Below are 56299 nucleotides of genomic sequence, written 5' to 3' on the forward strand. Positions count from 1 at the left end.
ACTGCTCTGCCCCGCTTACATCGACACCCATGTACACGGTGGTGCGGGCGTTGATGTAATGGATGACGCGCCGGATGCGCTCGACAAGCTGGCAATGCACAAGGCACGCGAAGGTGTCGGCAGTTGGTTACCGACCACCGTAACCGCGCCGCTTAATACCATTCATGCGGCGCTGAAACGTATTGCTCTACGCTGCCAGCGCGGTGGGCCTGGTGCGCAAGTGCTGGGGAGTTATCTCGAAGGACCGTACTTCACGCCGCAGAATAAAGGCGCACATCCGCCGGAGCTGTTTCGCGAGCTGGAAATTGCCGAGCTGGATCAATTGATTGCCGTTTCTCAGCAGACCTTACGCGTGGTAGCGCTGGCACCAGAAAAAGAAGGGGCATTGCAGGCCATCCGCCATCTTAAACAGCAAAACGTACGGGTGATGCTGGGGCATAGCGCGGCGACCTGGCAACAAACCCGTGCCGCGTTTGATGCTGGTGCCGACGGCCTGGTGCATTGCTATAACGGGATGACAGGTTTACATCACCGCGAACCGGGAATGGTTGGCGCGGGATTAACGGACAAGCGCGCCTGGCTGGAACTGATAGCCGATGGTCATCATGTACATCCGGCGGCAATGTCGCTCTGTTGTTGCTGTGCGAAAGAGAGGATCGTACTGATCACCGACGCGATGCAGGCAGCCGGGATGCCGGATGGTCACTATACGTTATGTGGTGAAGAAGTGCAGATGCACGGTGGCATTGTCCGTACCGCGTTCGGTGGGCTGGCGGGCAGTACGCTGTCTGTCGATGCGGCAGTGCGCAACATGGTCGAGTTGACGGGCGTAACGCCTGCGGAAGCCATCCATATGGCGTCGCTGCATCCGGCGCGAATGCTGGGTGTTGATGGTGTTCTGGGATCGCTTAAACCGGGCAAACGCGCCAGCGTCGTTGCGCTGGATAGCGGGCTGCATGTGCAACAAATCTGGATTCAGGGTCAATTAGCTTCGTTTTGATGGTTTGCTCCTTTATTAGGCCTTCACTTCCCCCGTAAGGCCTTTCTTTTTCTTTCTTTTTGATCTGTGCAGCGGTGTCGGATGCGACGCTAATGCGCCTTATCCGACCTACGGTTGGTGACCGTAAGGCCGGATAAAGTATTTACGCCGCATCCAGCAATCCCTTTTACTTCCCTTGTCTTTTCTTTCAACGATCACAGATTTCGTTTTATTTCCTTTTTCTCCATTGAACTTTCAGTTTCTTTTCTATAGATTTTAACCAACGAAAGAAATCACCAAGTGAAATGAAACGAAAGGCAAGCGAAAGCGACAACGCCGACGTCAAGTTCATCAGACTAAGGATTGAGTTATGCCAGAAAATTACACCCCTGCTGCTGCCGCAACCGGTACATGGACTGAAGAAGAGATCCGCCATCAGCCTCGCGCATGGATCCGTTCACTCACCAACATTGACGCGCTACGTTCCGCGCTCAATAACTTCCTTGAACCGTTACTGCGCAAAGAGAATCTGCAAATCATCCTGACCGGAGCCGGAACATCGGCATTTATCGGTGACATCATCGCGCCGTGGCTCGCCAGCCATACCGGTAAAAACTTCAGCGCCGTACCAACCACCGATCTGGTCACCAATCCAATGGACTACCTGAACCCAGCTCATCCGCTACTGTTGATCTCCTTCGGTCGCTCCGGCAACAGCCCGGAAAGCGTCGCCGCCGTGGAACTGGCAAATCAATTTGTACCAGAATGCTATCACCTGCCGATCACCTGCAACGAAGCGGGCGCTCTTTACCAAAACGCGATCAACAGCGACAACGCGTTTGCCCTGCTGATGCCCGCAGAAACGCACGATCGCGGCTTTGCGATGACCAGCAGCATTACCACCATGATGGCCAGCTGCCTCGCGGTTTTCGCACCTGAGACGATCAACAGCCAAACCTTCCGCGACGTGGCGGATCGTTGCCAGGCGATCCTGACCTCACTGGGCGATTTCAGCGAAGGTGTGTTTGGTTACGCACCGTGGAAACGGATCGTTTATCTCGGCAGCGGTGGCTTACAGGGCGCAGCACGCGAGTCGGCGCTGAAAGTGCTGGAACTGACAGCGGGTAAACTGGCGGCCTTCTATGATTCCCCGACCGGATTCCGTCATGGCCCGAAATCGCTGGTCGATGACGAAACGCTGGTAGTGGTGTTTGTCTCCAGTCACCCTTACACCCGTCAGTACGATCTTGACCTGCTGGCAGAACTCCGCCGTGACAACCAGGCAATGCGCGTGATCGCCATCACCGCTGAAAGCAACGACGTTATCGCCGCTGGCCCGCATATCATCCTGCCGCCGTCCCGTCACTTTATCGACGTTGAACAAGCATTTTGCTTCCTGATGTACGCCCAGACGTTTGCACTGATGCAGTCGCTGCACATGGGCAATACGCCGGATACCCCATCAGCCAGTGGCACCGTAAACCGCGTGGTGCAAGGCGTAACTATTCATCCGTGGCAGGCATAAGAGGATCGCATTATGAGCATTATCTCCACCAAATATCTGTTACAGGACGCCCAGGCCAATGGCTACGCGGTGCCTGCCTTTAACATCCATAACGCCGAGACGATCCAGGCGATCCTCGAAGTGTGCAGTGAAATGCGATCGCCGGTGATCCTCGCCGGGACACCAGGTACCTTTAAGCATATCGCGCTGGAAGAGATCTACGCCCTGTGTAGCGCCTATTCCACGACCTATAACATGCCGCTGGCACTGCATCTCGACCACCACGAATCGCTGGATGATATTCGCCGTAAAGTCCACGCAGGCGTGCGCAGCGCGATGATCGACGGCAGCCACTTCCCGTTTGCCGAGAACGTGAAGCTGGTGAAATCGGTTGTCGACTTCTGCCACTCCCGGGATTGCAGCGTGGAAGCAGAACTGGGCCGCCTCGGCGGTGTTGAAGATGACATGAGCGTTGACGCCGAAAGTGCATTCCTGACCGATCCACAAGAAGCTAAACGCTTTGTCGAACTGACTGGCGTCGACAGCCTGGCGGTAGCGATTGGTACGGCGCACGGCTTATACAGCAAAACGCCGAAGATTGATTTCCAGCGGCTGGCGGAAATTCGTGAAGTGGTGGATGTTCCTCTGGTGCTGCATGGTGCCAGCGATGTCCCGGATGAATTTGTCCGTCGCACTATTGAACTCGGTGTAACAAAAGTGAACGTTGCCACAGAATTAAAAATAGCCTTCGCTGGCGCGGTTAAAGCCTGGTTTGCGGAAAATCCGCAGGGTAATGATCCTCGTTATTATATGCGCGTCGGAATGGATGCGATGAAAGAAGTGGTCAGAAATAAAATTAATGTCTGTGGTTCAGCGAATCGAATTTCAGCATAATCATTAATTTTATACGTTTTTTCAGAATGCACTGCCCGATTAATATCGGGTAGTACCTTAATGGCAAAGGAGATAACCAAACATTAATAAATACATCAGTACAATATCGCAACAATAATATATTTAAAAATATTATATTATTCAACTTTATGGTGAGGATTACACAATGAGCAGTCCAAATATTCTCTTAACCCGTATTGATAACCGTCTGGTTCACGGTCAGGTTGGCGTGACCTGGACATCCACCATCGGTGCGAATCTGTTGGTAGTCGTGGATGATGTTGTCGCTAACGATGATATTCAACAGAAATTAATGGGTATTACCGCAGAAACCTACGGCTTTGGCATTCGTTTCTTTACTATCGAAAAAACCATTAACGTCATCGGCAAAGCTGCACCACATCAGAAGATCTTCCTGATTTGCCGTACGCCACAAACGGTACGTAAATTGGTAGAAGGTGGTATTGACCTGAAAGATGTCAACGTCGGCAATATGCATTTCTCGGAAGGGAAAAAGCAAATCAGCAGTAAAGTTTATGTCGATGACCAGGATCTCACGGACTTACGTTATATTAAACAACGTGGCGTGAATGTTTTCATTCAGGACGTTCCTGGCGATCAAAAAGAACAAATCCCTGACTAAATCTGAAATCGCCTTAATATTGGTTTGAGGTAATAAAAATGCATGAAATAACCCTACTCCAGGGATTATCCCTGGCGGCGTTAGTTTTCGTTCTGGGGATTGATTTTTGGCTGGAAGCCTTATTTTTATTCCGCCCGATAATCGTTTGTACCCTTACAGGTGCTATTCTCGGTGATATTCAGACTGGCTTAATTACCGGAGGCCTGACAGAGTTGGCTTTCGCCGGATTAACCCCTGCAGGTGGTGTTCAGCCGCCCAACCCTATTATGGCGGGTCTGATGACCACCGTCATTGCATGGTCTACGGGCGTTGATGCCAAAACGGCAATTGGTCTTGGCCTGCCGTTTAGTTTGTTAATGCAGTACGTCATTCTGTTCTTCTATTCCGCTTTCTCATTATTTATGACCAAAGCCGATAAATGCGCGAAAGAGGCGGATACGGCAGCGTTTTCCCGACTTAACTGGACAACGATGCTCATCGTCGCTTCAGCGTATGCGGTGATTGCTTTCCTCTGTACTTACCTGGCACAAGGGGCGATGCAGGCGCTGGTGAAAGCGATGCCCGCCTGGCTGACCCACGGCTTTGAAGTGGCTGGCGGTATTCTGCCTGCCGTTGGTTTTGGCTTGCTGCTGCGCGTGATGTTCAAAGCGCAATATATCCCTTACCTGATCGCCGGTTTCCTGTTTGTTTGCTACATCCAGGTCAGCAACCTGTTGCCGGTTGCCGTGCTGGGCGCAGGCTTTGCGGTGTATGAGTTTTTCAATGCGAAATCCCGGCAGCAAGCGCAACCGCAGCCCGTTGCCAGTAAAAATGAAGAAGAGGACTACAGCAATGGGATCTGAAATCAGTAAAAAAGATATCACCCGTCTGGGCTTTCGTTCGTCACTGCTACAAGCAAGCTTTAACTACGAAAGGATGCAGGCGGGCGGTTTTACCTGGGCGATGTTGCCGATCCTGAAAAAGATTTATAAGGACGACAAACCGGGCCTAAGCGCGGCGATGAAAGATAACCTCGAATTTATTAATACCCACCCTAATCTGGTCGGATTTCTGATGGGGTTATTAATTTCGATGGAAGAAAAAGGAGAAAACCGCGACACCATTAAAGGCCTCAAAGTGGCACTGTTTGGCCCAATCGCCGGGATTGGCGATGCGATTTTCTGGTTTACTTTGTTGCCGATTATGGCGGGGATTTGCTCATCGTTTGCCAGTCAGGGGAACCTGTTGGGACCGATTTTGTTTTTCGCCGTTTACCTGCTTATCTTTTTCCTGCGCGTCGGCTGGACCCACGTCGGTTATTCAGTCGGCGTGAAGGCTATTGATAAAGTGCGAGAGAACTCGCAGATGATTGCCCGTTCGGCAACCATCCTCGGGATCACAGTAATCGGCGGGCTGATCGCTTCGTATGTGCATATTAACGTGGTGACATCGTTTGCCATCGACAGTACCCACAGCGTCGCGCTGCAGCAGGATTTCTTCGATAAAGTCTTCCCGAATATTTTACCGATGGCCTACACCCTGCTGATGTATTACTTCCTGCGGGTGAAAAAAGCGCATCCGGTGCTGTTAATCGGCGTGACGTTTGTTCTTTCTATTGTTTGTTCTGCATTCGGCATTTTGTAAATGGAACGAGGCACCGCGTCTGGCGGTGCCTCTTTACTTAAGGAATTTCATCCTGTGCAAACCCTTCAACAAGTTGAAAACTATACGGCGTTAAGTGAACGTGCCAGCGAATATTTATTGGCCGTGATCCGTAGCAAACCGGATGCCGTGATTTGCCTGGCGACCGGAGCCACGCCATTACTGACGTATCATTATTTGGTAGAAAAAATCCACCAGCAGCAGGTTGATGTCAGCCAGCTCACCTTCGTGAAGCTCGACGAATGGGTGGATCTGCCATTAACGATGCCTGGTACCTGCGAAACTTTCCTTCAACAGCATATCGTGCAGCCGCTGGGGCTACGTGAAGACCAGCTCATCAGCTTTCACTCCGAAGAGATAAATGAGACAGAGTGCGAACGGGTAACGAACCTGATTGCGCGCAAAGGCGGTCTGGACTTATGCGTTCTCGGATTGGGGAAAAACGGTCATCTTGGGCTGAACGAACCGGGAGAAAGCCTGCAACCGGCCTGCCATATCAGTCAACTTGATGCCAGAACACAGCAACATGAGATGTTAAAAACCGCTGACCGTCCCGTGACTCGTGGGATCACCTTAGGCCTGAAGGATATTCTCAATGCCCGCGAAGTTTTGTTACTGATAACTGGCGAAGGAAAACAGGATGCGACAGAACGTTTTCTCACGGCTAAAGTCTCCACCGCTATCCCGGCTTCATTTTTATGGCTGCATAACCATTTCACATGCGTGATTGATGAAATGTGTCGTCGTTAACTCGCCTGGTACAGGCGTTGCAGCGCTATTCCTGCTGCGACGCCTGTAATCACTCTCCCTGCTGCTCCAGCGCATACTTATACAGCGCATTTTTCTTCACGCCGTGAATTTCTGCGGCCAGCGCCGCCGCTTTTTTCAGCGGCAGTTCTGCCTGTAACAGCGCCAGCGTGCGCAGGGCATCAGCAGGCAGGTCATCTTCCTGCGCTTTATGGCCTTCGACAATCAGCACCATTTCGCCTTTGCGACGGTTTTCATCTTCTTTTACCCACGCCAGCAGCTCGCCAACGGGCGCGCCGTGAATGGTTTCCCAGGTTTTGGTTAGCTCACGCGCCAGAACCACGTAACGGGATTCGCCTAATACCGCAACAATATCTTCCAGGCTATCTAACAGACGGTGGGTAGATTCATAAAAAATCAGCGTGCGCGGCTCCGCTTCAATAGCTTTTAGCGCATCACGGCGGCCTTTTGATTTGGCAGGTAAAAAGCCTTCATAACAAAAACGATCGGATGGTAAACCCGCGGCGCTTAACGCAGTGATAGCAGCACACGGCCCTGGTAGCGGCACCACGCGAATCCCCGCTTCACGACAGGTACGCACCAGATGGTAGCCAGGATCGTTAATTAGCGGCGTTCCGGCATCGGAAACCAGCGCAATGTTTTGCCCCTCTTGCAGCTTCGCCAGCAGCGTTTCGGCTTTTTGTTGTTCGTTATGATCGTGCAGCGCAAACAACCGGGCATTAATCCCAAAATGTTGCAGCAATAAACCGGTGTGACGCGTATCCTCGGCGGCAATCAGATCAACGGCCTGTAATACCTCTAATGCACGCTGGGTGATATCCGCCAGATTGCCGATTGGCGTCGGTACAATGTAAAGCTGCCCCTGAGAATTATCCGCCGATTGGTGTTGTTTCATTGTGTCGTCCGTATTGCCGATTTAATATTGAGCATTGCGTAAAAAAAATATCACTGGATACATTATGGTACCCTCAACATTTTCTCGTTTGAAAGCCGCGCGTTGTCTGCCTGTTGTTTTGGCAGCCCTGATTTTCGCCGGTTGTGGCACCCATACTCCCGATCAGTCCACTGCTTATATGCAGGGCACGGCGCAGGCTGATTCTGCTTTTTACCTGCAACAGATGCAGCAAAGTTCTGATGATACCAGGATCAACTGGCAATTACTCGCCATTCGTGCACTGGTGAAAGAAGGTAAAACCGGGCAGGCGGTTGAGTTGGTTAACCAACTACCGCAAGAACTGAATGATAATCAGCGTCGCGAGAAAACACTGCTGGCGGCAGAGATTAAACTGGCGCAGAAAGATTTTGCTGGCGCGCAAAACTTGCTGGCGAAAATCACACCTGCCGATTTAGAACAAAACCAGCAAGCCCGTTACTGGCAGGCAAAAATCGATGCCAGCCAGGGGCGTCCTTCCATTGATTTACTGCGCGCGTTAATTGCTCAGGAACCGCTGCTCGGTGCGAAAGAAAAGCAGCAGAATATTGACGCCACATGGCAGGCGCTCTCCTCCATGACTCAGGAGCAGGCGAATACGCTGGTGATCAACGCCGACGAAAATATTCTGCAAGGCTGGCTGGATTTGCAGCGCGTCTGGTTTGATAACCGTAACGATCCTGACATGATGAAAGCTGGGATCGCCGACTGGCAGAAACGTTATCCGAACAACCCGGGCGCGAAAATGCTGCCAACGCAGTTGGTTAACGTAAAAGCGTTTAAACCAGCATCGACCAACAAAATCGCCCTGCTGTTGCCGCTGAATGGCCAGGCAGCGGTATTTGGTCGCACTATTCAGCAAGGCTTTGAAGCGGCGAAAAATATCGGCACTCAGCCAGTGGCGGCCCAGGTAGCTGCCGCACCTGCCGCAGACGTAGCAGAACAACCTCAGCCGCAAACCGTGGATGGCGTTGCCAGCCCGGCACAAGCTTCGGTTAGCGATCTGACCGGTGAACAGCCTGCGGCCCAGCCGGTACCTGTAAGCGCCCCGGCGACAAGCACCGCAGCGGTAAACGCACCCGCAAATCCATCCGCAGAGCTGAAAATCTACGATACCTCATCACAACCACTTAGCCAGATCTTAAGCCAGGTTCAGCAGGATGGTGCGAGTATTGTGGTCGGTCCGTTGCTGAAAAATAACGTTGAAGAGTTGCTGAAGAGCAACACCCCGCTGAACGTGCTGGCACTGAACCAGCCGGAGAATATCGAAAACCGCGTCAATATTTGTTACTTCGCGCTTTCGCCAGAAGACGAAGCGCGCGATGCAGCGCGTCATATTCGTGACCAGGGTAAACAAGCGCCGCTGGTGCTGATCCCGCGCAGTTCATTGGGCGATCGCGTAGCCAATGCGTTTGCGCAAGAGTGGCAGAAACTGGGTGGCGGCACCGTTCTGCAACAAAAATTTGGTTCCACCAGCGAATTACGCGCGGGTGTTAACGGCGGTTCTGGTATTGCTTTAACGGGTAGCCCGATTACTCCCAGAGCGACAACCGACTCCGGCATGACGACCAACAATCCAACGCTGCAAACCACGCCAACCGATGACCAGTTCACCAATAATGGCGGTCGTGTCGATGCGGTGTACATTGTGGCAACGCCGGGTGAAATCGCTTTTATCAAACCGATGATCGCCATGCGTAACGGTAGCCAGAGCGGTGCAACGCTGTACGCCAGTTCCCGCAGTGCGCAAGGGACCGCTGGCCCGGATTTCCGCCTGGAGATGGAAGGCTTGCAGTACAGCGAAATCCCGATGCTGGCAGGCGGTAATCTGCCGTTAATGCAGCAGGCGCTCAGCGCGGTGAACAACGATTATTCGCTGGCTCGCATGTATGCGATGGGTGTCGATGCCTGGTCGTTGGCAAATCATTTCTCACAAATGCGCCAGGTTCAGGGTTTTGAAATCAACGGTAATACCGGAAGCCTGACGGCAAGCCCGGATTGCGTGATTAACAGGAAGTTATCATGGCTACAGTACCAACAAGGTCAGGTAGTCCCCGCCAGTTAACCACCAAACAGACCGGCGATGCGTGGGAAGCACAAGCGCGTCGCTGGCTGGAAGGCAAAGGACTACGGTTTATCGCCGCTAACGTGAACGAGCGTGGCGGCGAGATCGATCTGATAATGCGTGAAGGCCGGACCACCGTTTTTATCGAGGTGCGTTACCGCCGCTCTGCGCTTTATGGCGGCGCGGCAGCCAGTGTGACCCGCAGCAAACAACACAAATTATTACAGACTGCCCGTTTGTGGCTCGCGCGTCATAATGGGAGTTTTGATACTGTGGATTGCCGGTTCGATGTGGTAGCCTTCACCGGGAATGAGGTTGAGTGGATTAAGGATGCCTTTAATGACCACTCATAATTAAGGTTTAAGGATTAGCGTGCAAGAAAGAATTAAAGCTTGCTTCACTGAAAGCATTCAAACTCAAATTGCGGCGGCAGAGGCGCTTCCGGATGCCATCTCCCGTGCAGCCATGACGCTGGTTCAGTCTCTGCTCAATGGCAACAAAATCCTCTGTTGTGGTAATGGAACTTCCGCTGCCAATGCACAGCATTTTGCTGCCAGCATGATCAACCGTTTCGAAACGGAGCGGCCCAGCTTACCTGCCATTGCACTAAATACTGATAATGTTGTCTTAACGGCAATTGCCAACGATCGCTTACATGATGAAGTGTATGCAAAACAGGTGCGGGCGCTGGGTCATGCGGGAGATGTATTGTTAGCCATTTCCACCCGTGGCAACAGCCGCGATATTGTAAAAGCGGTAGAAGCTGCCGTTACGCGTGATATGACCATTGTGGCATTAACCGGCTATGACGGCGGTGAACTTGCAGGTTTGTTAGGGCCACAGGATGTGGAGATCCGCATTCCTTCGCATCGTAGTGCTCGCATTCAGGAAATGCATATGCTGACGGTAAATTGCCTGTGCGATCTGATCGATAACACGCTTTTCCCTCACCAGGATGTTTAAGGAGAATACATGAAGGCATTATCGCCAATCGCAGTCCTTATTTCCGCGCTGCTGTTGCAAGGTTGTGTTGCCGCTGCCGTAGTGGGTACTGCTGCTGTGGGTACCAAAGCCGCAACTGACCCACGCAGTGTCGGCACCCAGGTAGACGATGGTACCTTGGAAGTGCGCGTGAACAGCGCATTGTCGAAAGACGAACAAATTAAGAAAGAAGCGCGCATTAATGTAACGGCCTATCAGGGCAAAGTGCTGCTGGTTGGGCAGTCACCAAACGCTGAACTTTCGGCTCGCGCCAAACAGATTGCTATGGGCGTAGACGGTGCCAACGAAGTGTATAACGAGATTCGTCAGGGCCAGCCGATTGGTCTGGGCGAAGCGTCTAACGATACGTGGATCACCACCAAAGTACGTTCGCAGCTGTTAACCAGCGACCTGGTGAAATCGTCCAACGTGAAAGTGACCACCGAAAACGGTGAAGTGTTCCTGATGGGGCTGGTGACTGAACGTGAAGCGAAAGCGGCGGCAGATATTGCCAGCCGGGTAAGCGGCGTGAAGCGGGTAACTACGGCGTTTACGTTTATTAAATAGCAGCCCTTGTAATGCCTGATGCGACGCTTGCAGCGTCTTATCAGGCCTACAACGATGCAAACCGTAGGTCGGATAAGGCGTTTACGCCGCATCCGACATGTTTTCCCTCAAATCAAACCAACAGCGCCAGCCCGCCGACAATCACACCAGACACTGCCACCATCGCCCCCGTCAGCCATAAGGCTTTCGCCGGGAACGCTTTGCGCAGCATAATCAGTGACGGCAAACTCACCGCCGGGAGCGTCATCAACAATGCCAGCGCCGGAGCAGTTCCCATACCTGCCAGCATCATCGTTTGTACAATCGGAATTTCTGCTGCCGTGGGAATGACAAACAAGCATCCTGCCACCGCCATCGCCACCACCCACATCAGGCTGTTATCGACAGCACCATCGGCATGGGGGAATAACCAGACGCGAGCGGCACCCAACACCAGTACTGCAAGGATGTAAACCGGGATCGTACTCCAGAAAAGCGTCCATAGCGCCCTGCCCCAGCGGCTAAAAAATCCTCCCTGTGCTTCCGGTATATCAATTTCGACCGGTGCCTGCGTTTGCGGTGTTTCACGCACCCATTTTTGCACCAGCGTCGCAATCAGCAACACCATCACCAGCCCCGCCACCAGACGAATCGCCGCAAAACCCCAGCCGAGGACGAACCCCATAAACACCAGCGTCGCCGGGTTTAACAACGGATTCCCCATCCAGAATGCCAGCGCACCGCCCATCGACACCTGTTGGCGACGCATTCCCGCCGCGACCGGAGCCGCACAGCAGGTACACATCATACCCGGCAGCGAAAACAGCGTTCCCAGCAGCGTGCCGCGAAAGCGCGATTGCCCAAGCGTACGCAACAACCAGTCACGCGGGATCAGTACCTGAATCAACGAACCGAGGATCACCCCCAGCACCGCCGCTTTCCATACCGCGAGGAAATAGATCATCGCGTAATCCAACGCCGCCTGCCACGGATTAGCATCCGCCTGCGCAAGGATAGATTTACCGATACTGTGGGTTTCGGCAGCAGTAAACGCTTTGCCGTAGTAAGGTTGCCATTTCACATACCAGAGACCGGCAATGACAACGAGAAAGAAAAGCGCGGGTTTCCACCACTGAATGGGCGTTGCCGCCTGAGATGAAGACTGACCAGTCATAGCATTCCCCAGGAATAAGTTATGATAATTGAGCGCGTGAATATTACGCTCACTATCAATTCTTGGGAATAATTATTCAGCTCTTTTGCGTAATTCTGAAGAGCTTAAAATCGTCACACCTTCATGCTCAGGCCGCATCGCCTCTGCCAGCATGACCCGCGCCACGTCTCTCGCATCAATGGATTTCCAGTTACCGGGTAACAAACGGAACAGCGGCGCAAAAAGCGTTTCGTTCATCCGCTGTTTGCTACGATCACCCAGTAACATCGACGGGCGAGCAATGGTCAATTTCGGCCAGTTCTGGGCGATTAATGCTTCTTCCATCTCCCCTTTGACGCGGTTATAGAAAAACGGCGAGTGGGCATTAGCACCCATAGCACTGACCACCAGCATATGCTGCGCACCGAGCCGCCGCCCGGTTAATGCGGTATCCACCACCAACGTGTAATCGGCATGAATAAACGCCTCTTTGCTCCCCGCTTCTCGCCGCGTGGTGCCGAGACAACAAAACACAATGTCGATGGGATCGGTGACCTGCGCCAGCGCGTCAGTCAGTTGCGGATCATGGGGATTAAACACCCCGGGCATATCGCCCAACGGACGTCGCGTCGGCGCAGCAATGACGTTAACTTTCGGTTCATTAATCAACATCCGCAGCAGGTGACCGCCCACCAGCCCCGTTGCGCCTGTAATCAGTACCTGACTCATCTTCGCTCCTTTACAGAATTGTCTGCCTTGCGCTCCCCAGCTCATGCACCAGGCTTAATAGACCATGAGGTAATTATCCCCGATTGTGGAAAATTCGCCTCATCCAATGCAACAACGCGGAGGAAGCATGAGTAAGAAAATCGCCGCTTTAATCACTGATGAATTTGAGGATTCAGAATTCACTTCACCCGCAGACGAGTTCCGTAAAGCCGGACACGAAGTGATTACCATTGAAAAACAAGCGGGTAAAACGGTGAAAGGCAAAAAAGGAGAAGCCAGCGTGGTCATCGATAAATCCATCGATGAAGTGACGCCCGCAGAGTTCGATGCCCTGCTGCTACCGGGCGGTCATTCACCAGATTATCTGCGTGGCGACAACCGTTTTGTCACCTTCACTCGCGATTTTGTGAACAGCGGCAAACCTGTTTTCGCCATCTGTCACGGTCCCCAGTTGCTGATCAGCGCCGATGTGATCCGTGGTCGTAAGCTGACCGCCGTTAAACCGATCGTGATTGATGTTAAAAACGCGGGCGCGGAATTTTACGATCAGGAAGTGGTGGTCGATAAAGATCAGCTGGTTACCAGCCGGACACCGGACGATCTGCCAGCGTTTAACCGCGAGGCGTTACGCCTGCTCGGTGCCTGAGTTACGTAGCCAAATCATTTTTTTACCAAAGCCCAGCGTGTTGTCGGTGAATTTGATTTCATCGAGCCGGATTTCCCATACCGGGGCCGACAGCATTCTGGCAACCGGAAAGCGACGATTGTACGCCTTGCGTGCGAGGTCGCTTTCCTCGCCTTCCAGTCTGCGGATCTCACCTTTAAACTGCACGCCGCGAATTAACGCTACCGTTTTCGGCTGACCGTTTACCGTTCCGGCAATTGCCGCCTGCGGCCCGCTCATCTGCGCATGACGCGTTTTTTCTTCCGTCAAAATGTAGAAGGCGACTTTCTGCGCATCAAAAAGATAAAAGGCATTGGCGCACCACAGTTCCCCTTCCTGCTGCACACACCAGGTGACAACATGTTGTTTTGCCAGCCAACGGCTGATGGCGGTGAGTGTTTCCATTGCTGTTCTCTTTTATACTGTGGGCCTGACCTTAACATGCGACGCAGACGATGACACCCTGGTTTCTTTACTTGATCCGTACCGCCGACAATAAGCTTTATACCGGGATCACCACGGATGTCGAACGCCGCTATCAGCAGCACCAAAGCGGCAAAGGGGCGAAAGCACTGCGAGGGAAAGGAGAACTAACGCTGGCGTTTTCCGCGCCAGTGGGCGACCGTTCGCTGGCACTACGAGCGGAATATCGCGTTAAACAACTGACTAAACGGCAAAAAGAGCGTCTGGTAACGGAAGGCGCAGGGTTTGCAGAACTGTTGAGCAGCCTGCAAACCCCGGAGATTAAAAGCGATTGAAATGCTCGTGATACTCGACCAGACCAGTTACGCCGTTCAGCGCGTCATCCGCTAAACGATGTACCTGGAAGGCGCTTTCAGTGCCCGGCCAGCGGCAATGCAGATCGTGATGCGCCGCCAGTTCAAAGCCGAAACGGCTGTACAGCGCCGGATCGCCCAGCGTCACCACTGCGGCATAGCCGAACTCATTAAGCGAATCGAGTCCTTCATAGACCAGTTGGCGTGCCAGCCCCTGTCCACGGTATTTTTCATCAACCGCCAGCGGTGCCATGCCGACCCATTGCAGGTCTTCGCCCTGCACATCAACCGGACTAAAAGCCACATAGCCAATGACCTGACCTTCGTCATCTGTCGCCACCAGCCCCAGCGTCAGAAAGCCATCTTCACGCAGATCGTGAACCAGCTTCGCTTCCGCATCACTTTCGAATGAACGACGCAGCAGGGCATCAATACCCGGCGCATCAATGGGAATTTCTACTCGAATTAGCATGGTTCACCTACCGATGTCTGTTTGGTTTCAGGCGCGGTTTTCATTCCCGCCTCAACAAAATCCGCCAGTTGCAGCAGCATCATGCGTAAGGCTTTCGGCATTTGCTCCAGTTCAATGGCGTCCATCAGGTTTTTCACATACAGCCCCAGCTCCGTATCGCCTTCAATCACCAGCCGACGCTGGAAGAAGAGCGTATCCGGATCTTGTTTACGCGCCGCAATCATCAGCAGATCGCTGGCGTCGGCACTAAAACTCACATCAGCTTGCGCGTTCTGGCTAACGACCAGTTTGCCATTCACCACCGAGGTAAACCATTGCAGGTCAATATCACGCACATGAATACTTAACCAGCGACCTTCAAGAAACTCCAGCTCGCCATCATCCAGCGCCTGACGGAATTGCCAGCTTAAGACCTGCTCAAGAACCTGGCGTTTTAGCGCAAATGGCGTCAGTTTTACCGGTACACTCAACAGAGATGGCCCCAAATGCACAATACGGGAACGCAGTTTATCCAACACGAGTTTTACTCCCTGTTTCAACAATCATCCTATTTTGCCATATCAGAAAAATAACATAGCGGTATAAATCAACAATTCCATATGAAATTGCTGCTACCACCAATACAACTTTAACTGCCTTAAATCAAAAATTGTCGCAGCAAGGTTAACTAAAATCCCAGTTCGTTAACATTTTTGCGTTTTGATAGCGCAACCTTCAGGAAAAATTATGGAGCTGCTCTGCCCTGCCGGAAATCTCCCGGCGCTTAAGGCGGCCATCGAAAACGGCGCAGATGCTGTTTATATCGGGCTAAAAGATGATACCAATGCCCGTCACTTCGCCGGCCTTAACTTTACCGAGAAAAAATTGCAGGAAGCGGTGAGTTTTGTCCATCAACATCGCCGCAAACTTCACATCGCGATTAACACTTTTGCGCATCCGGACGGTTACGCCCGTTGGCAGCACGCCGTGGATATGGCGGCGCAACTGGGTGCCGACGCGCTGATCCTCGCCGACCTCGCCATGCTGGAGTACGCCGCCGAACGTTATCCGCATATTGAGCGCCACGTATCGGTGCAGGCTTCGGCGACCAATGAAGAGGCGATTAACTTTTATCATCGCCATTTTGACGTTGCCCGCGTGGTACTGCCGCGCGTGTTGTCGATTCATCAGGTGAAACAGCTGGCACGGGTCACACCTGTACCACTGGAAGTGTTTGCTTTCGGCAGCCTGTGCATTATGTCGGAAGGCCGTTGCTATCTGTCGTCGTATCTGACGGGTGAATCGCCCAACACCGTGGGGGCATGTTCTCCGGCCCGTTTCGTGCGCTGGCAGCAAACGCCGCAAGGGCTGGAATCCCGCCTGAACGAAGTGCTGATCGACCGTTATCAGGACGGCGAAAACGCAGGTTATCCGACGCTGTGTAAAGGGCGTTATCTGGTGGACGGCGAGCGCTATCACGCGCTGGAAGAACCAACCAGTCTCAATACCCTGGAACTGCTGCCGGAGTTAATGGCGGCGAATATTGCTTCGGTGAAAATTGAAGGCCGCCAGCGTAGCCCGGCGTATGTCAGCCAGGTGGCGAAAGTCTGGCGTCAGGCTATCGACCGTTGTAAGGCCGATCCGCAAAACTTCGTACCGCAAAGCGCGTGGATGGAGACGCTCGGGTCGATGTCCGAAGGCACGCAAACTACCCTTGGCGCGTATCACCGTAAATGGCAGTGAGAAAAGCAATGAAATATTCCTTAGGGCCGGTGCTATGGTACTGGCCAAAAGAGACGCTGGAAGACTTTTATCAGCAGGCCGCCGCCAGCAGCGCAGACGTGATTTATCTTGGTGAAGCGGTATGCAGCAAGCGCCGGGCAACCAAAGTTGGCGACTGGCTGGAGATGGCAAAATCACTCGCCGGAAGTGGTAAGCAGATTGTGCTCTCCACGCTGGCGCTGGTGCAGGCATCCTCTGAACTGGGCGAACTGAAACGCTATGTTGAGAACGGTGAGTTTCTGATTGAAGCCAGCGATCTCGGCGTGGTGAATATGTGCGCTGAACGCAAACTGCCGTTCGTCGCCGGGCACGCGCTGAACTGCTACAACGCGGTGACGCTGAAAATATTGCTTAAACAGGGCATGATGCGCTGGTGTATGCCGGTGGAGCTTTCCCGCGACTGGCTGGTGAATCTGCTTAATCAGTGCGATGAGTTGGGCATTCGCAACCAGTTTGAAGTGGAAGTCCTGAGCTACGGTCATCTACCGCTGGCCTACTCCGCACGCTGCTTTACCGCGCGTTCGGAAGACCGCCCGAAAGATGAGTGTGAAACCTGCTGCATTAAGTATCCGAACGGGCGCAACGTACTGTCGCAGGAAAACCAACAAGTGTTTGTACTCAACGGCATTCAGACCATGAGCGGCTACGTTTACAACCTCGGTAACGAGCTGGCATCCATGCAGGGGCTGGTCGATGTGGTCCGCCTGTCACCGCAGGGTACTGACACTTTCGCAATGCTCGATGCCTTCCGCGCTAATGAAAATGGCGCTGCGCCACTACCGTTGACGGCAAACAGCGACTGTAACGGCTACTGGCGGCGGCTGGCCGGGCTGGAGCTGCAAGCGTAAGTATATAGCTCACTTTGTTAACAACTTTAACTACTCTTTAATGCAGTATTAAAGACTAATCGGTAACAAAGTGAGCTGTTATGACTGATAAAACCATTGCGTTTTCGCTACTCGATCTGGCCCCCATCCCCGAAGGTTCTTCAGCGCGGGAAGCGTTCTCCCACTCTCTCGACCTCGCCCGTCTGGCTGAAAAGCGCGGCTATCATCGCTACTGGCTGGCAGAACACCACAATATGACCGGCATTGCCAGTGCTGCAACGTCGGTGTTAATTGGCTATCTGGCGGCGAATACCACCACGCTGCATCTGGGGTCTGGCGGCGTGATGTTGCCTAACCACTCACCGTTGGTCATTGCCGAACAGTTCGGCACGCTTAATACGCTCTATCCGGGGCGAATCGATTTGGGGCTGGGTCGCGCGCCGGGTAGCGACCAACGGACAATGATGGCGCTACGTCGTCATATGAGCGGCGATATTGATAATTTCCCTCGCGATGTCGCGGAACTGGTGGACTGGTTTGATGCCCGCGATCCCAATCCGCATGTGCGCCCTGTACCGGGCTATGGCGAGAAAATCCCGGTGTGGTTGCTAGGCTCCAGCCTTTACAGTGCACAACTGGCGGCGCAGCTTGGTCTGCCGTTCGCGTTTGCCTCACACTTCGCGCCGGATATGCTGTTCCAGGCGCTGCATCTTTATCGCAGCAACTTCAAACCGTCGGCACGGCTGGAGAAACCGTATGCGATGGTGTGCATCAATATTATTGCCGCCGACAGTAACCGCGACGCTGAGTTTCTGTTTACCTCAATGCAGCAAGCCTTTGTGAAGCTGCGTCGCGGCGAAACCGGGCAACTGCCGCCACCGATTCAAAATATGGATCAGTTCTGGTCACCGTCCGAACAGTATGGCGTGCAGCAGGCGCTAAGTATGTCGCTGGTGGGCGATAAAGCGAAAGTGCGTCATGGCTTGCAGTCGATCCTGCGCGAAACCGACGCCGATGAGATTATGGTTAACGGGCAGATTTTCGACCACCAGGCACGCCTGCATTCGTTTGAGCTGGCGATGGATGTGAAGGAAGAGTTGTTGGGGTAGTGTGTTTTAACGTAGGAAGCCTTATCCGAGATGGCAACGCTGTCCTACGTAGGCCTGATAAGCGAAGCGCATCAGGCATTGTGTAGGCAGCAGAAATGTCGGATAAGGCACCTCTGATTACTGATACACCGGCAGCACATTAAAGCTCGATAAGATATGCACCAGTGCGTTGCCGACGCCAAACACCAGAATCAGCACAATCATCGGCTTGCCGCCCCATACACGGAATTTCGGGCTACCAAAGCGTTTACGCGATGCGCGGGCCAGCAGCGCCGGAACAATTGCCGCCCAGATGGTAGCCGCTAAGCCAGCATAACCAATGGCGTACAGGAATCCGTTAGGAAACAGCAGGCCACCCACAACCGGCGGGGCAAAGGTCAGCAACGCTGTTTTCAAACGGCCCACAGCCGAGTCGTCGAAACCAAACAGATCTGCCAGATAGTCAAACAGGCCCAGCGTTACGCCAAGGAACGAACTCGCTACCGCAAAGTTTGAGAACACAACCAGCAGAAGGTCCAGGCTACGGCTGTTCAGTACGCCGCTTAACGCCTGTACCAGCACATCAATATTACCGCCCTTCTCGGCGATGCCGATAAACTCCGGACGCGGGATGTTACCCATCGTCGCCAGCAACCAGATGGTATACAGCGCCAGCGCCATCAGCGTACCGTACACCAGGCATTTCACGATGGTTTTCGGATCTTTGCCGTAATACTTCATCAGGCTCGGTACGTTACCGTGATAACCAAACGATGCCAGACAGAACGGCAGCGTCATCAACAGATACGGTGCATAAGACGCATTGCTTTCGGCGACGTTGAACAATGTCGCAGGCTGCACATGCCCCAGCAGGCTACCGAAGGTGAGGAAGAAGGTAATGACTTTCGCCCCCAGCACAATCGCTGTCATGCGACTGACGGCTTTGGTGCTCAACCACACCACAAACGCCACCAACAGTGCAAAACCAAAACCCGCTGCCCGTGCCGGGACGTTTAGCGACATCTCTGCGAAGGTGTGATGCAGAATCGAACCACTGGCAGAAATATAGGCATAGGTCAGGATGTAGAGCACAAAGGCAATGGAAATGCCGTTGACCACGTTCCAGCCTTTGCCGAGCAGGTCTTTGGTGATGGTGTCAAAGCTCGAACCGATTCGGTAATTCAGGTTAGCTTCCAGAATCATCAAGCCGGAATGCAGCATACAGAACCAGGTGAAAATCAGCGCCGCCATTGACCAGAAGAACCACGCCCCGGACATGACCACTGGCAGAGAAAACATCCCTGCGCCAATAATGGTGCCGCCGATAATCACCACGCCGCCAAGCAGCGACGGTGACGTTTGGGTGGTGGTTAGTGTTGCCATGAGGGCTTCTCTCCAGTGAAAAATAGTGCGACTGCGTTGTTATGCATTGCACTGTACCAGTACATGAGTACAAAAAACAGAAAAAAAGCCCCGATGGGTAAAATCGGGGCTGTATATATTATTTTACAGATTGTGTTCGCTGTTCAGCGATGATTACGCATCACCACCGAAACGACGACGACCGGTAGAGTCATCACGACGCGGTGCGCGGCCTTCACGACGTTCGCCGCTAAAACGACGCCCATCACCACGGCCACCTTCACGGCGTTCACCGCTGAAGTTACGACCGCCTTCACGACGTTCGCCACCGAAACCACGACCACCGCCACGACGCTCACCGCCAGTATGCGGCTGTGCATCGCCCAGTAACTGCATGTTCATTGGCTTGTTGAGAATGCGAGTACGCGTAAAGTGTTGCAGCACTTCACCCGGCATACCTTTCGGCAGTTCGATGGTGGAGTGAGAAGCAAACAGCTTGATGTTACCGATGTAACGGCTGCTGATGTCGCCTTCGTTAGCAATCGCGCCAACGATATGACGAACTTCAACACCATCATCGCGGCCCACTTCAATACGGTACAACTGCATATCGCCAACATCACGACGTTCGCGACGCGGACGATCTTCACGGTCGCCACGCGGGCCACGGTCGTTACGATCGCGCGGACCACGGTCATCACGGTCACGGAATTCACGTTTCGGACGCATCGGCGCATCTGGCGGAACAATCAGAGTACGTTCACCCTGTGCCATTTTCAGTAGTGCGGCTGCCAGAGTTTCGAGATCCAGCTCTTCACCTTCGGCAGTCGGCTGAATTTTGCTCAGCAGTGCACGGTATTGATCCAGATCGCTGCTTTCCAGCTGCTGCTGTACTTTAGCGGCAAATTTTTCCAGACGACGTTTGCCCAGCAGTTCTGCGTTCGGCAGTTCTACTTCCGGAATGGTCAGCTTCATGGTGCGTTCGATGTTGCGCAGCAGACGACGCTCACGGTTCTCAACGAACAGCAGTGCACGACCAGCACGACCTGCACGACCGGTACGACCGATACGGTGAACGTAAGACTCAGAATCCATCGGGATATCGTAGTTAACCACCAGGCTGATACGCTCAACGTCCAGGCCACGGGCTGCAACGTCGGTCGCAATCAGGATGTCCAGACGACCATCTTTCAGGCGTTCCAGTGTCTGCTCACGCAGCGCCTGGTTCATGTCACCGTTCAGCGCGGCGCTGTTGTAGCCGTTACGCTCAAGAGCTTCTGCCACTTCCAGAGTCGCGTTTTTGGTACGAACGAAGATAATCGCCGCATCAAAATCTTCCGCTTCCAGGAAACGTACCAGTGCTTCGTTTTTACGCATACCCCAGACAGTCCAGTAGCTCTGGCTGATGTCAGGACGGGTAGTCACGCTGGACTGAATGCGCACTTCCTGCGGCTCTTTCATAAAGCGGCGGGTAATGCGACGAATCGCTTCCGGCATGGTTGCAGAGAACAGAGCGGTCTGATGACCTTCCGGGATCTGCGCCATAATGGTTTCAACGTCTTCGATGAAGCCCATGCGCAGCATTTCGTCAGCTTCATCCAGAACCAGACCGCTCAGTTTAGAGAGGTCCAGAGTGCCACGTTTCAGGTGGTCCAGCAGACGGCCCGGTGTACCGACAACGATCTGCGGCCCCTGACGCAGGGCGCGTAATTGCACGTCATAACGTTGGCCGCCGTACAGGGCAACCACGTTTACGCCGCGCATGTGTTTAGAGAAATCCGTCATTGCTTCAGCAACCTGTACCGCCAGTTCGCGGGTCGGTGCCAGCACCAGAATCTGTGGTGCTTTCAGCTCAGGATCAAGATTCTGCAGCAGAGGTAAAGAGAATGCTGCAGTTTTTCCGCTCCCCGTCTGGGCCATACCCAGAACGTCGCGGCCATTCAGCAGATGTGGAATACACTCTGCCTGAATTGGAGATGGTTTTTCGTAACCCAGATCGTTAAGGGCTTCAAGGATAGGAGCCTTCAGGCCCAGATCTGCAAAAGTGGTTTCGAATTCAGCCATGTAGTACGTGTGCCTCAAAATTAATGGCGGCCAGTCTACATAACTCATCATGAAATTGATCAGCAATTTTCATTGAAAAGTGTGAACCGGCTCAAAGTAGGTGTATTAACGAACAACAACGCCCTCACCCGTTAAGGTGATGGCAATCAAAAAAGATTACGGGCTGATGTGTACGTCAGCTATTGCTGGTCCGATTCTGCCAGGTCATCTTGGTCCTGGCCCAGGAGCGATAATTCCAACAATGCGTATCGGTGCTCAACAAAGTTATGAACGTTGTTGGCAACCGCCAGTTTGAACAGTGCCGTGGCGCTGTCCAAATCCCCCAGACTTAGGTAGTACTTACCTAAATAGAAGTTGGTTTCACTGAGATGCTCAGCGAGCGAGGTGTTATCCGTTGCGTCCGCCTTGAGCCTTTCCATTAACGTTTGTTCGCTAATGTTGCCCAGGTAGAACTCGACAATGTTCCATCCCCACTGTTCCTTATCCGATTTTTCGAAGTGCTGTTTCAACACTTCTTTAGCCTGCTTCTCATCGAGCTTCTGCTCGGCGAGATAAAGCCACAGACTACGGAAAGGATCATTGGGATCGTCTTGATAAAACGCCAGCAGATCATCTTGCGCTAACTTGTCACGACCGCCGTAATATAATGCGATCCCGCGATTCAAGTGCGCGTAGTTGTAAGTTGGATCAAGCTCAAGTACAGAATCAAACGCTTCATAGGCAGCATCAAAATTGCCTGCCTGCGTTAAATATATGCCTAAGTAATTGAATACTTCAGGCATATCCGGTCGGATTGCCAGCGCTTGCGAAAAATCGTTACGCGCTAATGCCCTCAGACCGAGACTATCATACAACACTCCGCGCTCATATAAAAGCTGTGCGCGTTCGTCATCGGTTAAAGCCCGACTGGCAAGGATTTGTTCCATACGTGCCAGAATCACTTCCTGCTGTAAAGTCGGTTGCAATGGTACCGCGAGGACTTCACTTTTACGCCAGGAAGTATTACTGCATCCTGCAAGCGTAAGTGCTGTCGCAACGAAACACCAGCGCAAAAAAGGCTTCATTTCCCACTCCCGAAGACCACGGTTGAATGAACGTCCTGTTCCCGGTTGCTAACAAGGCGTCCTGCCCGGTTAAAAGCCCCCCGCCGCAGCGGAGGGCAAATGGCAACCTTACTCGCCCTGTTCAGCAGCCGGAGCTTCCGGTGCTGCAGCAGGTTGAGACTGCTCAGTCGCTTCTTTAATGCTCAGACGGATACGGCCCTGGCGATCAACTTCCAGAACTTTCACCGGTACTTCCTGACCCATCTGCAGGTAATCGGTCACTTTCTCAACGCGTTTATCAGCGATTTGAGAGATGTGGACCAGACCTTCTTTACCGCCGCCGATGGCAACAAATGCGCCAAAGTCAACGATTCGGGTCACTTTACCATTGTAGACGCGGCCTACTTCGATTTCTGCAGTGATCTCTTCGATACGACGAATAGCGTTTTTCGCCTTCTCGCCGTCGGTCGCTGCGATCTTCACAGTACCGTCATCTTCGATTTCGATGGTAGTGCCAGTTTCTTCGGTCAGAGCACGGATTACAGAACCGCCTTTACCGATAACGTCTTTGATCTTGTCTGGATTGATCTTGATGGTATGGATACGCGGAGCGAACTCAGAGATATCACCGCGCGGCGCATTGATCGCCTGTTCCATTACGCCCAGGATATGCAGACGCGCACCTTTAGCCTGGTTCAGTGCAACCTGCATGATCTCTTTGGTGATACCTTCAATTTTGATATCCATCTGCAATGCAGAGATACCGTCACGAGAACCCGCAACTTTGAAGTCCATATCGCCCAGGTGATCTTCGTCGCCCAAAATGTCAGACAGTACAACGTAGTTGTCGCCTTCTTTCACCAGACCCATTGCGATACCCGCAACGGCAGCTTTGATCGGCACACCGGCGTCCATCAGCGCCAGAGACGCGCCGCACACGGAAGCCATAGAAGAGGAACCGTTGGATTCGGTGATTTCAGACACAACACGTACGGTGTACGGGAATTTGTCCATATCCGGCATTACTGCCAGCACGCCGCGCTTCGCCAGACGACCGTGACCAATTTCACGACGCTTCGGAGAACCGACCATGCCGGTTTCGCCTACGGAGTACGGAGGGAAGTTGTAGTGGAACAGGAAGGTATCGGTACGTTCGCCCATCAGTTCATCAAGAACCTGCGCGTCACGAGCAGTACCCAGCGTTGCGGTAACCAGCGCCTGCGTTTCACCACGGGTGAACAGCGCAGAACCGTGAGTACGCGGCAGCACACCAGTACGCACATCCAGACCACGGATCATATCTTTTTCACGACCGTCGATACGCGGTTCGCCGGCCAGTACGCGGCTACGAACAACATTTTTCTCGATAGCGTGCAGAATTTCACCCAGTTCGTTTTCGTCCAGGGTTTCGTCTTCAGCAAGCAGTGTCGCGATGGTTTCAGATTTGATGACATCAACCTGCGCATAACGCTCTTGTTTGTCGGTGATGCGGTAAGCATCGCTCAGACGAGCTTCAGCCAGCGCAGCAACGCGCGCGTTCAGCGCTTCGTTTACCGGCTCCGGCTGCCAATCCCAACGCGGTTTACCGGCTTCTTTCACCAGTTCATTGATGTTCTGAATAACAACCTGCTGTTGTTCATGACCGAACACCACTGCGCCCAGCATTTGGTCTTCGCTCAGCAGTTCAGCTTCAGATTCAACCATCAGCACGGCAGCTTCTGTACCGGCAACAACCAGGTCCAGTTTGCTCTCTTTCAGTTCGTCCTGAGTCGGGTTCAGTACGTACTGGTCATTGATGTAACCTACACGGGCAGCACCAATCGGGCCATTGAACGGAATACCAGACAGAGACAGTGCTGCGGAAGCACCAATCATCGCGACGATATCCGGGTTAACCTGCGGGTTAACAGAAACCACGGTGGCGATAACCTGAACTTCGTTGACGAAGCCTTCCGGGAACAGCGGGCGAATCGGGCGGTCAATCAGACGCGCGATCAGGGTTTCGCCTTCGCTTGGGCGGCCTTCACGACGGAAGAAGCTACCCGGGATACGACCAGCAGCGTAGGTACGCTCCTGATAGTTAACGGTCAGCGGGAAGAAGTCCTGACCTGGTTTGGCTTTTTTCTGACCAACAACGGTAACAAATACCGCGGTGTCATCCATGCTAACCATAACAGCGGCAGTAGCCTGACGAGCCATCATGCCGGTTTCCAGAGTCACGGTGTGTTGGCCGTACTGGAATTTACGAACGATCGGATTAAGCAATGTAATATCCTTTCTCTTTCTTAGACAGTACCTTACGGTACTGGTGTTAATACCCGATCTTCTGCGCATCCTCGCGACTAATGACAACCCTAACCCAGCTCTATGTGGGTAAAGCCTCTCATTAGCCGCGCGAACCTCTGCAACGGAAGATCATTCATAGCAACAATACATTAGTTTCCAGTGAATTGCTGCCGTCAGCTTGAAAAAAGGGGCCACTCAGGCCCCCTTTTCTGAAACTCGCAAGAATTAGCGACGCAGACCCAGGCGCTCGATGAGCTGGGTGTAACGTGCTACGTCTTTACGTTTCAGGTAGTCGAGCAGTTTACGACGCTGAGAAACCATGCGCAGCAGACCACGACGGCTGTGGTGATCTTTTTTGTGCTCTGCAAAGTGGCCCTGCAGGTGGTTGATCTGTGCAGTCAGCAGTGCTACCTGAACTTCGGTAGAACCGGTGTCGTTTGCGTCACGACCAAACTCAGAAACGATTTTAGCTGTTGCTTCAGTACTTAGAGACATTTTAAAACTCCAAAGTATATAGAATGAAAGGACGCCGATCTCTAATTCAGCGATCCCAGTGTACGTTACGCAAAGTGTTAAACAATTTACGCGACGTTAAGCGGCAGTATTCTACTCGTAGCGACCTGTTATCGCAAGACGGTTAACATTACGCCGGGTATTCAACCACCAGGCGACGAGGCGCAACGCGGCCTTCATCGTCAATTTCGCCCATACCGATAAACTTGCCGTTCTCACCCTCTGTAACGCGAACCAGTCCTTCCAGCGGCGCACCGGATGTACGAACTGGGTTACCATTTTTGAAGTAAACAGAAGACGTTAACGGAAGATTCACCACTGGGTAGTCCGAAGCTGGACTGTCCATTGGCATCAGTAATGGGTCAAGTAACTCCGCAGCCGGAATATCCTGCTGTTCGGCTTGCTCAACCAGTTCACGCAGATGTTCCAGGGTCACCATCCGTTCAACCGGATATTTACTTACCGCCAGACGACGCAAGTAAATAACATGCGCGCCACAACCGAGTTTTTCGCCGAGATCGTCAATGATAGTGCGGATATAAGTGCCTTTTGAGCAGTGAATTTCCAGCTCCAGCTCATTGCCTTCATGGCGAATAAACAGCAATTCATAAACGGTAATCGGGCGCGCTTCACGTGGAACTTCAATGCCCTGACGCGCGTATTCGTACAGTTTTTTGCCCTGATATTTCAGTGCTGAATACATCGAAGGAATCTGTTCGATATCGCCACGGAAGGTATCCAGCGCCGCCGCCAGTTGCTCTGCACTAAAGGTTACCGGACGTTCTTCAACGATTTGTCCGTCGGCATCAGAAGTATCGGTACGCTGTCCAAGACGCGCAATGACCCGATAACGTTTGTCGGAGTCCAGCAGATACTGGGAAAACTTCGTCGCTTCCCCGAGGCAAATTGGCAACATGCCGGTCGCCAGCGGGTCCAGCGCACCGGTATGCCCGGCACGGTTGGCGTTATAAATCCGTTTCACTTTTTGCAGCGCATCGTTGCTGGACATCCCCTGCGGTTTATCCAGCAACAAAACGCCGTTAATGTCGCGACCGCGACGACGAGGACGACTCATTAGTCCTCCTTGCTGTCGTCCGGGTTAACACGACGTTCTTCGTCATGTTTGACCACGCTGGTCACCAGGTTTGACATGCGCATCCCTTCAACCAGAGAGTTGTCGTAGAAGAAGGTCAGTTCCGGCACGATACGCAGGCGCATCGCTTTCCCCAGCAGGCTGCGGATGAAACCAGAAGCTTCCTGCAACGCTTTGATGCCCGCTTTAACCGCGTCTTCATCTTTGTCGTTGAGGAACGTCACATATACTTTGGCATACGCCAGGTCGCGAGACATTTCGACACCGGAAACGGTGGTCATCATGCCCAGACGAGGATCTTTAATTTCACGCTGCAGGATGAGAGCGATCTCTTTTTGCATTTCCTGCGCTACGCGCTGCGGGCGACCAAATTCTTTCGCCATAATAAATTCTCCTGACAAAAAAGGGGCTGTTAGCCCCTTTTTAAAATTAATTTCAGGTGGAAGGGCTGTTCACGTTGGCCTGATAAGACGCGCCAGCGTCGCATCAGGCAATCCATACAGGATGCGGCATAAACGCCTTATCCCGCATGGAACCCTAAAAACCTTAAGCGATGGTACGTTGGATCTCGATGATTTCGAATACTTCGATCACATCGCCAGTGCGGACATCGTTGTAGTTCTTAACGCCGATACCACATTCCATACCGTTACGGACTTCGTTAACGTCATCTTTGAAGCGTCGCAGGGACTCCAGCTCGCCTTCGTAGATAACCACGTTGTCGCGCAGAACGCGGATCGGGTTGTGACGTTTAACCACACCTTCGGTAACCATACAACCTGCGATAGCACCAAATTTCGGTGATTTGAACACGTCACGAACTTCCGCCAGACCGATAATCTGCTGTTTCAGTTCCGGAGACAGCATACCGCTCATCGCCGCTTTCACTTCGTCGATCAGGTTATAGATGACGGAGTAGTAACGCAGATCCAGGCTTTCCGCTTCAATCACTTTACGTGCAGAGGCATCAGCACGTACGTTGAAGCCAACCAGGATGGCGTTGGACGCCGCAGCCAGGGTAGCGTCGGTTTCGGTGATACCACCTACGCCAGAACCGATGATCTTCACTTTAACTTCGTCAGTAGACAGTTTCAGCAAGGAGTCAGAAATTGCTTCCACAGAACCCTGTACGTCTGCCTTCAGGACGATATTCACTTCGTGAACTTCGCCTTCGGTCATGTTGGCGAACATGTTCTCGAGTTTAGATTTCTGCTGACGCGCCAGTTTAACTTCGCGGAATTTACCCTGACGATAAAGTGCAACTTCACGCGCTTTCTTCTCGTCACGTACAACGGTAACTTCATCACCCGCAGCCGGTACGCCGGACAGGCCGAGGATTTCCACCGGAATGGACGGACCCGCTTCCAGCACTTCCTGACCCAGTTCGTTACGCATTGCACGAACACGACCGTATTCGAAGCCACACAGAACGATATCGCCCTTGTGCAGAGTACCTTCACGTACCAGAACGGTAGCAACCGGACCACGACCTTTATCGAGGAAGGATTCGATAACCGCACCGCTCGCCATACCTTTACGTACCGCTTTCAGCTCCAGAACTTCCGCCTGCAGCAGGATAGCATCCAGCAGTTCATCAATACCGGTACCCGCTTTTGCAGATACGTGTACGAACTGGCTTTCGCCGCCCCACTCTTCTGGCAGGATGCCGTACTGGGAGAGTTCGTTCTTAACGCGATCCGGATCGGCTTCTGGTTTATCGATTTTGTTCACAGCAACCACCACCGGAACACCCGCCGCTTTCGCGTGCTGGATAGCTTCGATGGTCTGCGGCATTACACCGTCGTCTGCAGCAACAACCAGGACTACGATGTCCGTTGCCTGCGCACCACGTGCACGCATTGAAGTAAACGCGGCGTGCCCCGGGGTGTCCAGGAAGGTGATCATGCCGTTTTCAGTTTCAACGTGGTATGCACCAATGTGCTGGGTAATGCCGCCCGCTTCGCCAGAGGCCACTTTCGTTGAACGAATGTAGTCCAGCAGAGAGGTTTTACCGTGGTCAACGTGACCCATGATGGTCACAACCGGCGCGCGCGGTTCAGCCGCAGCACCCGTGTCACGGTCGCTCATTACCGCCTCTTCCAGCTCGTTTTCACGACGCAGGATAACTTTGTGGCCCATCTCTTCAGCAACCAGCTGTGCGGTTTCCTGATCGATAACCTGGTTGATGGTTGCCATTGCGCCCAGTTTCATCATCGCTTTGATGACCTGAGAGCCTTTAACCGCCATCTTGTTCGCCAGTTCGCCAACGGTGATGGTTTCGCCGATCACAACGTCACGGTTAACGGCCTGAGCTGGCTTCTGGAAGCCTTGCTGCAGCGAAGAACCTTTACGTTTTCCGCCCTTACCGCCACGTACTGCTGCACGAGCTTCTTCACGATCAGCTTTTGATTCAGCGTGTTTGTTGCCTTTCTTCGGACGCGCTGCTTTCGCGTTACGACCACGGCCACGGCCGCCTTCGACTTCACGATCGCTTTCGTCTTCTGCCTGGCGAGCATGTTGAGAAGTAGTGACGTGATAATCGCTGGAATCTTCAGTCGGTTCCGCGTTATCAGTCCATTTGTTTTCTTCCGCCATACGACGTGCTTCTTCAGCAACGCGACGTGCTTCTTCTTCGAGTTTACGACGCGCTTCTTCTTCGGCTTTACGCTTGAGCTCTGCAGCTTCCTGCTCACGGCGGGCTTTTTCAGCCTGGGCGTTTTTAGTCATATCGTCTTGTTGATTGCTCACTTTGTCTTTTTCCGCAGCTTCACGTTTCGCTTGTTCAGCAGCTTCACGCTTAGCTTGTTCTGCGGCCTCACGTTCAGCTTTTTGTTGCGCCTCGCGTTTAGCCGATTCTTCTGCCTCACGACGGGCTTGCTCTTCCGCTTCACGCTGCGCTTGCTCTTCCGCTGCAAGGCGCTCAGCCTCTTGCGGATCGCGTTTCACAAAGGTGCGTTTCTTGCGGACTTCGATTTGTACCGATTTGCTTTTTCCACCGGTACCAGGAATGTTAAGGGTGCTGCGTGTTTTACGTTGCAGCGTCAATTTGTCCGGGCCTGAATTTTTCTGATTCAGGTGGTCAATCAAAGTCTGTTTCTCTTGTGCAGACACAGAGTCGTCAGCAGACTTCCGGATACCTGCATCAGCAAATTGCTGTACCAGGCGTTCCACGGAGGTCTGTCGCTCTGCGGCCAGCGTTTTAATCGTTACATCTGTCATGCTGTTCCTTCCTGCTACAGTTTATTACGCTTCGTCACCGAACCAGCAAATATTACGGGCAGCCATAATCAGTGCTCCGGCTTTTTCGTCGGTCAACCCTTCGATATCAGCCAGATCATCAATGCCCTGTTCGGCGAGATCTTCCAGCGTACAAACGCCACGGGCGGCCAGTTTGAATGCCAAATCACGATCTACCCCTTCAAGGTTCAGCAGATCATCAGCCGGTTTGTTATCACCGAGGCTTTCTTCCTGGGCCTGTGCAATGGTGGCCAGTGCATTTTTAGCACGCTCGCGCAGTGCTTCAACGGTCGGCTCATCAAGGCCTTCGATTTCCAACAGCTCTTTCATCGGCACATAGGCCAGTTCTTCCAGCGTCGAGAAGCCTTCTTCTACCAGAACAGTCGCGAAGTCTTCATCGATGTCGAGATATTTGGTGAAGGTGTCGATCGCTGCGTGCGCTTCCGCCTGATGCTTAGCCTGCAGGTCGTCAACGGTCATCACGTTGAGTTCCCAACCGCTCAGCTGCGAAGCCAGACGCACGTTCTGACCGTTACGGCCAATCGCCTGCGCCAGGTTACCGGCTTCAACGGCGATATCCATGGTGTGTTTATCTTCATCCACCACGATAGAAGCAACGTCTGCCGGTGCCATTGCGTTAATCACGAACTGCGCCGGGTTATCATCCCACAGGACGATATCGATACGCTCTCCGCCCAGTTCAGTAGAAACCGCCTGAACACGCGCGCCACGCATACCTACGCAAGCACCTACCGGATCGATACGTTTATCGTTGGTTTTCACCGCAATTTTCGCACGAGATCCCGGGTCGCGAGCCGCTGCTTTAATTTCAATCACTTCTTCGCCGATTTCCGGCACTTCAATACGGAACAGTTCGATCAGCATTTCCGGCTTGGAGCGGGTGACGAACAGCTGCGCGCCACGCGCTTCCGGGCGAACGGAATAGAGCACGCCACGAACGCGGTCGCCAGGGCGGAAGTTTTCACGCGGCAGCATATCTTCGCGCAGGATCACGGCTTCAGCGTTGTTGCCCAGATCCAGAGAGATGTTGTCGCGGTTTACTTTTTTCACCACGCCGGTGATGATTTCACCTTCGTGTTCACGGAACTGATCAACCACCATCGCACGTTCGGCTTCACGCACTTTCTGCACGATAACCTGTTTTGCCGTCTGGGTAGTGATACGATCAAAGGTAACAGACTCAATCTGATCTTCAACGTAATCGCCCAAGTTCAGGCTTTCATCTTCATAACGTGCGGCTTCAAGGGTGATTTCCTTGGTCGGCTGGGTGACTTCATCAACAACTAACCAGCGACGGAAGGTGTCAAAATCACCGCTTTTGCGATCGATCTGTACGCGAACGTCGATTTCTTGTTCATATTTTTTCTTTGTTGCTGTCGCCAGCGCGCTTTCCAATGCTTCGAAAATCTTCTCGCGAGGTAGCGCCTTTTCATTGGATACGGCTTCAACTACAGCCAAAATTTCTTTGTTCATCGCGGGCTTTTCACCTCATCCAGACTATTAAAAGTGGGGAACCAGGTTCGCCTTCTGGATATTACTCAGCGCGAACACTTCATCTTTACCTTCGACGGTAACTGTGATCATTTCACCGTCTACCGCTTTGATAACGCCCTGCCATTTACGACGGTTTTGTACCGCCATACGGAGAACCAGAGTCACCTCTTCTCCGACAAAACGGGCGTAGTGTTCAGCCGTGAACAGTGGGCGATCGAGACCCGGTGAGGAGACTTCCAGGTTATAAGCAACGGTGATGGGGTCTTCAACATCCAGCACAGCACTTACCTGGTGGCTCACATCAGCACAATCATCAACATTGATGCCATCTTCACTATCAATATAGATGCGCAGTGTGGATGTGCGACCGCGAATAAATTCGATGCCAACCAGTTCAAAACCCAGGGCCTCAACTGGCGCAGTAATCATCTCTGTTAATTTTTGCTCTAATGTGGACAAGCCCACCCCCAAGACATAAAAAAAGGGCCTAAAGCCCAGTTATTCTGTAGTCAGATAACAAAAAACCCCGATAAATCGGGGCTTTATATAACTGAACCCTATAACCGCAACTGCGGTCTGGAGCACTTTCCAGAAGGATTTTTTCAAATCCCACTACGAAGGCCGAAGTCTTCACAGTATATTTGAAAAAGGACTCTAAGGGAAAGTGGTTGCGGGGGCCGGATTTGAACCGACGACCTTCGGGTTATGAGCCCGACGAGCTACCAGGCTGCTCCACCCCGCGCCTGAAACGTGGCAAATTCTACTCGTTTTGGGTAAAAAATGCAAATACTGCTGGGATTTGGTGTACCGAGACGGGACGTAAAATCTGCGGGCATTATAGTGATCCACGCCACATTTTGTCAACGTTTATTGCTAATCACGTGAATGAATATCCAGTTCACTTTCATTTGTTGAATACTTTTACCTTCTCCTGCTTTCCCTTAAGCGCATTATTTTACAAAAAACACACTAAACTCTTCCTGTCTCCGATAAAAGATGATTAAATGAAAACTCATTTATTTTGCATAAAAATTCAGTGAGAGCAGAAATCCAGGCTCATCATCAGTTAATTAAGCAGGGTGTTATTTTATGACGACGATTCTCAAGCATCTCCCGGTAGGTCAACGTATTGGTATCGCTTTTTCCGGCGGTCTGGACACCAGTGCCGCACTGCTGTGGATGCGACAAAAGGGAGCTGTTCCTTATGCATATACTGCAAACCTGGGCCAGCCAGACGAAGAGGATTATGATGCGATCCCTCGTCGTGCCATGGAATACGGCGCGGAGAACGCACGTCTGATCGACTGCCGCAAACAACTGGTGGCCGAAGGTATTGCCGCTATTCAGTGTGGCGCATTTCATAACACCACTGGTGGACTGACCTATTTCAACACGACGCCGCTGGGCCGCGCCGTGACCGGCACCATGCTGGTTGCTGCTATGAAAGAAGATGGCGTGAATATCTGGGGTGACGGCAGCACCTATAAAGGAAACGATATCGAACGTTTCTACCGTTACGGTCTGCTGACCAATGCTGAACTGCAGATTTACAAACCGTGGCTTGATACTGACTTTATTGATGAACTGGGCGGCCGTCATGAGATGTCTGAATTTATGATTGCCTGCGGTTTCGACTACAAAATGTCTGTCGAAAAAGCTTACTCCACGGACTCCAACATGCTTGGTGCAACGCATGAAGCGAAGGATCTGGAATACCTCAACTCCAGCGTCAAAATCGTCAACCCAATTATGGGCGTGAAGTTTTGGGATGAGAGCGTGAAAATCCCGGCAGAAGAAGTCACAGTACGCTTTGAGCAAGGTCATCCGGTGGCGCTGAACGGTAAAACCTTTAGCGACGACGTAGAAATGATGCTGGAAGCTAACCGCATCGGCGGTCGTCACGGCCTGGGCATGAGCGACCAGATTGAAAACCGTATCATCGAAGCAAAAAGCCGCGGCATTTATGAAGCCCCTGGGATGGCACTGCTGCACATTGCGTATGAACGTTTGTTGACCGGTATTCACAACGAAGACACCATTGAGCAGTATCACGCGCATGGTCGTCAGTTGGGCCGTCTGCTGTACCAGGGACGTTGGTTTGACTCCCAGGCGCTGATGCTGCGGGACTCTCTGCAACGCTGGGTTGCCAGCCAGATCACTGGTGAAGTTACTCTGGAGCTGCGCCGCGGGAACGATTATTCAATCCTGAATACCGTCTCAGAGAACCTGACCTACAAGCCAGAGCGTCTGACGATGGAAAAAGGCGACTCGGTGTTCTCGCCAGATGATCGTATCGGTCAACTGACCATGCGTAACCTGGATATCACCGATACCCGCGAGAAACTTTTCGGTTATGCCAAAACTGGCCTGCTCTCCTCCTCTGCCGCTTCAGGGGTGCCGCAGGTGGAGAATCTGGAAAATAAAGGCCAGTAATTCGACATCAACCCTGCCCTTCAGGGGTGGGGTTACCTTGATTATCCTCTGTAAACTCCTTTCTGAGCATCACATAATCGAAAACATCATGGTTTGCATCCACAACCCGCGAGTCTCCTTTATAGTGTGCAATCACTTCCTCAAGCGTTTGCGGCTGTTCCGGCTTTGTTACCCCCATCCACGCATTAATAATGTAATTATTGTAAGCTGTCGAAAAGATGTTGTTTTCCGTTGTGCGATCCACGCCATCCCCAAGAACGGGGCTATACCAGATAAACATAGGGACATGATATGCCTGCTGGCTAGCCTCCCTGCCTCCATGAAAATAGACGTTCTTCTTCGTAGGGTCGCGTTCCAGGCCGTGGTCGGCAAAATACATGACCGAGGCGCGGCGATCTTTTAATAATTCAAAAACCTGACCTAGCAAACTATCTGTGTAATGAATGGAGTTGTCATAGCAGGCATCCTGATCGTCCTGCGGTTGAAACACAGCGCTGGATTGCGGATAGGCGCTACAAGCCGGTTCATGGCTTCCATTTAAATGAAGAACAATCAGTTTCTTTTGCTGCGTCTTTTGCTGTAACGCTTGCGATAAATGCGGCAACAACAATTCATCAAATCCTCTGACATAGACTGTTTCCATGGCGCGCATGGCGATACTGGTAACTGCTGTACCATTCTGCCGAAAAGCGGATTGCGAGCTTAGCCAGAAAGTCTGAAATCCTGCTTGATTAGCCATATTAATAATGTTGTCCGGATAATTATGAATGTCATGACTCAAAACAGAATCAGCAGTTAAAGAAAGGGGAACCGACAGCGCAGTGTAAGGTGCACCGCTTATTGCTTGATTAAACAGTTTGATCTGCTTTCTTTGTGCTTCGACTTGCGGTGTCGTAGAGTGTGTATATCCATACAAAGACATATTGTCGACACGTACAGACTCCCCCACAATCAACACGTAGGTATCAATACCTGTATCCCTGACTGATAATTGAAAATACGGCACCGTGTTTGCAATTGAGAGTAATCTTTGATGCTCTTTCGCTGCTAAAGCAAAATAATTGAGATTGAAAAACGGCGTATAGGTAGCAAATCGCGACGCTAGTATATATGGACTGAACGCCTCTTTATTTTTTGCATCTTTATAAGCAAATTGACAAGCGGAAAATAAACTGCCCGAAATGACAATCAGCAATAATATTCCTGTCACTTTTTTTGTCGGCAAGGAAACATCATATTTTATTATTACTGCCAAAAAAAGAAGGGATAAAAAGGCAAAAGCACATAGATAAGGGATATACATTCCCAGCATTTTGACAACTTCATCCGGATCACTCTGCAGCACACTAATCGCAAATCCATCATTGAAAGTTGTACCAAAGATACACCATGAATAGAGGCTAATACTCATATCTGCCGCAGTCAGTAACACAAATGGTGCGGCAATAAGCAGGCGAAGCGGAAGGGATGGTATACGTTTAACAACCAGGATGGTCAGAACGAAGAACAGCAATCGCTGAACCATATGCGCTCCGGAAGAAGCGACTAAGTTCGTAATACCAAAAATAATAACACAAAGATACAACAACCAATGAGATTTAAAACTTTTAACAAATTTGTTGAATACTGTCATCCAGAAATCCAAGTTCACAACCAATATAAACAATTATCAACAATGTTCAATTTTATATCAGACATGTTTTTCAACTCTAATCCATATCAGACCGAAACACTGCTAGATTTTTTCTTTTTAAATGATGCGGCCATTGCGTTCTCAGTAATTAAATAACATTATCAATGCGTCTCTAAACATTACGCAGAACGTAGCCATCAGTAGTTATACTGACAGGGGCAGGATGGTTTATCGAGAAGTAAACATATCCGTATTCGTACCGGAAATGGAGTTGACACAATAAAGTGCCAATTATGTCAGCAGAAGGGAAAAGCTTATAACTAAGGCATACCGGCACCATCGTTTCAAGGTACCAGCTACGAGTAAAACAACTGGACGAGATACAGATACCTGACAACCATTCCTCAGACCAGGACCAAAACGAAAAAAGACGCTTTTCAGCGTCTTTCTGGAATTTGGTACCGAGGACGGGACTTGAACCCGTAAGCCCTATTGGGCACTACCACCTCAAGGTAGCGTGTCTACCAATTCCACCACCTCGGCACGGATACTACTTTTTAGTTCGGGATATCGCTGGTCGGCTTAGCCGGAGCAGCTGGCTGAGTTTGTTCGGTTTTCGCCGGCGCACTCAGGTTTTCCCATTCGCTACCTTTATTGGTTTTGTTGCTATTGATGTTACCCAGCACCAGACTGATGATGAAGAATAACGTTGCCAGCAGCGCCGTCATGCGAGTCATGAAGTTACCAGAACCACTTGAACCAAACAGCGTAGCGGAAGCGCCTGCTCCGAAGGAGGCTCCCATATCAGCGCCTTTACCTTGCTGCAGCATGATCAGACCAACAAGGCCAATTGCCACAATAAGGAAAACTACTAAAAGAGCTTCGTACATAATCAACCTGTTCCTTGCGGAGTTGCCGCGTACCAATGCTTCAACCAATAAAGCGGGAATATTTAACCTTTCCCACTGAAGCGGGTGTGAATACTAACCAAAGCGAATGACCTTCGCAAGGGCAATTTTATTGCATTGTATCAACTGCGGAAAAAAACAGCAAAACCGATGTGTTCGCTGAGAAAAAAGGCGACAATCGCCGCCTTTTTAGCCAGCCATTTATCGTTTTAAACGGCTTTTACTGCATCGGCGATGCGGTGTGCAAATTCAGTCACCTGCGCTTCGTCTTCGCCTTCCACCATCACGCGAATTAACGGTTCGGTGCCGGATTTACGCAACAGCACACGTCCACGGCTACCCAGCGCCGCTTCAACTTCTGCGGTCACAGCTTTGACTGATTCATGCTCCAACGGATCGCCGCTACCTGCGGTGTAACGCACATTAACCAGAATCTGCGGGAACATTTTCATGCCGCTGCAAAGGTCGTGCAGGCTCATATGGTTACGCGCCATCGCCGCCAGCACCTGCAAGCCAGCAACAATGCCGTCACCGGTAGTGGTTTTATCCAGCAGGATCACATGACCGGAGTTCTCTGCACCGATACGCCAGCCTTTCTCCTGCATTTTTTCCAGTACGTAGCGGTCACCCACTTTCGCGCGCGCAAATGGAATACCTAACTGTTTCAGCGCCAGTTCAAGCCCCATGTTGCTCATCAATGTACCCACAGCACCACCACGCAGCTGGCCCTGACGAAGACCTTCACGCGCGATGATATACATGATCTGATCGCCATCGACTTTATTGCCTTCATGGTCAACCATAATCACGCGATCGCCGTCGCCGTCGAAGGCAATACCGAGATCCGCTTTTTCAGCCAGCACACGAGCCTGGAGCGCGCGAACGTCGGTAGCCCCCACTTCGGCATTGATATTTACACCGTTCGGCTCACAACCGATAGCGATAACGTTCGCCCCCAGTTCACGCAGCACGTTCGGTGCGATGTGATAAGTCGCACCGTTTGCACAATCCACCACAATCTTCAGTTCACTGAGGCTAAGTTCGTTCGGGAACGTGGCTTTGCAAAACTCGATATAACGACCCGCGGCATCAACGATACGGCTGGCTTTACCCAGTTCTGCCGAATCAACACAGCTGATCTCTTTTTCCATTTCCGCTTCGATGGCTTCTTCAACTGCATCCGGCAGCTTAGTACCGTCAATAGAAAAGAATTTAATGCCGTTATCGTAGAATGGGTTATGCGATGCAGAAATTACAATTCCAGCCTCTGCGCGGAAGGTACGCGTCAGATAAGCCACGGCCGGTGTTGGCATCGGGCCAGTGAAGAGCGCGGAAAGACCGGCAGCCGCAAGACCCGCTTCCAGTGCTGACTCCAGCATATAGCCAGAAATACGCGTGTCTTTACCAATAATAATCTTACGAGAGCCGTGGCGCGCCAGCACTTTACCCGCGGCCCAACCCAGCTTAAGCACAAAATCAGGTGTGATCGGCGCATCCCCTACACGACCACGAATCCCATCGGTACCGAAATATTTACGATTACTCATAGCGTTTGTTTTCCTTTGCAGACAGAGTGGCTTCCACCACCCGCATCGCTTCTACGGTTTCTTTGACGTCATGAACACGAATGATGTGCGCGCCTTGCATTGCGGCAATGACCGCACAGGCCAGACTACCGCTCAGGCGCTCGGACGGCCCCACGTTCAGCAATTGCCCAATCATCGATTTTCGTGACATACCCACCAACAGCGGCAGGTTGAAATGGTGAAATTCAGCCAGGCGCGCCAGTAATGAATAGTTATGGGAGAGATTTTTACCGAAACCGAATCCGGGGTCGAGCAACAATTTCTCTTTTGCGATACCCGCCTGCTCGCAACGTGCTATTTGCTCAATAAAGTAGCGATTCACTTCTGCAAAGACATCGTCATACTTCGGCGCTTCCTGCATGGTTTTTGGATTTCCCTGCATATGCATCAGACAAACCGGTAAACCGGTTTCTGCAGCCGCCTCCAGAGCACCAGGTTCGGAAAGGGAGCGGATATCGTTAATAATGTGAGCGCCAACTTTCGCTGACTCACGGATGACTTCTGGTTTGGATGTATCTACCGAGATCCAGACTTCGAAGCGTTGAGCAATTGCCTCAACCACAGGAATAACACGTTGCAACTCTTCTTCAACGCAAACTTCCGCCGCCCCTGGGCGCGTGGACTCGCCACCAACGTCAATGATCGTCGCGCCAGCGTTGATCATCAGATTCGCATGTTTCACCGCATCTAACAGCGAGTTATGCGTGCCACCATCCGAAAAGGAATCAGGCGTGACGTTGAGGATCCCCATTACGTGAGGATGGCTAAGGTCCAGTGAAGTACCCTGGGCAAAGAGTTTCATGATGTTATCCCTGGTATGAATTGATAAGAAAAAACCCCGGAGCACGCCCCGGGGTTTTCGGTACAAATACAGTCATCTGATACGGGAACTTACTTGTCGCCTAACTGCTCTGACATGGTGTTACCCGGGTTCGGCGTACGCGGTTCATCAACCGGACGAGGAGCCTTTGGACTACCATTGTCGCCAGAATTGTTAGAAGCGCCTGGTTCTTCCCAGCCCGCTGGCGGACGTACATCGCGACGTGCCATCAGGTCATCAATCTGCGGTGCGTCGATAGTCTCATATTTCATGAGAGCATCTTTCATCGCATGCAGAATATCCATATTGTCGGTCAGAAGCTGACGCGCACGATTATAGTTACGCTCAATCAGTGCTTTCACTTCCTGGTCGATGATACGTGCAGTTTCATCGGACATATGTTTCGCTTTCGCTACGCTACGGCCGAGGAACACTTCACCTTCTTCTTCCGCGTACAGCAGTGGACCCAATTTCTCAGAGAAGCCCCACTGGGTCACCATGTTACGTGCCAGGTTGGTCGCAACTTTAATATCGTTGGACGCCCCGGTAGAAACATGTTCCGGTCCGTAGATGATCTCTTCCGCCAGACGACCACCGTACAGCGTGGAGATCTGACTTTCCAGTTTCTGACGGCTGGCGCTGATTGCGTCGCCCTCAGGCAAGAAGAAAGTCACACCCAGCGCACGACCGCGTGGGATAATCGTCACTTTGTGCACCGGATCGTGTTCCGGCACCAGGCGACCGATAATCGCATGACCCGCCTCGTGGTAAGCCGTCGATTCTTTCTGCGCTTCCGTCATCACCATGGAGCGACGTTCCGCACCCATCATGATTTTGTCTTTCGCTTTCTCGAACTCAACCATCGAAACAACGCGTTTGTTGCCACGAGCAGCGAACAGTGCCGCTTCGTTCACCAGGTTCGCCAGGTCAGCACCGGAGAAACCAGGAGTACCACGGGCAATGATTGCCGCGTCGATATCGGGTGCCAATGGTACGCGACGCATGTGAACTTTCAGGATCTGCTCACGACCGCGAACATCTGGCAAGCCAACCACAACCTGACGGTCGAAACGGCCAGGACGCAGCAGGGCTGGGTCGAGAACGTCCGGACGGTTAGTCGCAGCGATAACGATGATACCTTCGTTACCTTCAAAACCATCCATCTCAACCAGCATCTGGTTCAGAGTCTGTTCACGTTCATCGTGACCACCGCCCAAGCCTGCGCCGCGCTGGCGGCCTACGGCGTCGATTTCATCGATAAAGATGATGCACGGTGCCGCTTTCTTCGCCTGTTCGAACATGTCACGAACACGGGATGCACCCACACCGACGAACATTTCTACGAAGTCAGAACCGGAGATAGTAAAGAACGGAACTTTCGCTTCGCCTGCAATTGCTTTCGCCAGCAACGTTTTACCGGTACCCGGAGGACCTACCATCAGGACGCCTTTCGGGATCTTACCGCCGAGTTTCTGGAAGCGGCTCGGCTCACGCAGATACTCAACCAGTTCAGCAACTTCTTCTTTTGCTTCGTCGCAGCCCGCAACGTCAGCAAAGGTGGTTTTGATCTGATCTTCCGTCAGCATGCGCGCTTTGCTCTTACCAAACGACATGGCACCTTTGCCACCGCCGCCCTGCATTTGACGCATGAAGAAGATCCAGACACCAATCAGCAACAGCATCGGGAACCAGGAGATGAAGATAGAAGCCAGCAGGCTTGGTTCTTCAGGCGGTTCACCGACAACCTTGACGTTCTTGGTCAACAGGTTATCCAGTAATTTCGGATCCTGAACCGGAATGTAAGTGGTATAACGGTTACTATCTTTCTTGGTAACGTTGATTTCACGTCCGTTGATACGCGCTTCACGAACCTGGTCGTTATTGACCTCTTGTAGGAAGGTAGAGTAATCCACCTTACGGCCATTAGACTCGCTGGGCCCAAAGCTCTGGAATACTGACATCAGCACAACGGCAATGACCAGCCAGAGTATTAGGTTTTTCGCCATGTCACTCAAGGGATTAACCTCTTATTACAACTGTGTTAAAAACAGCGTCAGGATACTCTATATCCAGCATCTTTCAAACTTTCGTCTGAAATCTCCCGGTTAGGGTTTACGCCCGGTCGCTACAATATACACTTCCCGCGAACGTGCACGAGAAGAGTCCGGCTTACGAACTTTGACCTTCGTAAACAGGGAGCGAATTTCCCTTAGATACTCATCGAAACCTTCGCCCTGGAACACCTTCACTACAAAACTGCCACCTGGCGCTAATACATCACGACACATTTCTAGCGCCAGTTCCACCAGATACATGGCACGGGGGATATCCACCGCCGGTGTTCCGCTCATGTTTGGTGCCATATCGGACATGACAACCTGGACTTTGCTGTCGCCAACGCGCTCCAGCAGTGCTTTCATCACCAGTTCATCACGAAAATCGCCCTGAAGAAAGTCCACACCAACGATAGGATCCATAGGTAAAAGATCGCAAGCGATGATGCGGCCTTTGCCGCCAATTTGGGTGACCACATATTGTGACCAACCACCCGGAGCAGCACCAAGGTCGACAACCGTCATTCCCGGTTTAAAGAGTTTGTCACTTTGCTGTATTTCATCAAGTTTAAACCAGGCACGGGAACGTAACCCCTTTTTCTGTGCCTGTTGAACATATTTATCGCTAAAGTGTTCCTGAAGCCAGCGGCTGGAGCTGGCAGAACGCTTCTTACCTGTCATTTAACTTTCCCATGGGGATAACTCATCGTAACCAATTGCGTAAATTTTTACGCGCCTATTTGGTGATATATGGGAGATGGCGGTAGAATGACCCGTTTTCAATCCCAACGTAAGCAAAAAATACGATGAATCTGAGTACTAAACAAAAACAGCACCTGAAAGGTCTGGCACATCCGCTCAAGCCAGTTGTTCTGCTTGGCAGTAATGGTTTGACCGAAGGGGTGCTGGCCGAGATTGAACAAGCGTTAGAGCACCATGAACTCATCAAGGTGAAAATCGCCACCGAAGATCGCGAAACTAAAACCTTGATCGTGGAAGCTATCGTGCGCGAAACCGGCGCCTGTAATGTACAGGTCATCGGTAAAACGCTGGTGCTTTATCGCCCAACTAAAGAACGTAAAATCTCGCTGCCACGCTAAGATTATCCTAAAGTTACACACATTCGCTGTGTAAAACGAGGGGTTTTCCGCAGGCAGGAGAGCAAAATGCCACGCTCTGTTCGTTGATAAAAGGCCGCATAGCGGCCTTTTTCCTTTCTTTACAATACATCAACATCTTGAGTATTGGGTAATTCTTACAGGTATTCCACCTTAATTACTTCAAATTCTACTTCGCCGCCCGGCGTTTTGATGACCACAACATCATCTTCTTCTTTGCCGATCAGGCCACGAGCAATAGGCGAGTTTACAGAAATCAGGTTTTGTTTAAAGTCAGCTTCGTCATCGCCAACGATGCGATAAGTCTGTTCTTCGTCAGAATCGAGATTCAGCACCGTTACGGTAGCACCAAAAATAACGCGCCCATTGTTGGGCATTTTGGTGACATCAATCACCTGCGCGTTCGACAGCTTGGCTTCGATGTCTTTGATACGGCCTTCGCAGAAGCCCTGCTGTTCACGAGCTGCGTGGTATTCGGCGTTTTCTTTCAGGTCGCCATGCTCACGCGCTTCCGCGATAGCAGCAATGATTTCAGGACGGCGCACAGATTTCAGAAAATCCAGCTCTTCGCGTAATTTTTCAGCGCCGCGTAAGGTCATCGGAATAGCTTGCATTTGTTATACCTCTTGAATATTCCTGATGGGGCAAGTCTTCACCCACCCCGGCTGTTCGGCCTGCCCGGCATAACTCCTCACCGGGACCAGAAGCAAAAAAATACCGACCCGGGTACAAGTCCCAGGTCAGCTACAATTCACATTTTGATAGTCATTTTACCCTGGAGTTCCCGAAGGGTCATCGTTTACTTTATAGGGCGTTGCGCCGTAGTATGACGGCTCGATTCCAGGTTGTTAGCGCGAGATTATGCGATTTTCCAGATTTATCATCGGATTGACCAGCTGTATAGCGTTCAGTGTTCAGGCCGCAAATGTTGATGAGTACATTACTCAACTCCCCGCAGGTGCCAACCTTGCCCTGATGGTGCAAAAAGTCGGCGCGTCGGCCCCCGCTATTGATTACCACAGTCAGCAGATGGCGCTACCCGCCAGTACGCAGAAAGTGATTACTGCGCTGGCGGCGTTGATTCAACTCGGCCCCGATTTTCGTTTTACCACGACGCTTGAAACCAAAGGCAATGTGGAAAACGGCGTACTTAAGGGTGACTTAGTTGCGCGATTTGGTGCCGATCCGACGTTAAAACGTCAGGATATTCGCAATATGGTCACGACTTTGAAAAAATCTGGCGTCAACCAAATCGATGGCAATGTGTTGATAGATACCTCCATTTTCGCCAGCCACGATAAAGCCCCCGGCTGGCCATGGAATGACATGACACAATGCTTTAGCGCACCGCCTGCCGCCGCCATAGTTGACCGCAACTGTTTCTCCGTCTCGCTCTACAGTGCCCCAAAACCTGGTGATATGGCTTTTATACGCGTGGCATCTTATTACCCCGTTACGATGTTCAGCCAGGTACGCACCCTCCCCCGTGGTTCTGCCGAAGCGCAATACTGCGAACTGGATGTCGTACCAGGTGACCTGAACCGCTTTACGCTAACGGGATGCCTGCCACAACGTTCTGAGCCGCTCCCGTTGGCTTTTGCCGTGCAGGATGGTGCCAGCTATGCCGGGGCAATTCTGAAAGATGAGTTAAAACAGGCGGGTATCGCCTGGAGCGGAACACTGCTGCGCCAGACTCAGGTTAACGAACCTGGAACGGTAGTTGCCAGTAAACAGTCGGCCCCGCTGCACGATCTGCTTAAGATTATGCTGAAAAAGTCGGACAACATGATTGCCGATACGGTTTTCCGCATGATCGGCCATGCGCGCTTCAATGTGCCTGGAACATGGCGGGCCGGATCGGACGCCGTGCGTCAGATCCTGCGCCAGCAAGCCGGTGTCGATATCGGAAACACCATTATTGCCGATGGTTCAGGGCTTTCGCGGCATAACCTGATTGCCCCCGCCACCATGATGCAGGTGCTGCAATATATTGCCCAACACGACAATGAACTTAACTTTATCTCCATGCTGCCGCTGGCGGGCTATGACGGCTCTTTGCAGTACCGTGCAGGTCTGCATCAGGCGGGCGTGGATGGAAAAGTCTCAGCGAAAACCGGTTCGTTGCAGGGGGTATATAACCTGGCGGGATTCATTACCACAGCGAGCGGGCAACGAATGGCGTTTGTGCAATATCTTTCTGGCTATGCAGTAGAACCGGCGGATCAGCGTAATCGCCGTATTCCGTTAGTGCGTTTTGAAAGCCGTTTGTATAAAGATATTTATCAGAATAATTAGCCTAAAGAGAAACCCCGGCACATGGCCGGGGTTTTGCTGATTAACGCTTGTAAATGAACTCAACGCCTTCTTCGTCGTCTTCGTCCCAGTCGTCATCCCAGTCCTCATCATCCTCTTCAGCAATCTCTTCAAGCTGCTGACGGTGATAATCATCCCACATGAATTCGACTTTCTCTGGCTGTTTCGCTTCTTCAGCCTGCACGACCGGGTTTTCAATGATAAAGGTCATCACATCCCAGCAGAGATCTTTCACGCCCAGTCCGCTCGCCGCAGAGATCAGATAATATTTATCTTCCCAGCCCAGCGCTTCAGCGATCGCTTTCGCTTTCTCTTCGGCTTCTGCCTTATCCAGCAGATCGATCTTGTTGAAAACTAACCAACGCGGTTTCGCCGCCAGATCCTGGCTGTATTTTTCCAGCTCACTGATAATAATACGCGCGTTTTCAACCGGATCGGTGCCGTCAATCGGATCGATATCGATGAGGTGCAACAGGACGCGGCAACGTTCCAGGTGCTTCAGGAAGCGAATGCCCAGACCTGCGCCTTCTGCAGCGCCTTCAATCAGCCCTGGAATATCGGCAACAACGAAGCTCTTTTCGTTGTCCATTCGCACCACGCCCAGGCTTGGTACCAGAGTGGTAAACGGATAATCCGCCACTTTCGGTTTAGCCGCCGATACAGCACGAATAAAGGTCGATTTACCCGCGTTTGGCATCCCCAACATACCGACGTCAGCCAGCAGCATCAGCTCCAGCAGCAGCTCACGCTTATCGCCCGGCGTACCGTTAGTTTTCTGCCGTGGTGTACGGTTAACTGACGATTTGAAACGAGTGTTGCCCAGACCGTGCCAGCCGCCCTTAGCAACCAGCAGACGCTGACCGTGTTTGGTCATATCACCCATGGTTTCACCAGTACCCTGGTCGATTACACGCGTACCTACCGGCACTTTAATCGTGACGTCTTTACCGCGCTTACCTGTACAGTCGCGGCTTGCACCGTTTTGACCGCGCTCTGCACGGAAAGATTTTTCAAAACGATAATCGATAAGCGTGTTCAGGTTCTCGTCGGCTTCCATCCATACGTCACCACCGTCACCGCCGTCGCCGCCATCCGGGCCGCCTTTCGGAATATACTTTTCGCGGCGGAAGCTCACGCAACCATTACCGCCATCACCTGCAACGACCAGAATCGATGCTTCATCAACAAACTTCATTTTATTCTCCGTAAATCATTCGCCTGCGCGGGGTTGCGATACCACCGTTGTATGCTTACGTAATCCGCCCCAAATACGATGACCAATGGCGGAATACATCGCGCCCGCAACCACGACAAACGCACCGAGATAACCTAAAAGGTTTAACATCGGTCTGGCGAAGAAATCGGGCCAGGCCAGTGATAAAAGATCTGAAAAAAACAGCGTAAACAGTGGGGTGAGCGTGATGATCGCGCTCACCTGCGCTGCCTGCCAGCGAGCCATCGCTTCCGCCAGGGCGCCATATCCTACCAATGTATTCAGTCCGCAAAAAATTAAACAGGCGAGCTGCCAGTGGCTAAGCTGCGCTATCACTCCAGGATTTGCCAGAGGGAAGAGCGCAATTGTACATAAAGTGTACAGCAAAAACAGGATCTGCGGTGAGGCCAGCCGACGCAATAAAACCTTTTGCGCCACGCCATAACTCACCCAAACCGTCGCCGCACCGACCCCAAAGATAACTCCCCAGGTGTAATCGGTGAGCTTTGTAAATATCTCGACCAGACTGGTGTTAAAAAACATCACCAGGCCGCTCAGGAGCATCAATGCCCCTACAACCTGAGTACTGCGCATTTTCTCTTTCAGGATAAATACGCTGGCAACCATCATGCCAACTGGCGAGAGTTGCCCAATCACCTGCGAAGCGGTCGGACTCAGGTATTGCAAGGATGAGCTGAACAGGATGAAGTTCCCAAACAGCCCGGCGGTCGCCACTGCTAACAAAATCAACCAGCGTGGCTTACGAAACACGCGTAATGGCGGCAACCGCTTCTTCACCGCAAGAATGGCACCAAGGCCAATACTCGCCATCAAGAAACGGTAAAACACGATTGTCGGAGGTTCCATCACCTCCAGCACCTGCTTCATTGCGATTGGCAACGCCCCCCAGCAAATTGCTGTGGTGAGCGCCAAAAGAATGCCAATGCCTGCCTGCTGCTTCATACCGTATTCCCTGCAAAGCGCATATGCGGATTAACGTCGCACCATGCGCATTTTTACCGGTTATCGAATGTAAAAAGCCCCGCAACGTGTTGCGGGGCTTTCATCCGTTACCGGGACGCGAAAAACTTATTCAGCTTCGATGCTGATAAATTTACGGTTTTTCGGGCCTTTAACTTCGAATTTCACTTTACCGTCTGCTTTAGCAAACAGAGTGTGGTCACGACCGCAACCTACGTTAGCGCCAGCGTGGAATTTGGTACCACGTTGACGAACGATGATGCTACCCGCCAGAACGGATTCACCACCGAAACGCTTAACGCCCAGGCGTTTAGCTTCTGAATCGCGACCGTTACGTGTGGAGCCGCCAGCCTTTTTATGTGCCATTTGAAATCTCTCCTCAGGTCTTAGGCGCTGATGCCAGTAATTTTCACATCAGTGAACCACTGACGATGGCCCTGCTGCTTACGATAGTGTTTACGACGACGAAACTTAACGATTTTAACTTTCTCGCCACGACCGTGAGCAACAACTTCAGCTTTGATTACGCCGCCATCAACGAAAGGAACGCCGATTTTGACTTCTTCACCGTTTGCGATCATCAGCACTTCAGCGAACTCAACAGTTTCGCCAGTTGCGATGTCCAGCTTTTCCAGGCGAACGGTCTGACCTTCGCTTACTCGGTGTTGTTTACCACCACTTTGGAAAACCGCGTACATATAAAACTCCGCTTCCGCGCACACCTTTTCAATGATTCAGAGTGCGCTATAAATATTCACAATAGGGCGCGAATATTACGCAAAACGCACGCCTTTGACAAGTGCTACAGTCAATACACGAAGAAAAAAAACACAACTTGTACGGTAACGTTTATCTGTGCCATTTTTTCAGTACAATCACCCTATATTCCTAACCATAAACCCTAAGTTGCCTTTGTTCACAGTAAGGTAATCGGGGCGAAAAGCCCGGCTTTTGCGATGAATTTAGAAAAAATCAATGAGTTAACCGCGCAAGATATGGCGGGTGTTAATGCGGCAATCCTTGAGCAGCTTAATTCCGACGTCCAACTGATCAATCAGTTAGGCTATTACATCGTCAGCGGCGGCGGTAAACGTATTCGTCCGATGATTGCTGTACTGGCTGCACGAGCTGTTGGCTATGAGGGAAATGCGCATGTCACCATTGCTGCCCTGATCGAGTTTATCCACACGGCGACTCTGCTACACGACGACGTTGTGGATGAATCAGATATGCGCAGGGGTAAAGCTACCGCCAACGCCGCATTTGGCAATGCCGCCAGCGTGCTGGTAGGCGATTTTATTTATACCCGCGCGTTCCAGATGATGACCAGCCTCGGTTCACTCAAAGTGCTGGAAGTCATGTCAGAAGCCGTAAACGTCATCGCAGAAGGTGAAGTTCTGCAACTGATGAACGTTAACGATCCGGACATCACTGAAGAAAACTACATGCGCGTTATCTACAGCAAGACTGCGCGTCTGTTTGAGGCTGCCGCGCAGTGTTCCGGGATTCTGGCTGGCTGTACGCCGGAGGAGGAGAAAGGCCTACAAGATTATGGGCGCTATCTCGGCACTGCTTTCCAGTTGATCGACGATTTACTCGATTACAATGCCGATGGCGAACAGTTAGGTAAAAACGTCGGCGACGATCTGAACGAAGGTAAACCGACGCTGCCGCTGCTGCATGCGATGCATCATGGCACACCAGAACAGGCACAGATGATTCGTACCGCCATCGAACAGGGTAACGGTCGCCATCTTCTGGAACCGGTTCTGGAAGCAATGAACGCTTGTGGATCTCTTGAATGGACGCGTCAGCGTGCCGAGGAAGAAGCAGACAAAGCCATCGCAGCGTTACAGGTGCTCCCGGACACCCCGTGGAGAGAAGCACTTATCGGCCTCGCGCACATCGCTGTTCAACGCGATCGTTAATCCCCTCCCCTCATCCCGCGCAGTGCGCGGGATGATTCCAGTAAATTCCATAAAACACTTATTCAGCTCTATAACTCCTGAAAAACAGGGCTGTGTATCTTTATATATTCTGAATATTCACACTCTTTACAGGAACTTTTTAGAGCAATAGGCCATCAGGAGTATAGTGATGCTCGACAGAAACAGAAGAAGTATTCTGAATGAAAGCGACTAATTTAAGGAGTGAGGAAAGATGGAAAGTAATTTCATTGACTGGCATCCCGCTGACATCATTGCAGGTTTGCGCAAGAAGGGAACGTCAATGGCGGCGGAGTCTCGCAGAAATGGTTTGAGTTCCTCAACGCTGGCGAACGCATTATCACGCCCATGGCCGAAAGGAGAGATGATTATTGCGAAAGCCCTGGGAACTGACCCCTGGGTTATCTGGCCATCACGCTACCATGATCCGCAGACCCATGAGTTTATCGACAGAACGCAGTTGATGCGTAGCTACACTAAACCGAAAAAATGAGTGGTCTGGCGGTAGCCCCGCGAACGGGGCTGCCAGCTCTCAGACAATTACTCGCCTTTCACACGCTCAATATTTGCACCTAAAGCGCGTAGTTTGTCTTCAATGCGTTCGTAGCCACGATCGATGTGATAAATACGATCAACCACCGTCGTCCCTTCCGCAATACAGCCAGCCAGCACCAGGCTTGCTGATGCACGCAGATCGGTTGCCATAACCTGTGCGCCAGAAAGTTTTTCAACACCGTGACAAATAACGGTATTGCTTTCGATTTCGGCGTGCGCGCCCATACGGCTCAGCTCTGGCACATGCATAAAGCGGTTTTCAAAGACCGTTTCGGTGATGAATCCGGTCCCTTCTGCCACCAGGTTCAACAGCGTGAACTGGGCCTGCATATCGGTCGGGAATGCCGGATGCGGCGCGGTACGTACGTTAACAGCCTTCGGACGTTTGCCATGCATATCCAGGCTAATCCAGTCTTCGCCGACTTCGATGTCCGCTCCAGCGTCACGCAGTTTCGCCAGCACGGCGTCCAGAGTATCTGGCTGCGCGTTACGGCAGATAATTTTGCCGCGAGAGATCGCCGCCGCCACCAGGAAAGTACCGGTTTCGATACGATCCGGCAGCACGCGATAGACACCGCCGCCTAAACGTTCCACACCTTCGATGACGATACGATCGGTGCCCTGACCGCTAATTTTCGCACCCAGCGTAATCAGGAAGTTCGCGGTATCGACGATTTCCGGTTCACGCGCTGCGTTTTCAATAATCGTGGTGCCTTCCGCCAGGGTTGCAGCACACATGATGGTCACCGTTGCGCCAACGCTGACTTTATCCATCACGATATGTGCGCCTTTCAGACGACCATCGACGGAAGCTTTAACGTAACCTTCTTCCAGTTTGATGGTCGCGCCTAATTGTTCGAGGCCAGAAATGTGTAGATCAACCGGACGTGCGCCGATCGTACAACCGCCAGGCAGTGAAACTTGCCCCTGACCAAAGCGCGCTACCAGCGGCCCCAGCGCCCAGATAGAAGCACGCATGGTTTTAACCAGATCGTAAGGTGCGCAGAATACATTAACGTCGCGGGCATCAATATGCACAGAACCATTACGTTCTACTTTCGCACCCAGCTGGCTTAGCAGCTTCATTGATGTATCGACGTCTTTTAGTTTCGGGACGTTCTGGATCTCTACCGGTTCTTCCGCCAGTAGTGCGGCAAAAAGGATAGGCAGAGCAGCATTTTTAGCGCCGGAAATTGTGACTTCGCCCTGGAGCTTCGTTGGCCCCTGAACACGAAATTTATCCATTTAGTTTGTTCTCAGTTAACAATTCATATCCGCTACCGGCGAATCGCCCATAGCTCAAAAGCCGTTCAGTTTGCGATCGCGCGCCCACTCCGCAGGGGTATACGCTTTGATCGACACAGCATGAATGCGGTTATCCGCAATATATTCCATCAGCGGGCCATAGACCGTCTGCTGTTTTTTAACCCGACTCATGCCGTCAAACAACTCACCCACGGCAATAACCTGAAAGTGGCTGCCATCGCCGGAAACGTGGACTTCCTGGAGGGAGAGAGCGTTCATCAACACGCTCTGAATTTCATTATTTTCCATGGGATCTTCAATCATCAGTTAATAAATCAGCGAAACATCTTAGAGCAAAGTTGCGCTGGCATAAATAAGCAAAAAGCCTCGCTGATAAATCAGACAAGGCTCGACTTGCAGGCAGGTTTGCCGGACAGGCGGTTAACGCCATATCCGGCCTGAAAAAATTTAACGAGGCAGAACATCAGCAGGCAAATTATACAATTTCGCCAGGGTATACACTTTGTCGTTTACCCCCTGAAGCGTCACATTGTTGCCCTGCTTTTTCGCCAGATCGATAAGATGGAGCAGCAGTGCCAGTCCACCCGTATCCACGCGAGACACACGGCTAAGATCGATGCTGGTAATCCCCTTCACCGCTTCCTCACGTATTTCCCAAAGCGGTAGCAAAACGTCCTGATCCAGCTCTCCGGATAACGCCAGCGTGTCACCCGTCTGCATCCAGCTCAGTGACTCGCTCATTATTTTTTCTCTTCCAGAGTGATTTTCTGTTGAGAAATCGATTTCAGTTGCGCAGTCAGGCCGTCGATACCTTTGGTACGCAGCAGCGTTCCCCACTCGTTTTGTTTGGTGGTGATCATACTGACGCCTTCAGCAATCATGTCGTAAGCCTGCCAGTTGCCCGTCTGGGAGTTTTTACGCCACTGGAAGTCCAGACGCACCGGCGGGCGGCCATTCGGGTCAATAATGGTAACGCGAATCGGCACAATGGTTTTATCACCCAGCGGCTGTTCTGGCGCAATCTGATAGGTTTGACCGTGATACATCGCCAGCGCCTGACCGTAAGCCTGCTTCAGGTACTCACGGAAAGCGGCAAAGTAAGCATCACGTTGAGCTGGGGTCGCACTCTTGTAATACTGGCCCAGCACCAGCGCACCGGCGTATTTCACCTGTACGTATGGCAACAGTTCCTGATCAACAATGGTACGCAGATAATCCGGGTTGGCCCGAATTTGCGGTTGCTCATTCTTCAGGCGATCGAACGTTTTCTGCGCCGCCTCGTCCATCAGCTTATACGGATTGGTCTGGTCTGCCGCGGTTGCCGCACTCAGCGGTGCAATCACCAGCAAAGCGACCATCATTAAACGTTTAAACATGCGTCGGTTCTCCTGAAATTATTTCGTTGTACCCACAGGTTCAGTGGTTTCATTATTACCTGGCGCAGCAGCTGGCGCATCGCCACTATTCTTATTGTCATCGCCTTTACTACCGTAAAGGAACTGACCAATGAGATCTTCCAGCACCATCGCAGACTTGGTGTCCTGAATTGTATCGCCATCCTTCAGGATAGCAGTCCCCAGTTCCGGGTCTTCAAAACCGACGTTTAATGCCAGATATTGTTCCCCCAGCAGGCCGGAAGTACGAATGCTCAGCGAACTGGTATCAGGAATGTGGTTATAACGTTGTTCAATTTCCAGCGTTACGCGCGGCAGATAGGTTTTCGGGTCCAGCGTAATATCCGCCACCCGGCCCACAACAACGCCACCAATGCTGACCGGAGAGCGGGCTTTCAGGCCGCCAATGTTATCGAACGTCGCATAAAGCGTATAGGTCGGTTCAGTACGTATAGACGTCACGTTCGCTGCCTTCAGGCAAACAAACAGCGCCGCAAGCAGTGCTGCTAATAAAAAGATACCCACCCAAATTTCATTTTTTTTCGTTTGCATGAACTCAATTCCCAAACATCAATGCGGTCAGCACAAAATCCAGCCCCAGAACAGCCAGAGACGAGTGGACAACGGTGCGAGTGGTTGCCCGGCTAATCCCGGCAGACGTCGGGATGGCGTCGTAGCCGTTAAACAACGAAATCCACGTCACCGTGATGGCGAACACCACGCTCTTAATCAGACAGTTGACGAGATCCATACGCCAGTCGACGGCATTTTGCATTGCCGACCAGAAGAACCCACTATCAATGCCTTTCCAACTGACGCCGACCAGCGATCCGCCCCAGATCCCCACGGCGACGAAGATAACCGTCAACAGTGGTAATGAAATAACTCCAGCCCAGAAACGGGGAGAAATAACCCGACGCAGCGGATCCACCGCCATCATCTCCATACTGGAGAGTTGCTCTGTAGCGCGCATCAGGCCGATTTCTGCGGTTAGCGCCGAACCAGCACGCCCGGCAAACAACAACGCGGCAACCACCGGCCCCAGTTCACGCAGTAGCGATAACGCCACCAGCATACCCAGACTGGTTTCCGCACTATAAGTGGTCAGAACCAGATAACCTTGCAGCCCCAACACCATTCCGATGAACACGCCAGAAACAACAATAATCAGCATCGACAGGACGCCGACATTATAGAGCTGGCGCACCAGCAGCGGTGCATGTTTGCGAAATTCCGGTTTGCCGACCAGCGCATTGAATAACATTAACCCGGCCCGCCCGAACGTTCTCAGGGTTTTAATCCCTTTATGTCCGAGCGACGCCAGCGCATTTAACAGCATGAGTGGCTTAACTCCCTGGTAAAAGATCAGCGTGATAATCGCCGGCAGGATAGCGGAACGGAACAGGCCCGTCAGCTATCCCGTCCAGAAACTGACGTACGCGCGGATCAGGATTCGCCTGCAACGCCTGGGCACTACCATGAGCGACAATTTTTTTGTCCGCCAGGATCCAGGCGTGATCCGCAATACTTAACACTTCCGGCACATCGTGAGAAACCACCACACAAGTCACGCCCAGCGCGCTGTTCAGCTCAGAAATCAGCTTCACCAGCACGCCCATGGTAATGGGATCTTGCCCAACAAAGGGCTCATCAAACATGATGAGATCCGGCTCCAGCGCAATCGCACGTGCCAGCGCTGCACGCCGCGCCATCCCACCGGAAAGTTCAGAAGGCATAAGTTTAGCCGCTCCACGCAGCCCCACGGCCTCCAGCTTCATCATCACCGTACTATGCAACAATGGCGCGGGAAGTTGGGTATGTTCCCGCAGTGGATAGGCGACGTTGTCAAATACGTTCATATCAGTGAACAACGCCCCGGACTGAAATAACATGCTCATCCGTTTGCGCACTGTATACAGGCGCGAACGAGACATCGCCGGAATATTCTCACCATCGAAAAGAATCTCACCATGATCTGGTGCGATTTGCCCGCCAATCAGACGGAGTAGCGTCGTTTTACCGATGCCCGATGGCCCCATGATCGCCGTGATCTTCCCTCGCGGCACGGTCAGGGAAATATTATCGAAGATGCAGCGATTGCCACGCGTAAAACTGACATCGCGCATATCGACTAAATTCGCCACAGACTGCTCCATAATTCACCCTTCGTCTTGCGTTGATTTTCTAAGCATGGCGCTCAATTTAACCTTGAACCCAACATATTTACAGAATATTACCTGCCGTGGTTAGCGAAAGCTGGCATTTGTTTTACTTTTTAGCCGCATAAAGTCAAAATTAAGAATCTGTTACGGCTTTCTGAAAATCTTCAGCGGACCGGCGAGTATACCTGAAGAAAGGACGTTAGATGCTTTTAGCTACGGCACTGTTAATTGTTGGTTTACTTTTGGTCGTTTACAGTGCCGACCGCCTGGTTTTTGCCGCGTCTATTCTTTGCCGAACCTTTGGCATCCCGCCGTTGATCATCGGCATGACGGTGGTCAGTATTGGTACATCGTTACCAGAAATCATCGTCTCGCTTGCCGCGTCTTTGCACGAACAACGCGATTTAGCCGTTGGTACAGCCCTCGGCTCAAACATTATCAATATATTGCTGATCCTCGGTCTGGCTGCGCTGGTTCGTCCTTTTACCGTCCATTCTGATGTTCTACGCCGTGAATTACCCTTAATGTTGTTGGTCAGCGTGGTGGCCGGTTCCGTACTCTATGACGGACAACTTAGTCGCAGCGATGGTATCTTTCTCCTCTTTCTGGCTGTGCTATGGCTGCTGTTCATTGTTAAACTTGCACGTCAGGCTGAACGTCAGGGGACTGACAGCCTGACCAGAGAGCAGCTTGCAGAGCTGCCGCGTGAAGGTGGATTGCCCGTCGCATTTTTATGGCTCGGCATCGCACTGATCATTATGCCAGTGGCCACGCGGATGGTAGTTGATAACGCCACGGTGCTGGCGAATTACTTTGCCATCAGCGAGTTGACGATGGGTCTGACGGCAATTGCTATCGGAACCAGCCTGCCGGAACTGGCAACCGCAATAGCAGGGGTTCGCAAAGGTGAAAACGACATTGCGGTCGGAAATATCATTGGCGCAAACATTTTTAATATTGTCATCGTGTTGGGTTTACCCGCGCTGATAACGCCAGGAGAGATTGATCCACTGGCGTACAGTCGTGACTACAGCGTGATGTTGCTGGTGAGCATTATTTTTGCGTTGCTGTGCTGGCGGCGCTCCCCGCAACCGGGCCGTGGTGTAGGGGTATTATTAACTGGCGGATTTATCGTATGGCTGGCGATGTTGTACTGGTTATCGCCAATACTCGTTGAATAACTGGAAACGCATTATGTCGCACGTAGAGTTACAACCGGGTTTTGACTTTCAGCAAGCAGGTAAAGAAGTCCTGGCGATTGAACGTGAATGCCTGGCGGAGCTTGATCAATACATCAATCAGAATTTCACGCTTGCCTGTGAAAAGATGTTCTGGTGTAAAGGGAAAGTTGTCGTCATGGGGATGGGGAAATCGGGGCACATCGGGCGCAAAATGGCAGCAACATTTGCCAGCACTGGTACACCTTCATTTTTCGTCCATCCTGGTGAAGCCGCGCATGGTGATTTAGGCATGGTCACCCCGCAGGATGTGGTGATTGCTATCTCTAACTCAGGTGAATCCAGCGAAATCACGGCCTTAATTCCAGTGCTTAAGCGTCTTCACGTACCGTTAATCTGCATCACCGGTCGCCCGGAGAGCAGCATGGCGCGCGCCGCAGATGTGCATCTGTGTGTTAAAGTAGCGAAAGAAGCCTGTCCGTTAGGGCTGGCACCGACCAGCAGCACAACCGCCACGCTGGTTATGGGCGATGCCCTCGCTGTCGCGCTGTTAAAAGCACGCGGCTTTACTGCTGAAGATTTTGCGCTCTCACACCCAGGCGGCGCACTGGGTCGTAAACTTCTGCTGCGCGTAAACGATATTATGCATACGGGCGATGAGATCCCGCATGTTAAGAAAACGGCCAGTCTGCGTGACGCATTGCTGGAAGTTACCCGCAAAAATCTTGGTATGACTGTCATTTGCGATGACAATATGATGATTGAAGGCATCTTTACCGACGGTGATTTACGCCGTGTCTTCGATATGGGCGTGGATGTTCGTCAGTTAAGTATTGCCGATGTGATGACGCCGGGGGGAATACGCGTGCGCCCAGGCATTCTGGCCGTTGAGGCACTGAACTTAATGCAGTCCCGCCATATCACCTCCGTGATGGTTGCCGATGGCGACCATTTACTCGGTGTGTTACATATGCATGATTTACTGCGTGCAGGCGTAGTGTAAAGATTCAAGGATAAACAACAATGAGCAAAGCAGGTGCGTCGCTTGCGACCTGTTACGGCCCTGTCAGCGCCGACGTTATGGCAAAAGCAGAGAACATTCGTCTGCTGATCCTCGACGTTGACGGCGTACTGTCAGATGGCCTGATTTATATGGGCAATAACGGCGAAGAGCTGAAAGCGTTCAATGTTCGTGACGGTTATG

The 56299-nt window shown here is 51.8% G+C and carries 59 protein-coding genes and 2 tRNA genes (2 of these 61 only partly in view); 24 read left to right on the forward strand and 37 right to left on the reverse strand.

Going from position 1 to position 56299, the window contains the following annotated elements; all coding sequences use genetic code 11:
• From nagA to ACJHX4_RS08320, 7 genes are all read left to right on the forward strand, one after another.
• A protein-coding gene (nagA, locus tag ACJHX4_RS08290; protein ID WP_001296436.1) for an N-acetylglucosamine-6-phosphate deacetylase crosses the window boundary here: on the forward strand, positions 1-1000 show its 3' portion. The gene continues 134 nt to the left of window position 1, outside the view; only the last 1000 of its 1134 coding nucleotides appear in the window; its start codon lies beyond the left edge, outside the window; the stop codon is at positions 998-1000.
• 349 nt (positions 1001-1349) lie between these two features.
• A complete protein-coding gene (locus tag ACJHX4_RS08295) occupies positions 1350-2504 on the forward strand; it encodes an AgaS family sugar isomerase (RefSeq protein WP_001114864.1) in 1155 nt (384 codons plus the stop codon).
• Between the two features lie 12 nt (positions 2505-2516).
• On the forward strand, positions 2517-3377 hold the full coding sequence (gene kbaY, locus ACJHX4_RS08300) for a tagatose-bisphosphate aldolase subunit KbaY (RefSeq protein WP_000022771.1): 861 nt from the start codon (positions 2517-2519) through the stop codon (positions 3375-3377).
• Positions 3378-3543: 166 nt separating this feature from the next.
• Positions 3544-4020 (forward strand): PTS galactosamine transporter subunit IIB, encoded by a 477-nt coding sequence (gene agaB / locus ACJHX4_RS08305; RefSeq protein WP_000098026.1) that lies wholly within the window; start codon positions 3544-3546, stop codon positions 4018-4020.
• Between the two features lie 38 nt (positions 4021-4058).
• Positions 4059-4862, forward strand: coding sequence for a PTS galactosamine transporter subunit IIC (agaC, locus tag ACJHX4_RS08310; protein WP_000544489.1), 804 nt, complete (start codon positions 4059-4061; stop codon positions 4860-4862).
• Complete coding sequence (agaD, locus tag ACJHX4_RS08315) at positions 4852-5643, forward strand: PTS galactosamine transporter subunit IID (protein ID WP_000534351.1); 792 nt, start codon at positions 4852-4854, stop codon at positions 5641-5643. The genes agaC and agaD overlap by 11 nt, the downstream gene beginning before the upstream one ends.
• Positions 5644-6411: a galactosamine-6-phosphate isomerase gene (locus ACJHX4_RS08320; protein WP_012896857.1), complete on the forward strand. Its 768-nt coding sequence runs from the start codon at positions 5644-5646 to the stop codon at positions 6409-6411.
• Positions 6412-6460: 49 nt separating this feature from the next.
• On the opposite strand, the gene rsmI is transcribed toward ACJHX4_RS08320, so the two are convergent.
• A complete protein-coding gene (gene rsmI / locus ACJHX4_RS08325; protein ID WP_000809258.1) occupies positions 6461-7324 on the reverse strand; it encodes a 16S rRNA (cytidine(1402)-2'-O)-methyltransferase in 864 nt (287 codons plus the stop codon).
• 64 nt (positions 7325-7388) lie between these two features.
• On the opposite strand from rsmI, the gene lpoA reads away from it, so the two are divergent.
• From lpoA to dolP, 4 genes are read left to right on the forward strand one after another with little or no spacing between them, the layout of a single operon-like run.
• Positions 7389-9425 (forward strand): penicillin-binding protein activator LpoA, encoded by a 2037-nt coding sequence (gene lpoA / locus ACJHX4_RS08330; RefSeq protein WP_000249175.1) that lies wholly within the window; start codon positions 7389-7391, stop codon positions 9423-9425.
• On the forward strand, positions 9383-9778 hold the full coding sequence (locus tag ACJHX4_RS08335; RefSeq protein WP_000246833.1) for a YraN family protein: 396 nt from the start codon (positions 9383-9385) through the stop codon (positions 9776-9778). The genes lpoA and ACJHX4_RS08335 overlap by 43 nt, the downstream gene beginning before the upstream one ends.
• 19 nt (positions 9779-9797) lie before the next feature.
• Positions 9798-10388, forward strand: coding sequence for a DnaA initiator-associating protein DiaA (gene diaA, locus ACJHX4_RS08340; protein ID WP_001158035.1), 591 nt, complete (start codon positions 9798-9800; stop codon positions 10386-10388).
• 9 nt (positions 10389-10397) lie between these two features.
• Positions 10398-10973, forward strand: coding sequence for a division/outer membrane stress-associated lipid-binding lipoprotein (dolP, locus tag ACJHX4_RS08345; RefSeq protein ID WP_000646033.1), 576 nt, complete (start codon positions 10398-10400; stop codon positions 10971-10973).
• A gap of 112 nt (positions 10974-11085) precedes the next feature.
• Here the strand turns inward: dolP and ACJHX4_RS08350 are convergent, their stop codons facing one another.
• Together ACJHX4_RS08350 and ACJHX4_RS08355 are read right to left on the reverse strand one after the other, a co-directional pair.
• Positions 11086-12126, reverse strand: a complete 1041-nt coding sequence (locus tag ACJHX4_RS08350; protein WP_000147602.1) for a permease — start codon at positions 12124-12126, stop codon at positions 11086-11088.
• Between the two features lie 72 nt (positions 12127-12198).
• Positions 12199-12834, reverse strand: a complete 636-nt coding sequence (locus ACJHX4_RS08355) for an NAD(P)H-binding protein (protein WP_001296438.1) — start codon at positions 12832-12834, stop codon at positions 12199-12201.
• A gap of 127 nt (positions 12835-12961) precedes the next feature.
• Between ACJHX4_RS08355 and yhbO the strand changes: the two genes are divergently transcribed.
• Positions 12962-13480, forward strand: a complete 519-nt coding sequence (gene yhbO, locus ACJHX4_RS08360) for a protein/nucleic acid deglycase (protein WP_001296439.1) — start codon at positions 12962-12964, stop codon at positions 13478-13480.
• Here yhbO and ACJHX4_RS08365 read toward each other — a convergent pair.
• Complete coding sequence (locus ACJHX4_RS08365; RefSeq protein ID WP_000449450.1) at positions 13460-13903, reverse strand: YhbP family protein; 444 nt, start codon at positions 13901-13903, stop codon at positions 13460-13462. The two genes, yhbO and ACJHX4_RS08365, sit on opposite strands and share 21 nt — an antisense overlap.
• 50 nt (positions 13904-13953) lie before the next feature.
• Here ACJHX4_RS08365 and yhbQ point away from each other — a divergent pair, with 50 nt between their 5' ends.
• Entirely contained in the window at positions 13954-14256 is a 303-nt protein-coding gene (yhbQ, locus tag ACJHX4_RS08370; RefSeq protein WP_000189328.1) for a DNA damage response exodeoxyribonuclease YhbQ, read from the forward strand.
• Here yhbQ and ACJHX4_RS08375 read toward each other — a convergent pair.
• Together ACJHX4_RS08375 and ACJHX4_RS08380 are read right to left on the reverse strand one after the other, a co-directional pair.
• On the reverse strand, positions 14243-14746 hold the full coding sequence (locus tag ACJHX4_RS08375; protein WP_000908548.1) for a GNAT family N-acetyltransferase: 504 nt from the start codon (positions 14744-14746) through the stop codon (positions 14243-14245). The two genes, yhbQ and ACJHX4_RS08375, sit on opposite strands and share 14 nt — an antisense overlap.
• Positions 14740-15264, reverse strand: a complete 525-nt coding sequence (locus ACJHX4_RS08380; RefSeq protein WP_001295552.1) for an SCP2 domain-containing protein — start codon at positions 15262-15264, stop codon at positions 14740-14742. Before ACJHX4_RS08380 ends, ACJHX4_RS08375 begins: the two co-directional genes overlap by 7 nt.
• 208 nt (positions 15265-15472) lie before the next feature.
• Between ACJHX4_RS08380 and ACJHX4_RS08385 the strand changes: the two genes are divergently transcribed.
• The 3 genes from ACJHX4_RS08385 to ACJHX4_RS08395 all read left to right on the forward strand — a co-directional run bounded on the left by ACJHX4_RS08385 (position 15473) and on the right by ACJHX4_RS08395 (position 18443).
• Positions 15473-16468, forward strand: a complete 996-nt coding sequence (locus ACJHX4_RS08385; protein ID WP_001296441.1) for a peptidase U32 family protein — start codon at positions 15473-15475, stop codon at positions 16466-16468.
• 8 nt (positions 16469-16476) lie between these two features.
• The gene (locus tag ACJHX4_RS08390) at positions 16477-17355 is read left to right on the forward strand and encodes a U32 family peptidase (protein WP_001296442.1); all 879 of its coding nucleotides are present in this window, start codon (positions 16477-16479) and stop codon (positions 17353-17355) included.
• A gap of 80 nt (positions 17356-17435) precedes the next feature.
• Positions 17436-18443 carry a luciferase-like monooxygenase gene (locus ACJHX4_RS08395; RefSeq protein ID WP_000130380.1) on the forward strand — a complete coding sequence of 336 codons (1008 nt, stop codon included), beginning with the start codon at positions 17436-17438 and terminating at the stop codon, positions 18441-18443.
• A gap of 117 nt (positions 18444-18560) precedes the next feature.
• Here the strand turns inward: ACJHX4_RS08395 and mtr are convergent, their stop codons facing one another.
• The 12 genes from mtr to ACJHX4_RS08455 all read right to left on the reverse strand — a co-directional run bounded on the left by mtr (position 18561) and on the right by ACJHX4_RS08455 (position 32277).
• Complete coding sequence (gene mtr, locus ACJHX4_RS08400; RefSeq protein ID WP_000224355.1) at positions 18561-19805, reverse strand: tryptophan permease; 1245 nt, start codon at positions 19803-19805, stop codon at positions 18561-18563.
• A 153-nt stretch (positions 19806-19958) separates the two neighbouring features.
• Positions 19959-21848: an ATP-dependent RNA helicase DeaD gene (deaD, locus tag ACJHX4_RS08405; protein ID WP_001295553.1), complete on the reverse strand. Its 1890-nt coding sequence runs from the start codon at positions 21846-21848 to the stop codon at positions 19959-19961.
• A complete protein-coding gene (gene yrbN / locus ACJHX4_RS08410; RefSeq protein ID WP_010723222.1) occupies positions 21841-21921 on the reverse strand; it encodes a protein YrbN in 81 nt (26 codons plus the stop codon). Before yrbN ends, deaD begins: the two co-directional genes overlap by 8 nt.
• 106 nt (positions 21922-22027) lie before the next feature.
• On the reverse strand, positions 22028-22912 hold the full coding sequence (nlpI, locus tag ACJHX4_RS08415) for a lipoprotein NlpI (RefSeq protein ID WP_000802080.1): 885 nt from the start codon (positions 22910-22912) through the stop codon (positions 22028-22030).
• A gap of 108 nt (positions 22913-23020) precedes the next feature.
• Positions 23021-25156: a polyribonucleotide nucleotidyltransferase gene (pnp, locus tag ACJHX4_RS08420; protein ID WP_001296445.1), complete on the reverse strand. Its 2136-nt coding sequence runs from the start codon at positions 25154-25156 to the stop codon at positions 23021-23023.
• Between the two features lie 246 nt (positions 25157-25402).
• Entirely contained in the window at positions 25403-25672 is a 270-nt protein-coding gene (gene rpsO, locus ACJHX4_RS08425; protein WP_000059466.1) for a 30S ribosomal protein S15, read from the reverse strand.
• Between the two features lie 148 nt (positions 25673-25820).
• The gene (gene truB, locus ACJHX4_RS08430) at positions 25821-26765 is read right to left on the reverse strand and encodes a tRNA pseudouridine(55) synthase TruB (RefSeq protein WP_000089698.1); all 945 of its coding nucleotides are present in this window, start codon (positions 26763-26765) and stop codon (positions 25821-25823) included.
• Positions 26765-27166, reverse strand: coding sequence for a 30S ribosome-binding factor RbfA (rbfA, locus tag ACJHX4_RS08435; RefSeq protein WP_001040205.1), 402 nt, complete (start codon positions 27164-27166; stop codon positions 26765-26767). Before rbfA ends, truB begins: the two co-directional genes overlap by 1 nt.
• Positions 27167-27329: 163 nt before the next feature.
• A complete protein-coding gene (gene infB / locus ACJHX4_RS08440) occupies positions 27330-30002 on the reverse strand; it encodes a translation initiation factor IF-2 (protein WP_000133040.1) in 2673 nt (890 codons plus the stop codon).
• A 24-nt stretch (positions 30003-30026) separates the two neighbouring features.
• Positions 30027-31514, reverse strand: a complete 1488-nt coding sequence (nusA, locus tag ACJHX4_RS08445) for a transcription termination factor NusA (RefSeq protein WP_001031057.1) — start codon at positions 31512-31514, stop codon at positions 30027-30029.
• Between the two features lie 27 nt (positions 31515-31541).
• Entirely contained in the window at positions 31542-31994 is a 453-nt protein-coding gene (gene rimP / locus ACJHX4_RS08450; RefSeq protein WP_001300397.1) for a ribosome maturation factor RimP, read from the reverse strand.
• A 206-nt stretch (positions 31995-32200) separates the two neighbouring features.
• Positions 32201-32277, reverse strand: a tRNA-Met gene (locus tag ACJHX4_RS08455).
• 347 nt (positions 32278-32624) lie between these two features.
• On the opposite strand from ACJHX4_RS08455, the gene argG reads away from it, so the two are divergent.
• Entirely contained in the window at positions 32625-33968 is a 1344-nt protein-coding gene (gene argG / locus ACJHX4_RS08460) for an argininosuccinate synthase (protein ID WP_000207680.1), read from the forward strand.
• A gap of 7 nt (positions 33969-33975) precedes the next feature.
• Here the strand turns inward: argG and ACJHX4_RS08465 are convergent, their stop codons facing one another.
• From ACJHX4_RS08465 to rlmE, 7 genes are all read right to left on the reverse strand, one after another.
• Positions 33976-35601 carry a phosphoethanolamine transferase gene (locus ACJHX4_RS08465; protein WP_023141158.1) on the reverse strand — a complete coding sequence of 542 codons (1626 nt, stop codon included), beginning with the start codon at positions 35599-35601 and terminating at the stop codon, positions 33976-33978.
• A gap of 456 nt (positions 35602-36057) precedes the next feature.
• Positions 36058-36144: transfer RNA gene (locus ACJHX4_RS08470), tRNA-Leu, on the reverse strand.
• 14 nt (positions 36145-36158) lie between these two features.
• The gene (gene secG / locus ACJHX4_RS08475; protein ID WP_001295556.1) at positions 36159-36491 is read right to left on the reverse strand and encodes a preprotein translocase subunit SecG; all 333 of its coding nucleotides are present in this window, start codon (positions 36489-36491) and stop codon (positions 36159-36161) included.
• 227 nt (positions 36492-36718) lie between these two features.
• Positions 36719-38056: a phosphoglucosamine mutase gene (glmM, locus tag ACJHX4_RS08480; RefSeq protein ID WP_000071137.1), complete on the reverse strand. Its 1338-nt coding sequence runs from the start codon at positions 38054-38056 to the stop codon at positions 36719-36721.
• Positions 38049-38897 (reverse strand): dihydropteroate synthase, encoded by an 849-nt coding sequence (folP, locus tag ACJHX4_RS08485; RefSeq protein WP_000764749.1) that lies wholly within the window; start codon positions 38895-38897, stop codon positions 38049-38051. The genes glmM and folP overlap by 8 nt, the downstream gene beginning before the upstream one ends.
• Before the next feature lie 89 nt (positions 38898-38986).
• Positions 38987-40921: an ATP-dependent zinc metalloprotease FtsH gene (gene ftsH, locus ACJHX4_RS08490; RefSeq protein WP_001107467.1), complete on the reverse strand. Its 1935-nt coding sequence runs from the start codon at positions 40919-40921 to the stop codon at positions 38987-38989.
• A gap of 99 nt (positions 40922-41020) precedes the next feature.
• The gene (gene rlmE / locus ACJHX4_RS08495; protein WP_000145975.1) at positions 41021-41650 is read right to left on the reverse strand and encodes a 23S rRNA (uridine(2552)-2'-O)-methyltransferase RlmE; all 630 of its coding nucleotides are present in this window, start codon (positions 41648-41650) and stop codon (positions 41021-41023) included.
• 125 nt (positions 41651-41775) lie between these two features.
• Here rlmE and yhbY point away from each other — a divergent pair, with 125 nt between their 5' ends.
• Complete coding sequence (gene yhbY, locus ACJHX4_RS08500) at positions 41776-42069, forward strand: ribosome assembly RNA-binding protein YhbY (protein WP_001054420.1); 294 nt, start codon at positions 41776-41778, stop codon at positions 42067-42069.
• 155 nt (positions 42070-42224) lie between these two features.
• On the opposite strand, the gene greA is transcribed toward yhbY, so the two are convergent.
• Complete coding sequence (gene greA / locus ACJHX4_RS08505) at positions 42225-42701, reverse strand: transcription elongation factor GreA (protein WP_001148001.1); 477 nt, start codon at positions 42699-42701, stop codon at positions 42225-42227.
• A 247-nt stretch (positions 42702-42948) separates the two neighbouring features.
• Here greA and dacB point away from each other — a divergent pair, with 247 nt between their 5' ends.
• Positions 42949-44382, forward strand: a complete 1434-nt coding sequence (dacB, locus tag ACJHX4_RS08510; protein WP_001212629.1) for a serine-type D-Ala-D-Ala carboxypeptidase — start codon at positions 42949-42951, stop codon at positions 44380-44382.
• Between the two features lie 40 nt (positions 44383-44422).
• Here dacB and cgtA read toward each other — a convergent pair whose 3' ends face one another.
• From cgtA to rplU, 4 genes are all read right to left on the reverse strand, one after another.
• Positions 44423-45595, reverse strand: a complete 1173-nt coding sequence (cgtA, locus tag ACJHX4_RS08515) for an Obg family GTPase CgtA (RefSeq protein WP_000673561.1) — start codon at positions 45593-45595, stop codon at positions 44423-44425.
• A gap of 15 nt (positions 45596-45610) precedes the next feature.
• Positions 45611-46576 (reverse strand): DMT family transporter, encoded by a 966-nt coding sequence (locus ACJHX4_RS08520; RefSeq protein ID WP_000813040.1) that lies wholly within the window; start codon positions 46574-46576, stop codon positions 45611-45613.
• A gap of 126 nt (positions 46577-46702) precedes the next feature.
• Positions 46703-46960: a 50S ribosomal protein L27 gene (rpmA, locus tag ACJHX4_RS08525; protein WP_000940595.1), complete on the reverse strand. Its 258-nt coding sequence runs from the start codon at positions 46958-46960 to the stop codon at positions 46703-46705.
• A 20-nt stretch (positions 46961-46980) separates the two neighbouring features.
• Positions 46981-47292, reverse strand: coding sequence for a 50S ribosomal protein L21 (rplU, locus tag ACJHX4_RS08530; RefSeq protein ID WP_000271401.1), 312 nt, complete (start codon positions 47290-47292; stop codon positions 46981-46983).
• 258 nt (positions 47293-47550) lie between these two features.
• Between rplU and ispB the strand changes: the two genes are divergently transcribed.
• Together ispB and sfsB are read left to right on the forward strand one after the other, a co-directional pair.
• Positions 47551-48522 carry an octaprenyl diphosphate synthase gene (gene ispB, locus ACJHX4_RS08535; protein ID WP_001047336.1) on the forward strand — a complete coding sequence of 324 codons (972 nt, stop codon included), beginning with the start codon at positions 47551-47553 and terminating at the stop codon, positions 48520-48522.
• A 232-nt stretch (positions 48523-48754) separates the two neighbouring features.
• Positions 48755-49033 (forward strand): DNA-binding transcriptional regulator SfsB, encoded by a 279-nt coding sequence (gene sfsB / locus ACJHX4_RS08540; protein WP_000445413.1) that lies wholly within the window; start codon positions 48755-48757, stop codon positions 49031-49033.
• A 47-nt stretch (positions 49034-49080) separates the two neighbouring features.
• Here sfsB and murA read toward each other — a convergent pair whose 3' ends face one another.
• The 7 genes from murA to mlaF form a co-directional block, all read right to left on the reverse strand.
• A complete protein-coding gene (murA, locus tag ACJHX4_RS08545) occupies positions 49081-50340 on the reverse strand; it encodes a UDP-N-acetylglucosamine 1-carboxyvinyltransferase (protein WP_000357259.1) in 1260 nt (419 codons plus the stop codon).
• A 54-nt stretch (positions 50341-50394) separates the two neighbouring features.
• Complete coding sequence (gene ibaG, locus ACJHX4_RS08550; RefSeq protein ID WP_000429656.1) at positions 50395-50649, reverse strand: BolA family iron metabolism protein IbaG; 255 nt, start codon at positions 50647-50649, stop codon at positions 50395-50397.
• Between the two features lie 159 nt (positions 50650-50808).
• Positions 50809-51102, reverse strand: coding sequence for a lipid asymmetry maintenance protein MlaB (gene mlaB / locus ACJHX4_RS08555; RefSeq protein ID WP_000004487.1), 294 nt, complete (start codon positions 51100-51102; stop codon positions 50809-50811).
• Positions 51102-51737: a phospholipid-binding protein MlaC gene (mlaC, locus tag ACJHX4_RS08560; RefSeq protein WP_000476484.1), complete on the reverse strand. Its 636-nt coding sequence runs from the start codon at positions 51735-51737 to the stop codon at positions 51102-51104. Before mlaC ends, mlaB begins: the two co-directional genes overlap by 1 nt.
• An 18-nt stretch (positions 51738-51755) precedes the next feature.
• On the reverse strand, positions 51756-52307 hold the full coding sequence (mlaD, locus tag ACJHX4_RS08565; RefSeq protein WP_001296448.1) for an outer membrane lipid asymmetry maintenance protein MlaD: 552 nt from the start codon (positions 52305-52307) through the stop codon (positions 51756-51758).
• 4 nt (positions 52308-52311) lie between these two features.
• Complete coding sequence (gene mlaE / locus ACJHX4_RS08570) at positions 52312-53094, reverse strand: lipid asymmetry maintenance ABC transporter permease subunit MlaE (RefSeq protein ID WP_000925795.1); 783 nt, start codon at positions 53092-53094, stop codon at positions 52312-52314.
• Between the two features lie 7 nt (positions 53095-53101).
• The gene (gene mlaF, locus ACJHX4_RS08575) at positions 53102-53911 is read right to left on the reverse strand and encodes a phospholipid ABC transporter ATP-binding protein MlaF (protein WP_000438245.1); all 810 of its coding nucleotides are present in this window, start codon (positions 53909-53911) and stop codon (positions 53102-53104) included.
• 209 nt (positions 53912-54120) lie between these two features.
• Between mlaF and ACJHX4_RS08580 the strand changes: the two genes are divergently transcribed.
• The 3 genes in view from ACJHX4_RS08580 to kdsC are tightly spaced (at most 20 nt apart) and all read left to right on the forward strand, a layout consistent with a single transcriptional unit that may run on beyond the window.
• A complete protein-coding gene (locus ACJHX4_RS08580) occupies positions 54121-55098 on the forward strand; it encodes a calcium/sodium antiporter (RefSeq protein ID WP_000922880.1) in 978 nt (325 codons plus the stop codon).
• 13 nt (positions 55099-55111) lie between these two features.
• Complete coding sequence (kdsD, locus tag ACJHX4_RS08585; RefSeq protein WP_001295557.1) at positions 55112-56098, forward strand: arabinose-5-phosphate isomerase KdsD; 987 nt, start codon at positions 55112-55114, stop codon at positions 56096-56098.
• Between the two features lie 20 nt (positions 56099-56118).
• On the forward strand, positions 56119-56299 hold the 5' portion of the coding sequence (gene kdsC / locus ACJHX4_RS08590; protein WP_000030016.1) for a 3-deoxy-manno-octulosonate-8-phosphatase KdsC. The gene runs 386 nt beyond the window's last position; the window shows 181 of its 567 coding nt (coding positions 1-181); its start codon is at positions 56119-56121; its stop codon lies off the right edge, out of view.

Source organism: Escherichia sp. WS2035 (assembly GCF_046487065.1).
Lineage (GTDB): Bacteria > Pseudomonadota > Gammaproteobacteria > Enterobacterales > Enterobacteriaceae > Escherichia > Escherichia coli.

What these genes read in the sequence shown, in the direction of transcription:
- nusA (WP_001031057.1), bottom strand. Translation starts at nt 31,514, where the DNA reads ATGAACAAAGAAATTTTGGCTGTAGTTGAAGCCGTATCCAATGAAAAG.
- rplU (WP_000271401.1), bottom strand. Translation starts at nt 47,292, where the DNA reads ATGTACGCGGTTTTCCAAAGTGGTGGTAAACAACACCGAGTAAGCGAA.
- yrbN (WP_010723222.1), bottom strand. Translation starts at nt 21,921, where the DNA reads ATGAAAATTGCTGATCAATTTCATGATGAGTTATGTAGACTGGCCGCC.
- glmM (WP_000071137.1), bottom strand. Translation starts at nt 38,056, where the DNA reads ATGAGTAATCGTAAATATTTCGGTACCGATGGGATTCGTGGTCGTGTA.
- ACJHX4_RS08465 (WP_023141158.1), bottom strand. Translation starts at nt 35,601, where the DNA reads ATGACAGTATTCAACAAATTTGTTAAAAGTTTTAAATCTCATTGGTTG.
- ACJHX4_RS08385 (WP_001296441.1), top strand. Translation starts at nt 15,473, where the DNA reads ATGGAGCTGCTCTGCCCTGCCGGAAATCTCCCGGCGCTTAAGGCGGCC.
- dacB (WP_001212629.1), top strand. Translation starts at nt 42,949, where the DNA reads ATGCGATTTTCCAGATTTATCATCGGATTGACCAGCTGTATAGCGTTC.
- argG (WP_000207680.1), top strand. Translation starts at nt 32,625, where the DNA reads ATGACGACGATTCTCAAGCATCTCCCGGTAGGTCAACGTATTGGTATC.
- ACJHX4_RS08520 (WP_000813040.1), bottom strand. Translation starts at nt 46,576, where the DNA reads ATGAAGCAGCAGGCAGGCATTGGCATTCTTTTGGCGCTCACCACAGCA.
- truB (WP_000089698.1), bottom strand. Translation starts at nt 26,765, where the DNA reads ATGAGTCGTCCTCGTCGTCGCGGTCGCGACATTAACGGCGTTTTGTTG.
- yhbO (WP_001296439.1), top strand. Translation starts at nt 12,962, where the DNA reads ATGAGTAAGAAAATCGCCGCTTTAATCACTGATGAATTTGAGGATTCA.
- rbfA (WP_001040205.1), bottom strand. Translation starts at nt 27,166, where the DNA reads ATGGCGAAAGAATTTGGTCGCCCGCAGCGCGTAGCGCAGGAAATGCAA.
- cgtA (WP_000673561.1), bottom strand. Translation starts at nt 45,595, where the DNA reads ATGAAGTTTGTTGATGAAGCATCGATTCTGGTCGTTGCAGGTGATGGC.
- agaD (WP_000534351.1), top strand. Translation starts at nt 4,852, where the DNA reads ATGGGATCTGAAATCAGTAAAAAAGATATCACCCGTCTGGGCTTTCGT.
- mlaD (WP_001296448.1), bottom strand. Translation starts at nt 52,307, where the DNA reads ATGCAAACGAAAAAAAATGAAATTTGGGTGGGTATCTTTTTATTAGCA.
- kdsD (WP_001295557.1), top strand. Translation starts at nt 55,112, where the DNA reads ATGTCGCACGTAGAGTTACAACCGGGTTTTGACTTTCAGCAAGCAGGT.
- yhbY (WP_001054420.1), top strand. Translation starts at nt 41,776, where the DNA reads ATGAATCTGAGTACTAAACAAAAACAGCACCTGAAAGGTCTGGCACAT.
- rlmE (WP_000145975.1), bottom strand. Translation starts at nt 41,650, where the DNA reads ATGACAGGTAAGAAGCGTTCTGCCAGCTCCAGCCGCTGGCTTCAGGAA.
- nlpI (WP_000802080.1), bottom strand. Translation starts at nt 22,912, where the DNA reads ATGAAGCCTTTTTTGCGCTGGTGTTTCGTTGCGACAGCACTTACGCTT.
- ACJHX4_RS08350 (WP_000147602.1), bottom strand. Translation starts at nt 12,126, where the DNA reads ATGACTGGTCAGTCTTCATCTCAGGCGGCAACGCCCATTCAGTGGTGG.
- murA (WP_000357259.1), bottom strand. Translation starts at nt 50,340, where the DNA reads ATGGATAAATTTCGTGTTCAGGGGCCAACGAAGCTCCAGGGCGAAGTC.
- sfsB (WP_000445413.1), top strand. Translation starts at nt 48,755, where the DNA reads ATGGAAAGTAATTTCATTGACTGGCATCCCGCTGACATCATTGCAGGT.
- ibaG (WP_000429656.1), bottom strand. Translation starts at nt 50,649, where the DNA reads ATGGAAAATAATGAAATTCAGAGCGTGTTGATGAACGCTCTCTCCCTC.
- agaC (WP_000544489.1), top strand. Translation starts at nt 4,059, where the DNA reads ATGCATGAAATAACCCTACTCCAGGGATTATCCCTGGCGGCGTTAGTT.
- ACJHX4_RS08390 (WP_001296442.1), top strand. Translation starts at nt 16,477, where the DNA reads ATGAAATATTCCTTAGGGCCGGTGCTATGGTACTGGCCAAAAGAGACG.
- dolP (WP_000646033.1), top strand. Translation starts at nt 10,398, where the DNA reads ATGAAGGCATTATCGCCAATCGCAGTCCTTATTTCCGCGCTGCTGTTG.
- ACJHX4_RS08320 (WP_012896857.1), top strand. Translation starts at nt 5,644, where the DNA reads ATGGAACGAGGCACCGCGTCTGGCGGTGCCTCTTTACTTAAGGAATTT.
- infB (WP_000133040.1), bottom strand. Translation starts at nt 30,002, where the DNA reads ATGACAGATGTAACGATTAAAACGCTGGCCGCAGAGCGACAGACCTCC.
- mlaB (WP_000004487.1), bottom strand. Translation starts at nt 51,102, where the DNA reads ATGAGCGAGTCACTGAGCTGGATGCAGACGGGTGACACGCTGGCGTTA.
- ACJHX4_RS08295 (WP_001114864.1), top strand. Translation starts at nt 1,350, where the DNA reads ATGCCAGAAAATTACACCCCTGCTGCTGCCGCAACCGGTACATGGACT.
- lpoA (WP_000249175.1), top strand. Translation starts at nt 7,389, where the DNA reads ATGGTACCCTCAACATTTTCTCGTTTGAAAGCCGCGCGTTGTCTGCCT.
- rpsO (WP_000059466.1), bottom strand. Translation starts at nt 25,672, where the DNA reads ATGTCTCTAAGTACTGAAGCAACAGCTAAAATCGTTTCTGAGTTTGGT.
- rpmA (WP_000940595.1), bottom strand. Translation starts at nt 46,960, where the DNA reads ATGGCACATAAAAAGGCTGGCGGCTCCACACGTAACGGTCGCGATTCA.
- greA (WP_001148001.1), bottom strand. Translation starts at nt 42,701, where the DNA reads ATGCAAGCTATTCCGATGACCTTACGCGGCGCTGAAAAATTACGCGAA.
- deaD (WP_001295553.1), bottom strand. Translation starts at nt 21,848, where the DNA reads ATGGCTGAATTCGAAACCACTTTTGCAGATCTGGGCCTGAAGGCTCCT.
- mlaF (WP_000438245.1), bottom strand. Translation starts at nt 53,911, where the DNA reads ATGGAGCAGTCTGTGGCGAATTTAGTCGATATGCGCGATGTCAGTTTT.
- mtr (WP_000224355.1), bottom strand. Translation starts at nt 19,805, where the DNA reads ATGGCAACACTAACCACCACCCAAACGTCACCGTCGCTGCTTGGCGGC.
- yhbQ (WP_000189328.1), top strand. Translation starts at nt 13,954, where the DNA reads ATGACACCCTGGTTTCTTTACTTGATCCGTACCGCCGACAATAAGCTT.
- kbaY (WP_000022771.1), top strand. Translation starts at nt 2,517, where the DNA reads ATGAGCATTATCTCCACCAAATATCTGTTACAGGACGCCCAGGCCAAT.
- ACJHX4_RS08580 (WP_000922880.1), top strand. Translation starts at nt 54,121, where the DNA reads ATGCTTTTAGCTACGGCACTGTTAATTGTTGGTTTACTTTTGGTCGTT.
- ACJHX4_RS08365 (WP_000449450.1), bottom strand. Translation starts at nt 13,903, where the DNA reads ATGGAAACACTCACCGCCATCAGCCGTTGGCTGGCAAAACAACATGTT.
- mlaC (WP_000476484.1), bottom strand. Translation starts at nt 51,737, where the DNA reads ATGTTTAAACGTTTAATGATGGTCGCTTTGCTGGTGATTGCACCGCTG.
- agaB (WP_000098026.1), top strand. Translation starts at nt 3,544, where the DNA reads ATGAGCAGTCCAAATATTCTCTTAACCCGTATTGATAACCGTCTGGTT.
- ispB (WP_001047336.1), top strand. Translation starts at nt 47,551, where the DNA reads ATGAATTTAGAAAAAATCAATGAGTTAACCGCGCAAGATATGGCGGGT.
- ACJHX4_RS08335 (WP_000246833.1), top strand. Translation starts at nt 9,383, where the DNA reads ATGGCTACAGTACCAACAAGGTCAGGTAGTCCCCGCCAGTTAACCACC.
- mlaE (WP_000925795.1), bottom strand. Translation starts at nt 53,094, where the DNA reads ATGCTGTTAAATGCGCTGGCGTCGCTCGGACATAAAGGGATTAAAACC.
- ACJHX4_RS08395 (WP_000130380.1), top strand. Translation starts at nt 17,436, where the DNA reads ATGACTGATAAAACCATTGCGTTTTCGCTACTCGATCTGGCCCCCATC.
- rsmI (WP_000809258.1), bottom strand. Translation starts at nt 7,324, where the DNA reads ATGAAACAACACCAATCGGCGGATAATTCTCAGGGGCAGCTTTACATT.
- secG (WP_001295556.1), bottom strand. Translation starts at nt 36,491, where the DNA reads ATGTACGAAGCTCTTTTAGTAGTTTTCCTTATTGTGGCAATTGGCCTT.
- ACJHX4_RS08375 (WP_000908548.1), bottom strand. Translation starts at nt 14,746, where the DNA reads ATGCTAATTCGAGTAGAAATTCCCATTGATGCGCCGGGTATTGATGCC.
- folP (WP_000764749.1), bottom strand. Translation starts at nt 38,897, where the DNA reads ATGAAACTCTTTGCCCAGGGTACTTCACTGGACCTTAGCCATCCTCAC.
- ftsH (WP_001107467.1), bottom strand. Translation starts at nt 40,921, where the DNA reads ATGGCGAAAAACCTAATACTCTGGCTGGTCATTGCCGTTGTGCTGATG.
- ACJHX4_RS08355 (WP_001296438.1), bottom strand. Translation starts at nt 12,834, where the DNA reads ATGAGTCAGGTACTGATTACAGGCGCAACGGGGCTGGTGGGCGGTCAC.